The 56,425-nt window shown below is 70.6% G+C and carries 53 protein-coding genes and 2 tRNA genes (2 of these 55 only partly in view); 34 read left to right on the forward strand and 21 right to left on the reverse strand.

Annotated features, from left to right (window positions below):
* A protein-coding gene (gene selA / locus FHS23_RS09020) for an L-seryl-tRNA(Sec) selenium transferase (protein WP_183651575.1) crosses the window boundary here: on the forward strand, nt 1–1,293 show its 3' portion. It extends 9 nt beyond the left edge of the window; only the last 1,293 of its 1,302 coding nucleotides appear in the window; the start codon falls outside the window, past its left edge; the stop codon is at nt 1,291–1,293.
* On the forward strand, nt 1,281–3,059 hold the full coding sequence (selB, locus tag FHS23_RS09025) for a selenocysteine-specific translation elongation factor (RefSeq protein ID WP_183651579.1): 1,779 nt from the start codon (nt 1,281–1,283) through the stop codon (nt 3,057–3,059). The genes selA and selB overlap by 13 nt, the downstream gene beginning before the upstream one ends.
* A gap of 18 nt (nt 3,060–3,077) precedes the next feature.
* On the opposite strand, the gene FHS23_RS09030 is transcribed toward selB, so the two are convergent.
* Nucleotides 3,078–3,761: an alpha-ketoglutarate-dependent dioxygenase AlkB gene (locus FHS23_RS09030; RefSeq protein WP_183651582.1), complete on the reverse strand. Its 684-nt coding sequence runs from the start codon at nt 3,759–3,761 to the stop codon at nt 3,078–3,080.
* 113 nt (nt 3,762–3,874) lie between these two features.
* Here FHS23_RS09030 and FHS23_RS09035 point away from each other — a divergent pair, with 113 nt between their 5' ends.
* The 4 genes from FHS23_RS09035 (at nt 3,875) to FHS23_RS09050 (ending at nt 6,227) form a co-directional block, all read left to right on the forward strand.
* Complete coding sequence (locus FHS23_RS09035) at nt 3,875–4,150, forward strand: PASTA domain-containing protein (protein ID WP_183651585.1); 276 nt, start codon at nt 3,875–3,877, stop codon at nt 4,148–4,150.
* A 61-nt stretch (nt 4,151–4,211) separates the two neighbouring features.
* Nucleotides 4,212–4,682, forward strand: coding sequence for an NUDIX hydrolase (locus FHS23_RS09040; RefSeq protein WP_343053771.1), 471 nt, complete (start codon nt 4,212–4,214; stop codon nt 4,680–4,682).
* Between the two features lie 89 nt (nt 4,683–4,771).
* On the forward strand, nt 4,772–5,176 hold the full coding sequence (locus tag FHS23_RS09045) for a hypothetical protein (RefSeq protein ID WP_183651591.1): 405 nt from the start codon (nt 4,772–4,774) through the stop codon (nt 5,174–5,176).
* Between the two features lie 193 nt (nt 5,177–5,369).
* Nucleotides 5,370–6,227 carry an alpha/beta hydrolase gene (locus FHS23_RS09050; protein ID WP_183651594.1) on the forward strand — a complete coding sequence of 286 codons (858 nt, stop codon included), beginning with the start codon at nt 5,370–5,372 and terminating at the stop codon, nt 6,225–6,227.
* 71 nt (nt 6,228–6,298) lie between these two features.
* On the opposite strand, the gene FHS23_RS09055 is transcribed toward FHS23_RS09050, so the two are convergent.
* Nucleotides 6,299–6,646, reverse strand: coding sequence for an HIT domain-containing protein (locus FHS23_RS09055; RefSeq protein WP_183651597.1), 348 nt, complete (start codon nt 6,644–6,646; stop codon nt 6,299–6,301).
* A 54-nt stretch (nt 6,647–6,700) separates the two neighbouring features.
* Nucleotides 6,701–7,480 (reverse strand): MOSC domain-containing protein, encoded by a 780-nt coding sequence (locus tag FHS23_RS09060; protein ID WP_183651600.1) that lies wholly within the window; start codon nt 7,478–7,480, stop codon nt 6,701–6,703.
* A 119-nt stretch (nt 7,481–7,599) separates the two neighbouring features.
* Here FHS23_RS09060 and FHS23_RS09065 point away from each other — a divergent pair, with 119 nt between their 5' ends.
* Nucleotides 7,600–8,577, forward strand: a complete 978-nt coding sequence (locus FHS23_RS09065) for an ATP-binding cassette domain-containing protein (protein WP_183651614.1) — start codon at nt 7,600–7,602, stop codon at nt 8,575–8,577.
* On the forward strand, nt 8,574–9,428 hold the full coding sequence (locus tag FHS23_RS09070; protein WP_183651617.1) for an ABC transporter permease: 855 nt from the start codon (nt 8,574–8,576) through the stop codon (nt 9,426–9,428). The genes FHS23_RS09065 and FHS23_RS09070 overlap by 4 nt, the downstream gene beginning before the upstream one ends.
* 78 nt (nt 9,429–9,506) lie before the next feature.
* Here FHS23_RS09070 and FHS23_RS09075 read toward each other — a convergent pair whose 3' ends face one another.
* Nucleotides 9,507–10,826: a M20/M25/M40 family metallo-hydrolase gene (locus tag FHS23_RS09075; protein WP_183651620.1), complete on the reverse strand. Its 1,320-nt coding sequence runs from the start codon at nt 10,824–10,826 to the stop codon at nt 9,507–9,509.
* A 109-nt stretch (nt 10,827–10,935) separates the two neighbouring features.
* Here FHS23_RS09075 and FHS23_RS09080 point away from each other — a divergent pair.
* The 4 genes from FHS23_RS09080 to FHS23_RS09095 all read left to right on the forward strand — a co-directional run bounded on the left by FHS23_RS09080 (nt 10,936) and on the right by FHS23_RS09095 (nt 13,535).
* Nucleotides 10,936–11,019, forward strand: a tRNA-Leu gene (locus FHS23_RS09080).
* Between the two features lie 550 nt (nt 11,020–11,569).
* Nucleotides 11,570–11,653 (forward strand) — tRNA-Leu (locus FHS23_RS09085).
* 221 nt (nt 11,654–11,874) lie between these two features.
* Nucleotides 11,875–13,422, forward strand: a complete 1,548-nt coding sequence (locus FHS23_RS09090) for a sodium-dependent transporter (RefSeq protein ID WP_183651623.1) — start codon at nt 11,875–11,877, stop codon at nt 13,420–13,422.
* Nucleotides 13,422–13,535, forward strand: coding sequence for a methionine/alanine import family NSS transporter small subunit (locus FHS23_RS09095; protein ID WP_183651626.1), 114 nt, complete (start codon nt 13,422–13,424; stop codon nt 13,533–13,535). Before FHS23_RS09090 ends, FHS23_RS09095 begins: the two co-directional genes overlap by 1 nt.
* Nucleotides 13,536–13,705: 170 nt before the next feature.
* On the opposite strand, the gene eutH is transcribed toward FHS23_RS09095, so the two are convergent.
* Together eutH and FHS23_RS09105 are read right to left on the reverse strand one after the other, a co-directional pair.
* A complete protein-coding gene (gene eutH, locus FHS23_RS09100) occupies nt 13,706–14,944 on the reverse strand; it encodes an ethanolamine utilization protein EutH (RefSeq protein ID WP_183651628.1) in 1,239 nt (412 codons plus the stop codon).
* 31 nt (nt 14,945–14,975) lie between these two features.
* The gene (locus FHS23_RS09105) at nt 14,976–16,238 is read right to left on the reverse strand and encodes a D-arabinono-1,4-lactone oxidase (RefSeq protein ID WP_183651631.1); all 1,263 of its coding nucleotides are present in this window, start codon (nt 16,236–16,238) and stop codon (nt 14,976–14,978) included.
* Between the two features lie 513 nt (nt 16,239–16,751).
* Between FHS23_RS09105 and FHS23_RS09110 the strand changes: the two genes are divergently transcribed.
* Both FHS23_RS09110 and FHS23_RS09115 read left to right on the forward strand, forming a co-directional pair.
* On the forward strand, nt 16,752–17,495 hold the full coding sequence (locus tag FHS23_RS09110) for a GntR family transcriptional regulator (RefSeq protein WP_183651634.1): 744 nt from the start codon (nt 16,752–16,754) through the stop codon (nt 17,493–17,495).
* Between the two features lie 33 nt (nt 17,496–17,528).
* A complete protein-coding gene (locus tag FHS23_RS09115) occupies nt 17,529–18,245 on the forward strand; it encodes a cache domain-containing protein (protein ID WP_183651637.1) in 717 nt (238 codons plus the stop codon).
* Between the two features lie 182 nt (nt 18,246–18,427).
* On the opposite strand, the gene FHS23_RS09120 is transcribed toward FHS23_RS09115, so the two are convergent.
* From FHS23_RS09120 to FHS23_RS09135, 4 genes are all read right to left on the reverse strand, one after another.
* Nucleotides 18,428–19,048, reverse strand: a complete 621-nt coding sequence (locus FHS23_RS09120) for a DUF305 domain-containing protein (RefSeq protein WP_183651640.1) — start codon at nt 19,046–19,048, stop codon at nt 18,428–18,430.
* 69 nt (nt 19,049–19,117) lie between these two features.
* A complete protein-coding gene (locus FHS23_RS09125) occupies nt 19,118–19,537 on the reverse strand; it encodes a DUF6153 family protein (protein WP_183651643.1) in 420 nt (139 codons plus the stop codon).
* 10 nt (nt 19,538–19,547) lie between these two features.
* Nucleotides 19,548–20,330 carry an ABC transporter ATP-binding protein gene (locus tag FHS23_RS09130; protein WP_183651646.1) on the reverse strand — a complete coding sequence of 261 codons (783 nt, stop codon included), beginning with the start codon at nt 20,328–20,330 and terminating at the stop codon, nt 19,548–19,550.
* 15 nt (nt 20,331–20,345) lie between these two features.
* Nucleotides 20,346–21,416, reverse strand: coding sequence for an FtsX-like permease family protein (locus FHS23_RS09135; protein WP_183651649.1), 1,071 nt, complete (start codon nt 21,414–21,416; stop codon nt 20,346–20,348).
* A 183-nt stretch (nt 21,417–21,599) separates the two neighbouring features.
* Here FHS23_RS09135 and FHS23_RS09140 point away from each other — a divergent pair, with 183 nt between their 5' ends.
* The 4 genes from FHS23_RS09140 to FHS23_RS09155 all read left to right on the forward strand — a co-directional run bounded on the left by FHS23_RS09140 (nt 21,600) and on the right by FHS23_RS09155 (nt 26,041).
* Nucleotides 21,600–22,895: a sensor histidine kinase gene (locus FHS23_RS09140; protein ID WP_183651652.1), complete on the forward strand. Its 1,296-nt coding sequence runs from the start codon at nt 21,600–21,602 to the stop codon at nt 22,893–22,895.
* The gene (locus tag FHS23_RS09145) at nt 22,892–23,524 is read left to right on the forward strand and encodes a response regulator (protein ID WP_183651655.1); all 633 of its coding nucleotides are present in this window, start codon (nt 22,892–22,894) and stop codon (nt 23,522–23,524) included. Before FHS23_RS09140 ends, FHS23_RS09145 begins: the two co-directional genes overlap by 4 nt.
* 378 nt (nt 23,525–23,902) lie before the next feature.
* Nucleotides 23,903–25,252, forward strand: a complete 1,350-nt coding sequence (gene gdhA, locus FHS23_RS09150; RefSeq protein ID WP_343053774.1) for an NADP-specific glutamate dehydrogenase — start codon at nt 23,903–23,905, stop codon at nt 25,250–25,252.
* A 93-nt stretch (nt 25,253–25,345) separates the two neighbouring features.
* Complete coding sequence (locus tag FHS23_RS09155; RefSeq protein WP_221219309.1) at nt 25,346–26,041, forward strand: DUF1028 domain-containing protein; 696 nt, start codon at nt 25,346–25,348, stop codon at nt 26,039–26,041.
* A gap of 89 nt (nt 26,042–26,130) precedes the next feature.
* Here FHS23_RS09155 and FHS23_RS09160 read toward each other — a convergent pair whose 3' ends face one another.
* The 4 genes from FHS23_RS09160 to FHS23_RS09175 all read right to left on the reverse strand — a co-directional run bounded on the left by FHS23_RS09160 (nt 26,131) and on the right by FHS23_RS09175 (nt 31,057).
* On the reverse strand, nt 26,131–27,060 hold the full coding sequence (locus FHS23_RS09160) for a dioxygenase family protein (protein WP_183651658.1): 930 nt from the start codon (nt 27,058–27,060) through the stop codon (nt 26,131–26,133).
* Between the two features lie 59 nt (nt 27,061–27,119).
* Nucleotides 27,120–28,940: an FAD-dependent oxidoreductase gene (locus FHS23_RS09165; protein ID WP_183651661.1), complete on the reverse strand. Its 1,821-nt coding sequence runs from the start codon at nt 28,938–28,940 to the stop codon at nt 27,120–27,122.
* A gap of 131 nt (nt 28,941–29,071) precedes the next feature.
* The gene (locus FHS23_RS09170; RefSeq protein ID WP_183651664.1) at nt 29,072–29,998 is read right to left on the reverse strand and encodes a helix-turn-helix domain-containing protein; all 927 of its coding nucleotides are present in this window, start codon (nt 29,996–29,998) and stop codon (nt 29,072–29,074) included.
* Nucleotides 29,999–30,028: 30 nt separating this feature from the next.
* Nucleotides 30,029–31,057 (reverse strand): AraC-like ligand-binding domain-containing protein, encoded by a 1,029-nt coding sequence (locus tag FHS23_RS09175; RefSeq protein ID WP_183651667.1) that lies wholly within the window; start codon nt 31,055–31,057, stop codon nt 30,029–30,031.
* Between the two features lie 214 nt (nt 31,058–31,271).
* Here FHS23_RS09175 and FHS23_RS09180 point away from each other — a divergent pair, with 214 nt between their 5' ends.
* The 6 genes from FHS23_RS09180 (at nt 31,272) to FHS23_RS09205 (ending at nt 36,848) form a co-directional block, all read left to right on the forward strand.
* Nucleotides 31,272–32,225 (forward strand): VOC family protein, encoded by a 954-nt coding sequence (locus tag FHS23_RS09180; RefSeq protein ID WP_183651670.1) that lies wholly within the window; start codon nt 31,272–31,274, stop codon nt 32,223–32,225.
* A gap of 34 nt (nt 32,226–32,259) precedes the next feature.
* Entirely contained in the window at nt 32,260–33,282 is a 1,023-nt protein-coding gene (locus FHS23_RS09185; RefSeq protein ID WP_221219310.1) for an alpha/beta fold hydrolase, read from the forward strand.
* Nucleotides 33,279–34,457, forward strand: coding sequence for an acyl-CoA dehydrogenase family protein (locus tag FHS23_RS09190; RefSeq protein WP_183651673.1), 1,179 nt, complete (start codon nt 33,279–33,281; stop codon nt 34,455–34,457). Before FHS23_RS09185 ends, FHS23_RS09190 begins: the two co-directional genes overlap by 4 nt.
* Nucleotides 34,457–34,966 carry a flavin reductase family protein gene (locus FHS23_RS09195; RefSeq protein WP_183651675.1) on the forward strand — a complete coding sequence of 170 codons (510 nt, stop codon included), beginning with the start codon at nt 34,457–34,459 and terminating at the stop codon, nt 34,964–34,966. The genes FHS23_RS09190 and FHS23_RS09195 overlap by 1 nt, the downstream gene beginning before the upstream one ends.
* Nucleotides 34,963–35,598 carry an alpha/beta hydrolase gene (locus tag FHS23_RS09200; RefSeq protein WP_183651678.1) on the forward strand — a complete coding sequence of 212 codons (636 nt, stop codon included), beginning with the start codon at nt 34,963–34,965 and terminating at the stop codon, nt 35,596–35,598. The genes FHS23_RS09195 and FHS23_RS09200 overlap by 4 nt, the downstream gene beginning before the upstream one ends.
* Before the next feature lie 491 nt (nt 35,599–36,089).
* Nucleotides 36,090–36,848, forward strand: a complete 759-nt coding sequence (locus FHS23_RS09205) for a class I SAM-dependent methyltransferase (protein WP_221219371.1) — start codon at nt 36,090–36,092, stop codon at nt 36,846–36,848.
* 126 nt (nt 36,849–36,974) lie between these two features.
* On the opposite strand, the gene FHS23_RS09210 is transcribed toward FHS23_RS09205, so the two are convergent.
* Entirely contained in the window at nt 36,975–37,436 is a 462-nt protein-coding gene (locus FHS23_RS09210) for an RrF2 family transcriptional regulator (RefSeq protein WP_343053777.1), read from the reverse strand.
* Nucleotides 37,437–37,636: 200 nt separating this feature from the next.
* Here FHS23_RS09210 and FHS23_RS09215 point away from each other — a divergent pair, with 200 nt between their 5' ends.
* Nucleotides 37,637–38,755 (forward strand): NADH:flavin oxidoreductase, encoded by a 1,119-nt coding sequence (locus FHS23_RS09215; RefSeq protein WP_183651690.1) that lies wholly within the window; start codon nt 37,637–37,639, stop codon nt 38,753–38,755.
* Nucleotides 38,756–38,853: 98 nt separating this feature from the next.
* Here the strand turns inward: FHS23_RS09215 and FHS23_RS09220 are convergent, their stop codons facing one another.
* Both FHS23_RS09220 and FHS23_RS23155 read right to left on the reverse strand, forming a co-directional pair.
* The gene (locus FHS23_RS09220; RefSeq protein ID WP_343053778.1) at nt 38,854–39,909 is read right to left on the reverse strand and encodes an LLM class flavin-dependent oxidoreductase; all 1,056 of its coding nucleotides are present in this window, start codon (nt 39,907–39,909) and stop codon (nt 38,854–38,856) included.
* On the reverse strand, nt 39,870–40,034 hold the full coding sequence (locus FHS23_RS23155; RefSeq protein WP_246381906.1) for an LLM class flavin-dependent oxidoreductase: 165 nt from the start codon (nt 40,032–40,034) through the stop codon (nt 39,870–39,872). The genes FHS23_RS09220 and FHS23_RS23155 overlap by 40 nt, the downstream gene beginning before the upstream one ends.
* Nucleotides 40,035–40,228: 194 nt before the next feature.
* On the opposite strand from FHS23_RS23155, the gene FHS23_RS09225 reads away from it, so the two are divergent.
* Complete coding sequence (locus FHS23_RS09225) at nt 40,229–41,710, forward strand: fatty acid desaturase (RefSeq protein ID WP_183651693.1); 1,482 nt, start codon at nt 40,229–40,231, stop codon at nt 41,708–41,710.
* A 42-nt stretch (nt 41,711–41,752) separates the two neighbouring features.
* Nucleotides 41,753–42,391, forward strand: a complete 639-nt coding sequence (locus tag FHS23_RS09230; RefSeq protein WP_183651696.1) for a TetR/AcrR family transcriptional regulator — start codon at nt 41,753–41,755, stop codon at nt 42,389–42,391.
* An 18-nt stretch (nt 42,392–42,409) separates the two neighbouring features.
* Here FHS23_RS09230 and FHS23_RS09235 read toward each other — a convergent pair whose 3' ends face one another.
* Both FHS23_RS09235 and FHS23_RS09240 read right to left on the reverse strand, forming a co-directional pair.
* On the reverse strand, nt 42,410–43,096 hold the full coding sequence (locus FHS23_RS09235) for a response regulator (RefSeq protein ID WP_343053779.1): 687 nt from the start codon (nt 43,094–43,096) through the stop codon (nt 42,410–42,412).
* Nucleotides 43,097–43,106: 10 nt separating this feature from the next.
* The gene (locus FHS23_RS09240; protein ID WP_183651702.1) at nt 43,107–44,771 is read right to left on the reverse strand and encodes an ATP-binding protein; all 1,665 of its coding nucleotides are present in this window, start codon (nt 44,769–44,771) and stop codon (nt 43,107–43,109) included.
* Nucleotides 44,772–45,008: 237 nt separating this feature from the next.
* Between FHS23_RS09240 and FHS23_RS09245 the strand changes: the two genes are divergently transcribed.
* Nucleotides 45,009–46,427, forward strand: coding sequence for a CitMHS family transporter (locus FHS23_RS09245; protein WP_183651705.1), 1,419 nt, complete (start codon nt 45,009–45,011; stop codon nt 46,425–46,427).
* 4 nt (nt 46,428–46,431) lie between these two features.
* Here FHS23_RS09245 and FHS23_RS09250 read toward each other — a convergent pair whose 3' ends face one another.
* Together FHS23_RS09250 and FHS23_RS09255 are read right to left on the reverse strand one after the other, a co-directional pair.
* The gene (locus FHS23_RS09250) at nt 46,432–47,349 is read right to left on the reverse strand and encodes a serine hydrolase (RefSeq protein WP_343053780.1); all 918 of its coding nucleotides are present in this window, start codon (nt 47,347–47,349) and stop codon (nt 46,432–46,434) included.
* Entirely contained in the window at nt 47,346–48,353 is a 1,008-nt protein-coding gene (locus tag FHS23_RS09255; protein ID WP_183651708.1) for a LysR family transcriptional regulator, read from the reverse strand. The genes FHS23_RS09250 and FHS23_RS09255 overlap by 4 nt, the downstream gene beginning before the upstream one ends.
* A 129-nt stretch (nt 48,354–48,482) precedes the next feature.
* On the opposite strand from FHS23_RS09255, the gene bla reads away from it, so the two are divergent.
* The 6 genes from bla to FHS23_RS09285 all read left to right on the forward strand — a co-directional run.
* Entirely contained in the window at nt 48,483–49,388 is a 906-nt protein-coding gene (bla, locus tag FHS23_RS09260; protein WP_183651711.1) for a class A beta-lactamase, read from the forward strand.
* A 307-nt stretch (nt 49,389–49,695) separates the two neighbouring features.
* Nucleotides 49,696–50,841, forward strand: coding sequence for a polysaccharide pyruvyl transferase family protein (locus FHS23_RS09265; protein WP_183651714.1), 1,146 nt, complete (start codon nt 49,696–49,698; stop codon nt 50,839–50,841).
* 300 nt (nt 50,842–51,141) lie between these two features.
* Complete coding sequence (locus FHS23_RS09270; RefSeq protein WP_183651717.1) at nt 51,142–53,289, forward strand: RCC1 domain-containing protein; 2,148 nt, start codon at nt 51,142–51,144, stop codon at nt 53,287–53,289.
* 356 nt (nt 53,290–53,645) lie between these two features.
* Nucleotides 53,646–54,866 (forward strand): glycine cleavage T C-terminal barrel domain-containing protein, encoded by a 1,221-nt coding sequence (locus FHS23_RS09275; protein ID WP_183651722.1) that lies wholly within the window; start codon nt 53,646–53,648, stop codon nt 54,864–54,866.
* Nucleotides 54,863–55,765: a methylenetetrahydrofolate reductase gene (locus tag FHS23_RS09280; RefSeq protein WP_183651725.1), complete on the forward strand. Its 903-nt coding sequence runs from the start codon at nt 54,863–54,865 to the stop codon at nt 55,763–55,765. The genes FHS23_RS09275 and FHS23_RS09280 overlap by 4 nt, the downstream gene beginning before the upstream one ends.
* A gap of 12 nt (nt 55,766–55,777) precedes the next feature.
* Nucleotides 55,778–56,425, forward strand: partial view of a formate--tetrahydrofolate ligase gene (locus FHS23_RS09285; RefSeq protein WP_183653694.1) — the 5' end (the start) only. Its footprint extends 1,044 nt past the window's final position; the window shows 648 of its 1,692 coding nt (coding positions 1–648); the start codon lies at nt 55,778–55,780; its stop codon lies beyond the right edge, outside the window.

A 56,425-nucleotide genomic window follows, 5' to 3' on the forward strand; every position in this document is an offset into this window, starting at 1 on the left:
CCACGGCGGCGCATCCCCCGCACCGATGCCCTGCTCGCCGAACCACGGCTCGCCAAGGCAGCCGATGAGCTCGGCCGCGACCGGGTGAAGACGGCGATCGTCGCCGCACAGGACCGCGCCCGGGCCGGGGAGATCGTGCCTGACGACGTGGCCGAGCACGCACTGGCCGCGGTCGATTCCCGGCGACCGCACCCGACGAGCCTGTCCCCGGTCGTGAACGCCACCGGCGTCGTCGTGCACACCAATCTGGGCAGGGCTCCGTTGTCGGAGGAGGCCCTCGACGCGGTACGGACCGCGGGCGGGTACACCGACGTCGAGTTCGACCTCGCAGGCGGCAATCGTGCCCGCAGGGGGACGGGAGCGCTCGCGGCGCTCGCCGAGGCGGTGCCCGACGCGGGCGGAGTGCACGTCGTCAACAACAACGCCGCGGCGTTGTTGCTGTGTGCGCTGACGTTGGCGCCCGGCAAGGAGGTCGTGGTGAGCCGCGGCGAGCTGGTCGAGATCGGTGACGGCTTCCGGATCCCCGACCTGCTGACCTCGGCGGGCGCGCGGCTCCGGGAGGTCGGTACGACCAACCGCACCGGCGTCGCCGATTACGCCGCGGCGATCGGACCCGACACGGGATGCGTGCTCAAGGTGCATCCGTCGAACTTCCGTGTCACCGGCTTCACCGCGGAGGCCTCGATCGCCGAACTGACCGGGCTCGGCGTCCCTGTCGTCGTGGACATCGGTTCCGGCCTGCTGCGCCCGCATGCGCTGTTGCCGGAGGAACCGGATGCGACGACGGCCCTGCGGGCGGGTGCCGCCCTGGTCACCGCGAGCGGGGACAAGTTGCTGGGCGGTCCGCAGGCCGGTCTGCTGCTGGGGGAGACGGGGCTGGTCGAACGGCTGCGACGCCACCCGGCCGCCCGGGCGCTGCGGGTGGACAAACTGACGCTGGCCGCGCTGGAGGCGACGCTGCGCGGTGAGAAGCCGCCGGTGGCGGCGGCGCTGGACGCCGACGTCGGCGCGCTGTGGGCGCGAGCGGAGCGGCTCGCGGCGCAGCTGACGGCGTACGGCGTGGCAGCGGCGGCCGTCGACTCGGTCGCTGCGGTCGGCGGCGGCGGCGCCCCGGGGGTGGAACTGCCGAGCGCGGCCGTGAGCGTGCCGGAGCGGTACGCCGAACCCCTGCGCACGGGCAGTCCGGCCGTCGTCGGCAGGCTCGACCGCGGCAGGTGTCTGCTGGACCTGCGGACGGTGCCGGAGGAGGCCGACGCCGAACTGGTCGAGGCGGTGTTGCGATGCACGTCGTAGCCACCGCAGGGCACGTGGACCACGGCAAGTCGACGCTGGTCCGCGCGCTGACCGACATGGAACCCGACCGGCTCGCCGAGGAGCAGTGGCGCGGGCTGACGGTGGACCTCGGGTTCGCCTGGACCAGGCTCCCCACCGCCGACGGCGGGGGCGACGTCGTCGAGGCCGATGGTCTCGCCGACGTCGTGGCGTTCGTCGACGTGCCGGGCCATGAGCGGTTCGTGCCGAACATGCTCGCGGGCGCGGGGCCGGTCACGGCAGCCATGCTCGTCGTGGCGGCCGACGAGGGGTGGCAGGCGCAGTCGGCGGAGCACCTCGCCGCGCTCGACGCCTTCGGCGTGTCGCGCGGCCTGCTGGTGGTCACGAAGGCCGACCGGGCGGACCCGGCCGACGTGATCGCCGACGCCCGGTCCCGGGTCGCGGCCACGACGCTCGGGGACGTTCCCGCGGTCGCGGTGAGCGGACGTACCGGCGCCGGACTCGACGAGCTGCGCAGAGCCCTCGCCGACCTCGTGCGCGGGCTGCCCGAGCCGGATCCGGCCGCCGACGTCCGGCTGTGGGCCGACCGGGTGTTCACGATCCGGGGGGCGGGCACCGTCGTCACGGGGACGCTCGGCGCGGGGCGGGTCGCCGTCGGCGACGAACTCGAGCTGTCGGGTTCGGGCGGACGGGTCACCGTGCGCGGCGTGCAGGCACTGGGACGCGATCGCGGGGAAGTGCCGGCCGTCGCGCGGGTGGCGCTCAACCTGCGGGGTGTCGACCGTTCCGGGGTGCACCGGGGCGAGGCGCTGCTCACGCCGGGGGCGTGGCGACCCACGTCGGAGGTCGACGTGCGGCTGCGCGGCGACAAGGCCGGCGAACTGCACCGCGACCTCGTCCTGCACGTCGGCGCTGCGGCCGTCTCCTGCCGGGTGCGCCCGCTGGGGGACGACACCGTGCGACTGGCCCTGGCGCAGCCGTTGCCGCTGCGGTACGGCGACACGGGGCTCTTGCGCGATCCGGGGGAGCACCGCGTGCCCGCGGGAGTGGAGATCCTCGACCCGGATCCGCCGGCCCTGCGTCGGCGCGGAGCGGCGCGGGAACGGGCGCGGGACCTCGACGGGAGCGATCCGGCGGTGGCCTACGTCCGCCGTTGCCGTGTGGTGGCGCCGGTCGAGTTGCGTGCTCGCGGGTTCCACCCGGACGTGCCGGTGCTGGCCGGGCTGTACGTCGACGCGGACCTGCTGGCCGAGCTTCCCGCGAGGGCGGCCGAGCGCGTGGACGCCCACGCCGCGGCCGAGCCGCTCGCCGCGGGGATGCCCGTCGAGGCGCTGCGCCGCGAACTGGGTGTCCCGTCGGTGCTGGTTTCCCGCATCGTCGACCGTGCGGAATTGGAGCTGCGCGACGGGCTGGTACGCAGGCCGGGCGTTTCGGTGCTGCCGCACGCGGTCGAGCGGGCCGTGCAGCAGCTCGAACGCCGTCTCGCGGCGGGACCCTTCCAGGCCCCGGAGGCCGACGACCTGGCCGAGCTGGGGCTGGGACAGCGCGAACTCGCCGCGGCGGAACGGGCGGGCAGGCTCGTCCGGCTCACCGACACCGTGGTGCTGGCGGCCGGGGCGCCGGGCCTGGCCGCGCAGCGGCTCGCGCGACTCGAGACGCCGTTCACCGTCAGCCAGGCCCGGCGCGTGTGGGACACGACCCGCCGGGTCGCCGTGCCGCTGCTGGAGCGGCTCGACGCCGACGGGGTCACCCGGAAACGCGACGACGGCACCCGCGACCTGAGCTGATCGACGGCCGCGCACCCGTCATCGCACGCCGTGGGGACGGAACTGGATGCTGACGCGCGGCCCGACGGCCTTGGACGTCTTGGGCACGGCGTGCTCCCACGTTCGCTGGCAGGAGCCGCCCATGACGACGAGGTCGCCGTGGCCCAGGCCGTAGCGCCTGGTCGCACCGCCGCCGCGCGGCCGCAGCAGCAGTGGTCGGGCGGCGCCGACCGACAGGATCGCGACCATCGTGTCCTCCGACCGGCCGCGACCGATCGTGTCGCCGTGCCAGGCCACGCTGTCGGAACCGTCGCGGTAGTAGCACAGTCCCGCGGTACGGAACGGTTCGCCGAGTTCGGCGCCGTACTGCGCCGACAGTGCGTCGCGGGCCTGCGCGAGCACAGGGTCGGGCAACGGGTCGTCCTCGTCGTAGAAGCTCAGCAGTCGCGGCACGTCGACGGTCCGGTCGTACATCCGCCTGCGCTCGGCGTGCCACGGAACCCGGGTCGCGAGCGTGCGGAAGAGTGTGTCGGCGCCGGACAGCCACGCGGGGAGGACGTCGATCCACGCGCCCCGCCCGAGTTCCGTACGGCGGAGGGATTCCAGCGAACGGAGCGACGGCGTGGCCGCGGCCACGCACGGTTCACCGCCGGAGTCCGCGTGGGCGACGTCCGCCCCGTCGGCGAGCGTGTCGAAGAGTGATCCCTGAAGTGCCAGGTCCATGCCTCGGACTGTACCGCGACATCGAACGCGTGTTCTACCCGTGGTGGCGTGTCGGGTGGATCAGTTCCGGCTCGGCGGCCCCACCGGCCGGGTCGGACCTCTACAATCGAGCCATGCATCGACCTCGACCGGTTACCGAGGTCCCCGACGTGGTCGGCCTCGGCGCCGAGGACGCGTGTGACATCGTGCGGCGCGCGGGTCTGGTGCCCGTCGGGCCGGACGGTGCCCCCGCACCGGCGACGGGTGTCGTGTCCGCGCAGCGGCCGATCGGCGCGGCCGGGGCCGAGGAGGGCGCGAAGGTGGCCCTGTGGACCCATCCCGGTAAGGATGCGGCCGAGGCGCTCGTGGGTCCGAGTCCGCGGGAGTCCGCGGATCTCGATCCGGTCTGAGCGGGGATCGCGTGCGAATGGGGATCGCGTGCGAATGGGGCCGGTGTGAGTGGGGGCCCGTGTGAGTGAGCGCCGGCGCAGCGCGGGGATTCTGTTGTACCGCCGCGGCCCGGACGCGCCCGAGGTGCTGATCGGTCATATGGGCGGGCCGTTCTGGGCGCGGCGCGAGGAGGGGGCGTGGACCATCCCCAAGGGTGAGTACGCCGAGGACGAGCAGCCGGAGGCCGCCGCGTACCGCGAGTTCGAAGAGGAGCTGGGCGTGCCGGCACCCGAGGGCGGGTTGATCGCCCTCGGTGACGTGCGCCAGTCCGGTGGCAAGGTCGTCACCGCCTGGGCTCTCGAAGGTGATCTCGACCCGGGGCGGGTCACTCCCGGCACGTTCGAACTGGAGTGGCCGCGAGGATCCGGCCGCATGCAAGTGTTTCCGGAGCTCGACCGCGTCGAGTGGTGCGCGCTCGACGCCGCCCGCGCGCGACTGGTGACGGCGCAACGCGTCCTGCTGGACCGGCTCGTCGCCGCACTCGCACGCTGACCTCCCGTGTCCGCTCTGGTCCGGTTCGGACAGTGCAGCGGCCGGTGTCGAAGTGGTTTCGCCGTCGCCTGTTCGGGTAACTGGAAGGCATGACCATGGCGCCGGAAGCGGGTGAAGCGGCGGTCGGTGCGCTCGGGCCGGTCCGGTTGGCCGACGAGGCCGCGGCGCGCACGCTTCACGGACAGGGTTGGCGGATCCGGGTGCTGTCGTCGTACTCGGTGTCGGTGGGGCAGGGGAGCGCGGAGTTGCACAGCCTCGCCGATGTCGCGGAGTTCGTCTGCGCGCAGTGCCGGCAGTGGTGTGAGGCGACGCTCGTGGCGATCCGGCGCCGCTATCTCGTCTGCCCCGGCTGCTTCGGTGCGCAGCCCCACGCCGCGGTGCCCGTGCAGGCCGTGCGGGAACCCGCCGCGTCGTCCTCGGCAGGGCCCGCCGGGGTGCGCCGCGCCCCGTGGAGCGTCCACGCCTCCCGGCCCTGTCGTCGAGAACGCGCGTAGGGCTGCGGGACGGCGGCCGCGCCGTCGCGGTGACTCCTCGGGTCCGACTATGTCGTCCGTATAATGACCTATACGGCGCGGCGATGTGCACGACCTCCATCGCTGCCTCGCCCGCGCCTTCGACGTCACCGAGCCGCACGGACGAGGGGAAAATCGTTGGGCGCTCGGACCGGTCGGTTGCCATGATCGGCACATGTCATCTCCGACCGTGCTGTTCGTCCCCGGGTCGAACAGCAACTCCTTCTCGGCTGCACCGTTGCTGCGCGAGCTGACACTGCTGGGCGTGCGCGCGCTGGCGGTCGATCTGCCCGGACACGGGTTCGGTGCGTCCTGGCCGGAGGCGTATCAGGCCCCGCAGGATCGCGCGGCGCTCGGCGCGGTGCCGTCGAAGGCGGCCGGGGTGACGGTGGCCGACGCCGTCGAACACCTCGCGAGCGTGGCTCGGCGAGCGCGTGAGCACGGGCCGGTCGTCGTGGTGGGGCACAGTCGCGGTGGGCTGCCGCTCACCGGCCTGGCGAGTACCGAGCCGCATCTGGTCGATCGGGCCGTGTACGTGTCCGCGTGGTGCCCGGTCGGCGCCACCGTCGCCGAGTACATGGCCATGGCGGAGTACGCAGACAGTGCGCTGAACAGGCTGCCGAACGTCCTCGCCGCCGACCCCGCACAGCTGGGTGCGCTCCGGATGAACTGGCGGACGGCCGATCGCGACGTGCTCGCGGCGTTGAAGGCGGCGATGCTCGCCGACGCCACCGACGACGAGTTCCTCGCCTACCTGGCGCTGCTGGACCCGGACGAGATGATCGATCCGGGCGAACGCGCCGCCCTCGACCGCTGGGCGGGTGTTCCCCACAGCTACGTCCGGCTCGCGGCGGACACGTCGATGCCGCTCGCGATGCAGGACAGGCTGATCGCCGACGCCGACGCACTGACGCCCGGGAACCCGTTCGAGGTGCACACGCTGCCCGGCAGTCACGCGGGATTCCTTGTGCGCCCCGAGGCGACTGCCGAGGCCGCGCGGCTCCTCGCCCGGGTCGTGGAAGGCGCTGCGTGATGACGCCGCGCTACCCCGCAGGCCGGTTCCACAGTGGACTCGGCAGAACCAGGACGGGCGTGCGACGCCCGTCAGCCCGGGGGCCACTCCATGCCGCGACCGCCGAGGACGTGACAGTGCGCGTGGAACACGGTCTGCTGACCGTCCTTGCCGGTGTTGAACACGAGCCGGTACCCGCCGGTGTCGATCCCGTCGTCGGCCGCGACAGTGCCGGCGACGTCCAGCACCTCACCCGCCAACGCCGGATCGGCGGCCGCCATCGACGCGGCGTCCGAGTGGTGGGCCTTCGGGATGACCAGTACGTGCGTGGGTGCCTGCGGGTTGATGTCGCGGAACGCCAGCACGGAGCCGGTCTCGTGGACGACCGTCGCGGGCACGGACCGTTCGACGATGTTGCAGAACAGGCAGTCGGAACTCACGCGGCACACTGTAGATCGCCCGGCGAGCGGTGCGACAGCACGGGAGGCACGTGGTTAGCCGGCGACCGGGTGGTCGACCGCATCGGCGGGACGCACCGTCCCGCCGGTGACGACCTCGGCGTAGATGCCCATCTCGTTGTGCCCGAACTCCTGGTGGAGGCGCCGTGGAAGGTCGATGTCCCGCTCAGCCGTGTCCGGGTTGACCTCCGTCGCCGCGCAGCGTTTCGTGGCGAGCACACCCCGCAGCCGCAGGTCGCCGACGGTGATCTCCTCGCCGACGAGGTCGCGTTCGCTGAATGCGGGCAGCCCGTCGTAGTAGAGGTTCGCGCGGAACCGGCGGGGGTCGAGTTCCGTGCCGAGACGCTCGCCGAGCGCGCGCACCGAGGCGAGGTTCACCAGCGAGACGGCGTTCATCATCGCGTCCGACACCACCGAGACATCGGTGAACCGTCTGCCGTCGACGCGGGCCAGCACGGGCGGAGTGGACAGGCCGAGTGCCTCGGCGAAGAATGTGGTCACGGCCGCGGCGCCGTCGTCGGTGGTGAGGGTGGCCTCGAGTACGGTGCGGCCGTCCCGCTCCGCACACAGCACACCGGTCTCCGGGTCGAAACGGGTGCGGTACCCGGCGAGGGACGCGTTGCGGGCGAGCATGAAGAACTGCGTCTTCGGCAGCGGCTCGGCCAACCCGGGGGTGTACTTGCCGTCGGGCCGGGCGAGCGCGAACGCCCGGTCGTAGGGCACGCCGCAGCCGGGCTCGAGGGTGACGGACGACAGTTCCTGCGGGCTCAGTCCCTTGACAGGGTGGACGTACAGTCCGCGGATCTCGCCGGCCATGTCGCCTGCCCTTCTCGCGGCGGGTTCGGAATGTTCAGAGGCAATCTAACCGTTCCCCGGACAGCGGTCCGCGCCCGGGAACCGCACGCCGGGGAACGGGCGTCACGGAAGGGGAGGCAGTGACAGCATCCACGGCTCCGGCCATCGAGACGTCCGGCCTGGTCAAGGTGTTCGGCACAACGCGCGCGGTCGACGGCATCGACCTGACCGTGCCGGAGGCGGCCGTGTACGGGATTCTCGGGCCCAACGGTGCGGGTAAGACGACGTTCGTACGCATGCTCGCGACGCTGCTGCGACCGGACGCCGGGAGTGCCACGGTGTTCGGGCGCGACATCGTCGGCGACGCTTCGGTGGTACGCACCCAGGTGAGCCTCACGGGGCAGTACGCGTCCATCGACGAGGACCTGACGGGTACCGAGAACCTGGTGCTCCTCGGCAGATTGCTGGGACACGGCAAGGCCGCGGCGAAGCGGCGCTCGGGGGAGCTGCTCGACGCGTTCGGGCTGACCGACGCCGCCGACCGGCAGGTGAAGAACTACTCCGGCGGCATGCGGCGGCGCATCGACATCGCCGCGAGCATCATCTCCACGCCACGCCTGCTCTTCCTCGACGAGCCGACGACGGGCTTGGACCCGCGCAGCCGCAACCAGGTGTGGGACATCGTGCGGATCGTCGTCGCGCAGGGCACGACCGTGCTGCTCACGACGCAGTACCTCGACGAGGCGGATCATCTCGCGAGCCGCATCGCGGTGATCGACCACGGCACGGTCATCGCGGAGGGCACGCCGGGCGAGCTCAAGTCGTCCGTCGGAGCGGGCTCGGTGCACGTACGGCTGCGCAACGGTGAGCAGCGGGCCCAGGCCGAACGTGTGCTGGCCGCGGAGTTGGGCACCGAGGTTCATTTCGCCGCCGACCCCGTGGCGTTGACGGCGCGGATCGCGGGTGGCGAGTCCGGGCATGGTGCTGCCGAGCACGCGTCGCGCGCGTTGGCGCGGCTGGCGCAGGACGGCATCACCGTCGACGACTTCTCCCTCGGCCAGCCGAGCCTCGACGAGGTGTTCCTGGCCCTGACCGACCGGAAGGAGACGCGGGCATGACGAGCACGTCGAGCGCCGAGCGCGCCGAGACCGACGGCTACACGCCCGTTGCGGACAACCTGGGCGCGGTGCTGGCCACGGGGGAACCGCCGAGACCGCCGAGCGCGTGGTCGGCGTCGGTGACGTTCGCGTGGCGGGCGATGTTGAAGATCAAGCACGTGCCGGAGCAGCTGTTCGACGTCACGGCGTTCCCGGTGATCATGACCCTCATGTTCACCTACCTGTTCGGCGGTGCGCTGGCGGGTTCGCCGGAGGAGTACCTGCAGTACCTGCTGCCGGGCGTACTGGTGATGAGCGTCGCGATGATCACGATGTACACCGGAGTCGGGTTGAACGCCGACATCCAGAAAGGCGTGTTCGACCGGTTCCGCACGCTGCCGATCTGGCGGCCGTCCGCGCTGGTGGGCGCGGTGATCGGCGACGTGTGCCGTTATTCGCTGGCCTCGGTCGTGATCATCGTGCTGGGCCTGGCTCTCGGGTACCGGCCCGGTGGCGGGCTGGTCGGCGTGCTGGCCGGCGTGGGGCTGCTGCTGGTGTTCTCGTTCGCGTTCTCGTGGATCTGGACGTTGCTCGGCCTGCTCCTGCGGTCGGAACGGTCGGTGATGGGGGTCAGCGCCATGGTGCTGTTCCCGCTGTCGTTCCTCAGCAACGTGTTCGTCGACCCGCGGACGATGCCGTCCTGGCTCCAGGGGTTCGTCGACGTCAATCCGATCGCGCACCTGGTCGCGGCGGTGCGTGGCGCGCTGAGCGGGCAGTGGGACGGGTCGGCGACGCTGTGGATGTTCGTCTCGGCCGGGATCATCCTCGCGATCTTCGGCCCGCTGACCATGCGGATGTACAACCGGAAGTGACGCCGGCGGCGGGCCGTCGACCCGCCGTATGAGCGAGGCACGCGCACACCGACACGGCGGAGCAGGACACGCGCGCGGTCAGGCGCTGCGGAAGAACCGGTCGAGTACGCGCGTGCCGAACTTGAGCGCGTCCACGGGGACCCGCTCGTCGACGCCGTGGAACAGCGCCGAGAAATCCAGGTCGGCGGGCAGCTGCAGGGGAGCGAACCCGAAGTTGCGGATGTCGAGCCGCTGAAACGCCTTGGCGTCGGTGCCCGCCGACAGCATGTAGGGCAGGGTGCGCGAGCCGGGGTCCTCGGCCGTGACGGCGGCGCTCATGGCGTCGACGAGCGCGCCGTCGAACGTCGTCTCGACCGGCGGCAACTCCATCCACTCCCGCTCGACGTCGGGGCCGAGCAGCTCGTCGAGCTCCCGGTCGAAGGCATCCAGCCTGCCGGGGAGGATGCGGCAATCGACGGACGCCTCGGCGACCGACGGGATCACGTTGGCCTTGTAACCGGCCGTGAGCATCGTCGGGTTGGCCGTGTCGCGCAGCGTCGCGCCGATCATCCTGGAGATGTTTCCGAGCTTGGCGACGCTGCCCTCGAGGTCGTCCTCCGGGAACTCCCAACCGGTGATCTCCGTGACCCCGTCCAGGAACTCCCGCACCGAGTCGGACACGACGAGCGGGAAGCGGTGGTTGCCGAGCTTCGCGACGGCCTCGGAGAGCTTCGTGACGGCGTTGTCGCGGTGGATCATCGAGCCGTGACCCGCCGTGCCGCGCACGCGCAGGGTCATCCAGCGGATGCCGCGCTGGGCCGTCTCAACCAGGTAGGCCCGCACGTCGTCCTTCAGCGTGACGGAGAATCCCCCGACCTCGCTGATCGCCTCGGTGGCACCTTCGAAGAGCTCGGGCCGGTTCGACACCAACCACTGCGCGCCGTACTTGCCGCCCGCCTCCTCGTCGGCGAGGAAAGCGAAGATCATGTCGCGGGGCGGGACGATGCCCTCACGCTTGTAGTGGCGTGCGAGGGCGAGCGTCATGCCCACCATGTCCTTCATGTCGACCGCGCCGCGGCCCCAGACGTAGCCGTCCTGCACCGCACCCGAGAACGGGTGCACGGACCACTCGGCGGGGTCGGCCGGCACGACGTCCAGGTGGCCGTGCACGAGCAGCGCGCCACGGGTGGGGTCGGCGCCGGGCAGGCGTGCGACGACGTTGTGCCGGTTCGTCCCGCCCGACTCGACGTAGCTGATCTCGTAGCCGACCTCGGTGAGCTTCTCGGCGACGTACTCGGCCGCCGCGCGTTCGCCGACGACCGTGTCCGGGTCGCCCGTGTTGGTGGTGTCGATGCGGATGAGCTCGCTGGTGAGAGTCACGGCCTCGTCGGCGGCCGCCTCGATGAGGTTCTCGGTCACGGGCCCTTCCTATCACTGAGACCGTTGGTGCAGGTGAGACACATGGGGTCGGCAAGGCGGACCCCCTGTGCACGAGGGTCGCCGTGTCCGCTACTCTATTCGCCAGCAAGTCCGAGTGGCGGAATGGCAGACGCGCTAGCTTGAGGTGCTAGTGCCCGTAAAGGGCGTGGGGGTTCAAGTCCCCCCTCGGACACACAGCGTGAGGCGCGACCCAGTATGAGGCGCGCATGCGTACGAGGCGTAGTGCTTCGAGGTGTACGGTCCCGTCGATCCGATCTTCGTCCGGGTTCGTGGTGCGCCCGTGACCGATGGTGCGGCCCGGAGGGCGCAGCGCCGACGAGGGCCGAGTGGGGGTCCGCGCGGTCGTGCTCTCACGGCAATGCGCGGAGGAAACAGCGCAATTCATGGGTCGCGGCTCCGGGTCCGGGCATGCGACTTCTCGCGACGACGAATCCCGTTCCGTGAATGCGATTCGTAAATCGATACCGTCTCGTTCCTGTACCGATTTCGGAATTCGCGCCGCCTCGCTCGGCTCCGATGTGGAAAGTCCCGAACGAGCGCCGCGAGAGAACGCCACCGGGCCACGCACAGGAACGAACGGCTCACCGGCCTCGGACATCGCCGCGCGGGCATCGGTGCGGCCGTCGAGGCGGGCGAGACCCGCGGCGATCGGGCCGGTCGGAGCTCGCCGCGGTCCCCCTGAGCACGGCGCGCGGTGCGTCCGCTACTCTGTCCGTCGGCAAGTCCGAGTGGCGGAATGGCAGACGCGCTAGCTTGAGGTGCTAGTGCCCGTAACGGGCGTGGGGGTTCAAGTCCCCCCTCGGACACGATCGAGCACCATCGACCAACCCATCCGGGGTTTTCCGGATGGGTTGCTTTTTTGCCGTGCCGACGACGTTTCGGGGCCGAAGCGCACCTCCCGCGTTCGCGAGACGGTGCGGGCCTCGTCCGAATCGGGCGGTCACCGTTTTGTCCGCGGGAGTCACGCGGAATAGACTTCGTCCGGTATGAGCGCACCACGCTCCACGGTCGAGACCGAGGAGGACCGATGACCGATAACGCCGGCTCGGGGCCGGGCACACAGACCGAGGAAACCCGGCGTGGTGGGTTCACCAGCCGGCGGGTCTTCATCCTCGCCGCCATCGGGTCCGCGGTCGGGCTCGGGAACATCTGGCGCTTCCCGTACGTCGCGTACGAGAACGGCGGGGGCGCGTTCATCCTGCCGTACATCGTCGCGCTGTTGACCGCGGGAATTCCGTTCCTCCTGCTGGACTACGGACTGGGTCACCGGTTCCGGGGGTCGGCGCCGCTGTCCTTCGCCCGCGCCCGTAAACGCATCGAGGCCCTGGGCTGGTGGCAGGTCCTGATCTGCTTCTTCATCGCCGTCTACTACGCGGCCGTGCTCGCCTGGGCGGTGCGGTACACGTTCTTCTCGGTGAACAAGGCCTGGGGCGATGACCCTGAGGGCTTCTTCTTCGACGACTTCCTGAACCTGGGTGAGCCGGGCGTGGCCTTGGAGTTCACACCCGGTGTGCTGGTGCCGCTGCTCGTGGTGTGGGTGGCGCTGATCGTGATCATGGCCCTGGGTGTGCAGCGGGGTATCGGCACCGTGGCGATGGTCTTCATCCCCGTCCTGGTGCTGGCGTTCCTCGCCCTCGTGGTGCAGGCACTGTTGCTGCCGGGCTCCGGCGGCGGGCTGGCGGCGCTGTTCACGCCCGCGTGGGAGGCCCTGCTGGAGCCGGGCGTCTGGGCGGCTGCCTTCGGGCAGATCTTCTTCTCGCTGTCGATCGGGTTCGGTATCATGATCACTTACGCGTCGTACGTGCGGCGCAAGACCGACATGACCGGGTCGGCGATGGTGGTCGGCTTCTCGAACTCCGGCTTCGAACTGCTGGCCGGTATCGGGGTGTTCGCCGCGCTCGGGTTCATGGCGCAGGCTTCCGGGGTGGCCGTCGGTGAGGTCGCCTCCGACGGCATCGGCCTGGCCTTCGTCGCGTTCCCCGCCATCATCAGTGAGGCACCGGCCGGGGCGCTGCTCGGTGTGCTGTTCTTCGGCTCGCTCGTGATCGCCGGGCTGACGTCGCTCATCAGCGTGCTCGAGGTCGTGATCTCCGGTGTGCGGGACAAGTTCGAGCTGTCCCGCCTGACCGCGACCCTGTCCGTGGTGGTCCCCACCGCGCTGGTGAGCCTGGTGCTGTTCTCGACCACCAGCGGCATGTACGTGCTCGACATCGTGGACCACTTCATCAACCAGTTCGGCATCCTGCTGGTCGCCGTGGTGAGCATGCTGGTGCTGGCGTGGGGTGTGCGCCTGTTGCCGGAGTTGATCCGGCACCTCAACCACCACGGCTCGATCCCGGTGGGCCCGGCGTGGAAGCTGCTCGTCAGTGTGGTGGCCCCGCTGGCCCTGCTGTACGTGCTCGTCCGGCAGCTCGTCACCGACATCAGCACGCCGTACGAGGACTATCCGGCGTGGATGCTGGCCACGTTCGGCTGGGGCGTCGTCGTCGGTGTGATCGTCGTGGCGGCCCTCGCATCGTTGGCGCCGTGGAAGCCGCAGACACGGCTGGACCTGACCGAGGAGGAGGTGCGCTGATGGGCGTCTCGGCCGTCGTGATGATGGTGGTCGCGATCGTGGTGATCTGGGGTGGCCTCGCGTTGTCGATCGTCAATCTGGTCCGGCGGAGTCCGGAGGACGGAGAGGACTAGGCCGCCGCTGGCTCGGGACCGGCGGCACGGCGTGTGCCGCTGCGTAGAAGCTCGACGAGTCCCGTCCGGAGCGGGGCGGCTCCGGACGGGACTCGGGGGTCGGCCGTCGGACGGCCGTCAGCCGGCCGCGTGTGCTGCGGCGTCGTGGCGGCTCGTCGTGACGTCGCGGTTCACTTGGTGGCCGGTTCGGTATCCTCCTCGGCGTTCTCCTGCTGTTCCTCGGCGGCGAGCGCCGCCACGGCAGGCTTGGTGATCAGCACGGCCAACCCGATCGCGAGTACGCCGCCCACCAGCTTGCCGATCAGCAGGGGCAGAATGAGGTTCGGCTGGAAGTTCGCCGTGAAGGCGAGGTGGTCGCCCACCAGGAACGCCGCGCAGACGGCGAACGCGATGCACAGCACCTTGTCCTTGGGCGGCATGTCGCGAATCAGGCGGAACAGTGCCAGCACGTTCGCCACCGCGGCCAGCAGACCGGCCGTGCCCTCGGAACTCATGCCGACCCGGCGCCCCAGCGCGCCCAACGGTCGGGCGAGGCCCTTGCGCAGCACGTACACCATGGGGAAGGCGCCGGCCAGCATGATGCCGATGTTGCCCGCCACCTCGAGGGCGCGGTACTGGTCCTCGGAGTCGGCGATGATCGGGTCGAACCCGAAGCCGCCGAACACGGCGGAGAACACACCCGTGAAGTGCTCGATGATGCTGACCGCCAGCACGAGCTTCAGCGCCGCGTCGAGGATCCGTCCGAACCAGATGAACAGGCGGATCATGAACTTCGGCGCGAACCACAGCGCCGCCGCGAGCGCTACGACGAACACCGCGAGCGGCAACAGGTTCAGCAGTATCGAACCCGTGTCCAAACCGGACAGCGCGGTGTCGGAGGCGCTGTCGGCGGACACCTCGCCCCGTACCGTGGTCGACGACGCCGCCAGGATCGTCGTGGTGACGAGCACGCCGACCGGGATGGCGAGGACACCGGACATCACGCCGAGCGCCATGTATCGGTGGTCCCGCTTGTGCAACATGGCCAGACCGACGGGGATGGTGAAGATGATGGTGGCGCCCGCCATGTAGCCGACGACGGTGGCCATGATCCAGCCACCGGTACTGGCGGCCGTTTCCTGCGCCAACTGGTAGCCGCCCATGTCGACGGCGATCAGGCTCGTCGCGGCGATCGCCGGGTCCGCGCCGATCGCGTCGAACAGCGGCCCGGCGACGGACTCGACGAGTGCGGACAGATACGGGATGGCCGCCATGATCCCGGCGACCGGGATGAAGATGGCGCCGATCGAGTGCAGGCCTTCCTTGAACTCTTTGCCGAGGCCGTGCTCGTCGTCGCGGATCGACGCCATGGCGCCGATCACGACGAACACCATCATGATGTAGATGATCAGGTTCCCGAAGGACTCCACGCGTCCTCCTCCTTCCGGTGGGGAGACGGGGTCAGCGCAGGAGCGGACGCAGATGGTCGTTCAGGTACACGCCGTCCGGGTCGAACTCCCGGCGCACGGCGAGGAACGTGTCGAACTCGGGGAACAGCTGCTCCAGCCGGTCCCGCGTCATGAAGTGGATCTTGCCCCAGTGCGGCCGGGCCTGGTACTGCTGCAACCGCTCGTCGACGGCGCGCAGGAACGGCCAGTAGTCCGTGCCGGGTGCGCCTGACACGGAGATCACCATCGTGTCGCGACGGTAGTTCGGCGACAGGTAGGCCTCGTCGGCGGCGGTCCAGCGCACCTCGATGGGATAGAGCTGGTCGGGGAACTCGTCGAGCATCAGCCGGCGGATCTTGTTGAGCGCCTCCAGCCCGTACTCGGCAGGCACCATGTACTCCATCTCGTGGAAGGGTTCGTCGTACCCGCCGGGGTAGACCCGGTAGGCGCGGTCGGTGCGGTTGCCGACGTCGTCGGAGACGAGGCCGTCCGGTTCGGTGACCTCGACCTCGTCGTAGATCTTGACGTAACAGTGGTTGTGCATCGGCTGGTCGGGAGGCGCAGGCAGCTGATACAGGTCGACCGAGTGGTCGGCCGGGCACCAGAAGAACGAGAAGTGCCGATGGTTCGCGATCAGCTCGTCCCAGGATTCCTCGATCTCCTGCCACGGCCGGTAGCTGATCTCCTCGGCGATGTAATACCTGGGGGAGACCTCGAGTTCCACCTCGAGCATCACGCCGAGCGTGCCGAGCGCGACCTGTGCCGCGCGGAGCTCCCGCATCCGGTCCTCGCCGATCTCGACGACCTCGCCGCGGCCGTCGACCAGGCGTACCCGGCGCATCGCCGCGGACATGTTCGGCAGTTCGATACCGGAGCCGTGCGTGGCCGTCGCGAGCGCACCGGCGATGACCTGTTTGTCGATGTCGCCCTGGTTGGACAGTGAGAGCCCGGCCTCCCACAGCGGCTCGCCGAGCCTGCCGACCGTGGTGCCGGCCAGCGCCGTGGCCCGTAACCGCTGCGGATCGGTCGCCGTCACGCCGCTGAGCTGCGTCAGGTCGAGCATGAGTCCGCCGGTCGGAACGATCGGGGTGAACGAGTGGCCGGTTCCGGCGACGCGCACGTTCATGCCCTGCCGGACCGCGTAGCGGACGGCGTCGACCACTTCGGCTTCGTCCCGCGGCTGGGCGTACATCGACGCGGTGACGGTGTGGTTGCCCGCCCAGTTGGTCCATACCCGGTCGTAGCTGGTGGGTGCGGACAGCGATGGCTCGGTCACGTGAATGCTCCGATCTCGTGCAGCGGATATCGGTCGGCGCCGCGGCCCGCGTCCCCGCGCATGGGGTGCGGGCGGGACAGCGCGAGCCGGCACCGGCACCCGGAGGTCCGGGGCCGGTCAGGACGCGCCGACCAGGGCATGCCGCGTCCGGGAGCGGGCGTGGAGCGGGCGTCCGGGTGCCCTGCCGAGGCTCCGGCGACCGGGCCAGGGACATGTGGGTCGGCCCGGGTGTGCCGGCGGTGGCCCGACGTCGTCGTCATGGACCTGCTCCCGATAACTCGTCGGGTCCGCGCGCCGGGGACGAGGTGTTCGACGCTGAACACGGCCCGGCGGCGGCCCGGGTGGACGGCGGCGCAGGAAACATAAAACAACCAAATTTAAATGACAAGTCCGTGTGAAGTCGGGTGTGACGGCTACGCCGAATCGGTGCCGTACCGTGACAGGCGGGCCGTGCGCCTTCGTCCGCACGTTCGACCGAGCCTGGACCACGTCGTGAACAGAGGAAACGCAACGGTGTCGAGTTTTGCTGCGTATCTGCGGTTGGACGCCACCGAAGGTCCGGGCCTGCCGCAGAACGTGGCGCGGCAGCTGGAGACCGCGGTCGCCGTCGGACTGCTCAGTCACGGCGACAGGCTGCCCCCGGAGTCGGAGCTGGCGGCCGAACTGGGCATCTCGACCGGCACGCTTCGGCAGGCGCTGGAACGGCTGCGCCAGCGCGGTGTGATCGAGACCCGCCGCGGCCGCGGTGGCGGCAGCTTCGTGCGGAGCGCCACGCAGCCGCCGCCCGAGGCCGTGCTGAACCGGCTGCGCGAGCGCAGCGCCGACTCGCTCCGCGACCTCGGTGACGCCTGCGCGGCGGTGATCGGTGGCGCCGCACGGCTGGCAGCCCAGCGCGCCGCGGGTGACGACGTGGAGCACCTGCGGTCACTGGCCGAACACTTCCGCCGCGCCGAGACCGCCGACGAGCGGCGGCGCGCGGACAGTCGTTTCCATATCGAGATCGGTGTGATCGCTCACTCCGCCCGGCTCACGCAGTCGATCGTGCATCTCCACGACGAGTTGGCGTCGTTGTTCTGGATGGTCGGCGGCGAGGCCGATCATCACCCGGTGACGGAGAGCGCGCACGCTGCGCTCATCTCTGCGATCGACGGTGCCGACGCGGACACGGCGCGTGACGTGGTGATGCGGAACGTCGAAGGACGCGTGCAGTACCTGCTCGATCTGCACCTGGACCTGGCGGTGCGCGATGAACCATGATGCCGAAAACGCGCAGGCGAGAAGGTGAAGGTCGTGACCGACGGAGATCCGACGTCGCTGCGCCGCCCTGCGGAACGCATCAGGGAGCGCGTCGACAGTGTGCTGACGGACCTCGGTGCCACGGCCGAGGACGTCGTCCGGACGCTGGCGCCCGCGCCGCGGCCGCTGCACCGAGCCGACCTCCCGCGGGTCCAACCCGCCCTGGCGGAGATGATCGACCGGCACCGCGGGTTCGTCCAGGGCGTCGGTCTGGCGTTGGACGACGGTCATCTCGCCGACGCTCCGCGCTGGATGGAGTGGTGGCGCAGCGAGGACGGTGAGCCAGCCGTGTTCGTCCGCCACAACCTGGATCCGGCGCACAATCACTTCTACGACTACGTCGGCAAGGAGTGGTTCGCCCTGCCCCGGAGCACCGGGCGGCCGACCGTCACCGGCCCGTTCGTCGACTTCGCGGGAACCAACGAGCACACGATCACCCTGGCCGTGCCGGTCGTCCACGACGACGGCTTCGTCGACGTGCTCGGCGCCGACGTCGCGGTCGAAGGAGTGGAGCGGCTGCTGATGGAGTCTTTGCGGTCGCGGTCCCCGGACACCGTGCTGCTCAACGAGCACGAACGCGTCGTGGCCTCCACCAGTGCGCGCTGGTGGAGCGGGACGCTGCTGCGTACCGGCGAGCCGGGTGCGAGCTGGTCGGAGGCCGTCGACCTCGGCGGCGATCTGCGCTGGCGCCTGGTCAAGGCTCGTCGATGACGGTGTGATCCGGCAGCGGCACCCGTCGCCGAGCAGTGCGCGGGCCGGTTGACAGCATTCACGTACTGCTCGGGAAACACGGCGCGGACAGCACCTCGTCACCGACGCTGTCCGACGTCGGTGCCGGGCGGCGACCGCGCCGTAGTCCCCGCTGCGCCGGGGGTCGCATGGCCCGGCGGATGTTATCCGAGAAGGTCTCGCATCTCGGTGATCTCGGCTCGCTGGGCGGCGATGATCTCCCGCGCCAGCGTTGTTGCTTCCGGGTTGATCCCGTCCGTGAGCTGCGCCCCGGCCATCCGTACCGCCCCCTCGTGGTGGGCGATCATCATCTCGAGGAACATGCGGTCGAAGGCCGCGCCGTCAGCCTGCTCGAGCCGCCTCATCTGACCATCGGACATCATGCCGGAGTCGCCGCCGTGATCCCCGCTCTCGTGATCTTCGGCCTCGTGGTCCATTCCGGACTCCGAGGCGTTCCACGACGCGAGGAACCCGCGCATCTTGGCGATTTCCGGGGACTGGGCCTGCTCGATCGTGGTGGCGAGTCGGCGGACGTCGCCGCCGGCGCGCGTGGCGGCGAGTTTCGACATCTCGACCGCCTGTTGGTGGTGCGGGATCATGCCGCGGGCGAAGGCGATGTCGGCGTCGTTGTGCTCGGCCGAAGCCTGCGCCGTCGGGTCCGACGGGCTCGAGACGGCCGGTGTGGAGTTCGGCGCGTTCCCGGAGGCGGCCTCGTCGGAGCAGGCGGTCAGAACGAAGGCAGCGGTCAGTGCCGTGGCGGTAGCCGCCACGCTCGTGATCTTCATGTGCAGTGGGCTCCTGTGTGGATGACGTGTGATCGGTCCGGGTTCGACGCGTGTCGCGCCGGATGCCGATCAGGTCCGCATCACGCAGAGCTGTGCGAGCCGCCGGGAGACCGGCGGCGGTCGTTGCACCGGCCGCCGGCCGCCCGGCCGGGACGGTCGCGCCGCCGGTGTCGGCGGCGGTAGCCGGGTGAGCCACGACTGTGTCGCCAGCGCGGCCAGTCCGGCAACGGACAGCACCGCGAGGCACAGGTGGAGTAGATGTGGCAGGCCATCGTGCTCGGTGTGTGTCCCGCCGCGGGACTGGTGCTGGGTGCCTTCCTGTGCGGCGTGCGGCGCAGTGGCCGGTCCGCTCACGGCGATTCCGGTCTCCGGTCCCACCTGTCCCGGTGGGGCGGGTGGCGCGACCAGCGCGTGCATTCCGAGTACACCGAACAGGACAGGGATGGTCAGCAGCATCAACAGCCGCCACCGCCACTGCCCGCCCACCATGTCGCCCATTTTACCGGGGACGGTATGAACCAGGTCGCGTGCCGGGCGCGGGCACCTCCGTGCCCGCGCGGACGGGAGCCGACGGCGCGTTCTCCGTGGGTGCGACCACCTCTGCGGTGGGGTGGTGGTCGCGGAGCCGTCCGTCGACGACCTCGCACACCCGGTCGGCGCCGCCGAGCTGTGAGCGGTCATGGGTGACGAGGACGGTCGCCGTTCCCCTCCGGTGGGTGATCGTGGTGATGAGATCGATGACCGCGGCGCTGCGCTCCCGGTCGAGGGCGCTCGTCGGTTCGTCGACGAGCAACACGCTCGGATCGTTCATCAGTGCTCGTGCGATGTTGACCCGCTGCTGCTGCCCGCCCGAGAGCTGGCCGGGAAGCCTGCCGGCCTTCCCCGCGAGACCGACGGCGTCGAGCAGCTCGGCCGCCCGCTTTCTCGCTGCCTTCGGTGGCGTGCCGTCGAGATGCGCCATCACCTGCAGCTGCTCGGTGGCGGTGAGCGAGGCCAGGAGGTTGGGCTGCTGGAACACGACGCCCACCGTGGTGCGGCGCAGCGCGGTGCGTGCGTGCCGGTCGAGATCGGCAACGTCGGTGCCGTCGACGACGAGCCGGCCGCTGTCCGGCGTGACGAGCATCGCGGCTACGGCCAGCAGGCTGGACTTTCCCGAACCCGACGGCCCGATGACGGCGGTGAGATGACCGTTGGGCACGTCCAGCTCGACGCCGTCGAGCGCGGTCAGAAAGCTGTCGCCGTCGGGGTAGGTCAGTGTGATGTCGGAGAGTTGAAGGCCCATGGCAGGCTCCTCGTTTCAGTGGTGGGACAGGGCGGTGAGCGGGTCGACCGCGGTGACGCGGCGGACGGCCAGTGCCGCGCCGCCGGCGCCGAGCAGGACCATCACCAGGGCCGGCACCAGGACGGTCGTGCCGTCGAGGACGAACGGCACGGTGTCGGAGACCGCGGCGCCGAGGACCGCGGCGAGGACGCTGCCGATCGCGGTGCCGGTGACGAGCAGCGCGACGGCCTGGCCCAGTGCGTCGCGCAACAGGTACTTCGTGGTCGCGCCGAGCGCTTTCAGTACGGCGATATCGCGGCTGCGTTGGATCGTCCACACGGTGAAGAACGCGCCGATCACCAGCGCCGAGATCGCGAACAGGAACGCGCGCATCAGCTGCAGCGAGCCGTTCTCGGCGGTGTAGGAGCCGATGGCGGACAGCGATTCGCCCGTGCCGACGGTCGTGGTCCCCAGCCGTCGGTCGGCGGCGGGGAGCCCGGATTCCGCACTGGTTCTCAGCGCCACCACCGTGGCGTGAGGGCCGGCCGCCGGCGAGAGGCGTTGCCAGTCGGACAGGCTCAACCACGCGACGGGGGTGTGGTTGAACGAGGCGTCGCCGGCGACGGGGCCGATCGTCAACCGGTGTCCGGACACGGTGAGGGAATCGCCGGGTTGCACGGACAGCTCGTCGGCGGCTCCGGCGGAGAGTACGACCGTGCCCGCGGACACGGGGGCCGGAGCGAGATCGGAATCCGGCCGGACGCCGAACGCGGACACGGCCGTGGTGGCGCCCCCGGCACCGGTGCTGCCTTCGACGGTGGCGATACCGAGCGGACTCGCGCTGGTCACGCCGGGAACCTCGGCAAGCCGGCGCCACTGTTCCGGGTGCACGACGGACCGGGTGAACGACGGGCCCTCGCCGTCGGCGGGTGCGGCGAAGCTGATGTGGTCCGCGTTCAGGCCCGTCACCGCCGAGGTGCTCTGTGCTGCGAGTCCCGCAGTCAGCCCGGACAGCAGTCCGACCAGTAGCGTCATCAGAATGACGACGGACCCCATCAGGGTGAACCGCCCTTTCGCGAATCGCAGATCCCGCCACGCGACGAACACGGTGCTGCCGTCCTTTCCTGGAGACGTCCGGTACGGCATCCACTCTGATCGCCGGCACGGCGCGGATCATCGCGCCGCGGTCGGGTCCGGCAGCGTCGAAAGGGTCATCGCGCGCTCCGACTTTCGGTTGATGCGACGGGTCCGGGCAGCGCCCACACTGGATCGGGGAGGAGGTAGGCGCCGTTGAACCCGCACACCCTGGACCGCCCGCTTCGCGTGTTGCGGGTCTGCCTGCACCTGTTGCTGACCGCCTTGCTCGCGCTCGCGGCCGTTCGCGCGTTCCTCGACGGCCTGCCGCACGCGCCGTCGGTGCTTGCCGTGGCCACCGTGCTGGGCGTGATCTACGGCGCGGGGTCACTGTTGCCCCGGGTCGGACGGTCGCCACGCGTGACGGCCGCGTGGCTCGGCGCGCTCCTCGTGGTCTGGCCGCTGTTGCTCTGGCTGACCCCGGACGGTGTGTGGCTGGCCTTCCCACTGTTCTTCCTGCTGCTGCACCTGTTGCCGACGCGCTGGGGACTGGTCGCCGTGACGGCCACCACGGTCGTGGCGATCGCGGGGTTCCTGTGGCATCAGGGCGAGATCGCGGCGCCCGTCATCATCGGTCCTGCGCTCGGTGCCGCCGTCGCGGTCGCGACCGTGCTCGGCTACCAGGCCCTGTACCAGGAGAGTGAGCAGCGACGCCGGCTCATCGAAGAACTACGGGCGACGCGCAGTGACCTGGCCGCGGCGGAACACTCCGCAGGGGTGTTCGCCGAACGGGAACGGCTGGCCCGGGAGATTCACGACACTCTCGCCCAGGGCCTGTCCAGTATCCAGTTGCTGTTGCGCGCGGCGGAGCGCGCGTTGCCGGAGCGTCCCGACGAAGCCTCTCCGCATGTCACCCGGGCGCGGCAGGCCGCGCAGGACAACCTGACTGAGGCTCGACGACTGGTCGACGCCCTGGCGCCGGTCGAACTGGAAGGGCGTTCGTTGCCGACCGCCTTGCAGCGACTGTGCGCGAGCACCCAGCAGCGATCCGGCCTTGCGGTGCAGTTCCACGTCAGCGGGGAACCGTTCGAGGTGCCGACGCCGCACGAGGTCGCGTTGCTGCGTGTCGCACAGTCCGCGTTGGCCAACACGATCCAGCATGCCGCGGCCACGCGTGCCGAGCTGACACTGAGCTACATGGACACCGCGTTGACCCTGGACGCGGTCGACGACGGGGTCGGGTTCGATCCGGAGACGGCCGCATCGCGTACCGGAACAGGGGAAGGCGGCTTCGGTCTCGCCGCCATGCGGGCCCGAGCCCGTTCCCTCGGCGGGAACTGCACGGTGGAATCCGCGCCCGGTCACGGCACGGCGCTGGCGGTCAGTTTCCCCCACCGATCCGGTGACGGCGCTGTCGATGGCAGCGCCTCCAGTGGCAGCGCCTCCAGTGGCAGCGCCTCCGGTGGCAGCGCCTCCGGTGACGGCGCACCGGCGGGAATGGCCTCACGATGAGCGGACGGATCCGACTGATACTGGCCGACGATCATCCGGTGGTGCGCACCGGGCTGCGCGCGGTGCTCGACACCGAACCCGACTTCCGGGTCGTGGCCGAAGCTTCGTCCGCGGAGGAGGCGGTGCGGGTCGCCGCGGCGACCGCAGCCGACGTGGTGCTGATGGATCTGCAATTCGGAGCTGGTATGACGGGTTCCGAGGCGACGGCGGCGATCACCGAGCGACAGCAGGCCCCGCGAGTGCTGGTGCTCACCACCTACGACACCGACGCCGACATCCTGGCCGCGATCGAAGCGGGCGCAACCGGATATCTGCTCAAAGACGCGCCGCCCGACGAACTGGCTCAGGGAGTGCGCGCGGCCGCGGAGGGGCGGTCGGCGTTGGCGCCTGCCGTCGCCGACCGCCTCATGGCCAGGATGCGCACACCCGCCACGGCGCTGTCCGGTCGAGAGACCGAAGTGCTCGGTCTGGTCGCCGACGGGTTGTCCAACCACGAAATCAGCAAGCGGCTGTTCCTCAGCCAGGCAACGGTCAAATCGCACCTCGTCCACATCTACGACAAGCTCGGCGTGGAATCCCGCACCTCCGCCGTCGCCGCGGCGCAGAGCCGCGGTCTCATTCGCCGATGATCCGAACTGCACGGCCGGGGCCGAGCGGATCTGTGCGGCTGTGCGAGGCGCCTCCGCGACATCGTGCCGGTACGAACCCGTGCCGAAGCCGGCATCCGGCGCCGCGGGTTGCGCCGGATGCCGGCAGTCATGGAGGGCCGGTCCGCAGTCGCCGCCTGTGCCGGGACATGACCGATGTCACCGTAGTCGTGCGATCGGGCCGTGTGGAGCACCACCGCGCTCACGCACGTGGCTGACCAGGCCAGACGTCCTGCGGAGTCGGGGTTCCGCCTGTCCGGGGACACCCGTGGCGTTCGGGCGGGTGCGGAGTCTGCCCGTTAAGCTGGCCGACCGCTTCGATTGGTGTGAGGCGTGTCGTCGCCTGGTTGTGGAGTAGAGGTGAGTGAGCTCGTGCACGAAACGTTGGAGCCTGTCTACGAGCAGGTGGTCAGCCGTAACCCCGGCGAGGTGGAGTTCCACCAAGCGGTGCGGGAGGTGCTCGACAGCGTCGGGCGCGTGGTCGGCAAGCATCCCGAGTACGGCCGGGCGAAGATCATCGAACGAATCTGCGAGCCGGAACGGCAGATCACTTTCCGGGTGTCGTGGATGGACGATCGGGGAGACGTTCACATCAACCGCGGCTTCCGGATCGAGTTCAACAGCGCGCTCGGGCCGTACAAGGGAGGGCTCCGGTTCCATCCGTCGGTTTACCAGGGAATCGTGAAGTTCCTCGGGTTCGAGCAAGTGTTCAAGAACGCGCTGACCGGCCTGCCGATCGGAGGCGGCAAGGGCGGCTCGGACTTCGACCCGAAGGGGCGTTCGGACCGGGAGATCATGGCGTTCTGCCAGAGTTTCATGACCGAGCTCTACCGGCATCTCGGTGAGTACACCGACGTGCCCGCCGGAGACACCGGGGTCGGCAGCCGCGAACTCGGATACTTGTTCGGACAGTACAAGCGGATCACGAACCGCTACGAGTCCGGCGTGCTGACAGGGAAGGCCGAGGCGTTCGGTGGTTCCCACATCCGGACCGAGGCCACGGGCTACGGCGCTGCGTTCTTCGTCAAGGAGATGCTGGCCGCCCGCGGTCAGACGTTCGACGGCAAGCGCGTCGTCGTCTCCGGTTCGGGCAACGTGGCGATCTACACCATGGAGAAGGCACGGGAACTGGGCGGCATCGTGGTGGCCTGTTCGGACTCGGACGGGTACGTGGTCGACGACGCCGGTATCGATGTCGCCCTCGTCCAGCAGATCAAGGAGGTCGAGCGCGGGCGGCTCGCGGAGTACGTGCAGCGGCGACCCAGCGGACGGTACGTGCCGAAGCGACAGGTGTGGGAGGTGCCGTGCGAGGTGGCCATGCCCAGCGCGACACAGAACGAGATCACCGGCAAGGAAGCGGCGCTGCTCGTGCGTAACGGGTGTATCGCGGTCGGCGAGGGTGCCAACATGCCGACCACGCCCGAGGGCGCCCAGGTCTTCCGTGACGCCGGTGTCGCCTTCGGTCCGGGCAAGGCGGCCAACGCCGGTGGGGTGGCGACCTCGGCGCTGGAGATGCAGCAGAACGCCTCTCGCGATTCCTGGTCCCGCGAGTTCACCGAACGACGTCTCGAACAGATCATGGTCGGCATCCACGAGCGTTGCTACGCCACGGCCGAGGAGTACGGCGTGCCCGGTGACTACACCACCGGCGCCAATATCGCCGGGTTCAAGAAGGTCGCCGACGCCATGTTGGCGTTGGGGCTGGTATGAGGCCTGCGTCTCCGGCGGCGCCGCGGGGCCGCCGGAGGCGGCGGGTCCACCGGGACGGCCCCGCCTGTTCCGGCGGTGAACGGTGAGGTCGGCATGATGCGAGCAGGAACGTTCTCGATCGTCGCCTACGACGTGCGGGCCCGGCAGTGCGGCGTAGCGATCAGCACGGCGATGCCCGCCATCGGCGGACTGGCGGTGTTCGCCCGCGCTGGTGCGGGTGCGATCGCCACCCAGGCGCTGATCAATCCGTTGTTGGGCGTCGACGGTCTGGACCTGCTGCGGAGTCGGTCCGCCCACGACACGATGCGGCAGTTGCTCGACGCCGATCCCGGGGCCGACGAGCGGCAGTTGGCGATCGTGGACGCCGAGGGGCGCGCCGCGGCGCACACGGGACCGCAGACCCATCCCTGGAACGGTCACCGGCTGGGCGACGGGTATGCGGTCGCCGGCAATACGCTCGTCGGCGGCGCCACGGTCGATGCGATGGCCGATCGTTTCGAGTCCACCCCGACGGGTCCGCTTTCGCGGCGGCTACTGGAGGCGCTGGAGGCGGGCCAGCAAGCAGGTGGCGACCGGCGCGGCAAACAAAGCGCCGCACTGTACGTCCACGGCGGCCGTCCGTACCCGCAGCTGGACCTGCGGGTGGACGAGCACCACGATCCGGTCGCCGAACTTCGCCGCGTCCACGACATCGCCGAACGGGAACTGCTGCCGTTCATCGATGCGTTGCCCACCCGGGACGAGCCCGAGGGCCGCTTCGAACGACTCATGCCCGGCGACGACGCCTGAGGTCCGGTGCGACGTGCCTCCCGGGTCTGCTGTCCGGGCTCGAGAGGCACGTCGCACGGGGACGTATCCGCCCGCGGCGCCACGCGGCGCTAGGCGCCCGCGGCGGGGGCGAGGACGATGTCGAACCGGGCTTTGGTCCACGTGCGGTCGCCGAGGTCGCGGCCGTCGGGCGTGGGTGTGCCGGGGCTCTGGCGCTCGAAACGTTTCACCAGTGACTCCTTGACGCCGAACACCGAATCGCCGATCTCCAACTGCGGATCGCCCTCGACGAAGATGTGTGTGACGAGGGTGCGGAGGTTCGTCGCGGTCACCATGAAATGCAGGTGGGCCGCCCGGACCGGTGACCGCCCCGCGGCCTCGAGCAGCCGCCCGACCGGGCCGTCGTGAGGGATCGGATACGGCGTCGGCGTCAGGCACCAGAACCGGAAACTCCCGTCCGGCTCGGTGAACAGGTGCCCGCGGCCCGCGACCCGGCCGTCGTCGTACTGGACGTCGTAGAATCCGTCCTCGTCGGCTTCCCACACCTCGACGCGTGCACCGGGAACGGGCGTGCCGTCGGTGTCCCGCACGGTCCCCTCCACCCAGCACGGCTCACCGGGCGCGCCGCCCGCCATGTCGCCGCCGTTGCCGACCACTGGCGCGTCGTCGACGAAGAACGGGCCGAAGACCGTGGCCTCCGTGGCGTCCCGATAGGCCTCGTTATTGACGGCGATCGTCTGCATCGACGCACCGAGCACATCCGACAGCAGGATGAACTCCTGGCGCTTGTCGTCGGTGATGTGGCCCGTGGCGGTCAGGAAGTCGATCGCCTGCTTCCACTCCTGCTCGGTGAGGCGGACGTCGCGGACGAACGCGTGCAGATGGCGGGTCAGCGACTCGAGTACCTCGCGCAGCCGAGCGTCGCCCGCGCCCGCGAACGAGGCGACGACCTGCTCGGTCAGCCGCTCCTCGATCCTGCGCTGCTCTTCGGAGACCTCGCGTCCGCCGGGTGCCGCGGACGATTCCTCGGTCGTGGTCATACGTCGGCTCCTTCTCGGTTCGGGCCCGGCCGGAGTGTTCCGCTCCGGCACCGGACGGTTCAGTCGGTGGCCGGGTCGCCGGTGCGGTCGAGTATGCGGCTCAGCACGGCGACGAGCTCGCGCTCGGGGTCGTCGACGAGCCTGTGACTCCGCCAGCCGACGTGCTTGTCCGGTCGCACGAGCACCGCCCCGTCCTCGGCCACGCCGCACAGCTCGGCCCAGTCGAAGTACAGATCGGTCACCGCGCGGCCCGGTCCGATCACGACCGGCTCGACCGGTACTCCCAGCGCCTCGGCGGCCTTGTGCGCCGCGGCGGCCCACGGCTCGCCCGTGACCCCGGTCAGCAGCGTGAATCCGTCGTAGCCGGCCAGGTCGTGGGTGGACAGTTTCCGCATCCCGTCGCCCACCCACGCGTGGGGCAGGCGCACGCCCGGGTCGGTCGAGGGTTCGTAGTACAGCTCCGGATCACGCGTCGGCGCCCGTCGTGACGTGCCGTCGCCGACGACGGCGGATGACACGGCGGGGTCGTAGTACTGGCCGAGCTCCACGCCGTGTGCGTTGAACTCGTAGTTCTTCAGCGCCATCGCCGCGCGCACGGCCGCGCGTTTCGCCGCACCCTCGGGCGTGTCGTCCTTGCGCTCCTCCAACCGTGCCCGCATCTGCTCGGCGTCGGCGGCCGTGTCGAGTCCGAGTGCGGTGAAGAGGGCACCGAACTCGCGGGCGGAGGTGTTGGCACGCACCACGATCTGCCGCGCCACAGGTGCCCGTTCGGCGGTGTACGTGTCGAGCAGGCCGGGGCCGGCCCGGCCCTGCAACACCGCGGCGATCTTCCACGCGAGGTTGTACGAGTCCTGGACCGACGTGTTGGAGCCGAGCCCGTTGCTCGGCGGATGCTTGTGGACGGCGTCGCCCGCGCAGAACACTCGGCCGTGCTGCAGGTTCGTGGCGTACTGCTCGTTGTTGCCCCACAGCGAGACGCCGGTGATCTCGACGTCCAGCTCCGGGTCGCCGACGAGCTCGCGGACGATCCGCACGGCGTCCTCGTCGGTCACCTCGGGCGGTCCCTGCTCGATGTCGTAGCCCCATACGATGAGCCACTCGTTCCACGGGCGCACCATTCGCACGAGGCCCGCGCCGATCCCGCCGACGTCGGCGCCCGGGCGGATCACCCAGTACAGCACCGAGGGGCGGTGGCCGCAGAGCTGCGAGAGGTCGGCCTTGAACGTGATGTTCATCGACCCCGCGATGTCCATGCGCCCCTCGTACGGCAGGCCGATGTCGGCGGCGACCTGCGAGCGCGCACCGTCGGCGCCGATCAGGTACCGCGCGCGAATCGTGTACTCGGTGCCGCTGAACCGGTCGAGCACCCGGACGTTCACGCCCTCGTCGTCCTGCGTGTGGCCGAGGTACTCGGTACTGAACCGCGTCTGCGTGCCCCGCACGGTGGCGGCGCGCACCAGGGTCGGTTCGAGATACGTCTGTGGGATGTCGCACGGCAGCGACGGTGAGGCGAGTTCGTAGTCGGCGCGGCGCGCGGGATGGGTGCCCCACGTGAGGATGCGGCCGATCTCCTCACCGGCGATCGCGGTGCAGAAGACGGTGTCGCCCATCAGGTGGTGCGGGGTCGCGTCGGCGAGGACGCGGTCCTCGATGCCCAGGTCGCGGAAGATCTCCATGGTCCGCTGGTTGGTGATGTGGGCCCGCGGCGTGTTCGCCGTCCAGCGGTACTTGGTGATCATCGTGTTGCGGACGCCGAGCGTCGACAGGAACAGGGCCGCGGACGCGCCCGCGGGCCCCGAACCGACGATCAGCACGTCGGTCTCGATCACGGTGGTGGTCGGCTGTGCGGTTTCGGAGAGTCCGTCGTCGAAAGTCACCATGGTTCACCGGCCTCCGTCGTCGGCACCCGGCCTTGTCGCCGGAACGTGGCCGACACGGTGCCACCTGCCCTGGGAGGGAAGGGCGGTCGCGGGCCGGGATGGCGGAAACGAGCAAAAAGCCGGGAGCGGTGTCAACGCGCGCAGGCGTCGCGGCGATCGCGGAGCGGCGTCGTGCCGAAACGCGCCCGATAGCTGCGGGAGAAGTGCGCCTGCGAGCCGAACCCGTGGCGTGCGGCGACCTCGGCGAGCGTCTCGGCTCGTGCGGCGGGGTCGGTGACGACGGCGCGTGCGGCGTCGAGGCGGGCGGCGAGCACGGCCTGCGGCACGCTGTGGCCCGTCTCGGCGAACACCCGGGAGAGTTGCCGCTCGGACACGCCGACCGCCCGGGCGATCCGGCCGGCGGACAGCTCGGGGTCGGCCAGGTGGCGGGAGATGACCGCACGCGCCGCGGCGAGGTGACCGGCCGCGGCGGGCTGTGCACCCACGAGTGCCGGGAGCAATGCGAGTACGTCCGCCTCGAGTGCCGCCCGTTCGCCCGTGCCGTGGAGTGCGGTGGCGACGAGCGAGCCGAGGGCGTCGCCGTACGGGGAGCGGGCGCCGATGATCCGCGGTCGCGTGAGTCCTGAGCGGCCGGTCGTCTCGTGCAGCACGTCGCGGGGCGCCTTGACGACGAGCTCGGTCAGCCCGCGTGTGAATCCCCGGCGGAACGGCCGGTCGGCATCGCACACGAGCGCCTGTCCCGGCGACAGCAGCTCGCGGCCGTCGCGGTGCTCGAACCACCCTTGGCCCGCCAACGCGAGGTAGACGACGACCCCGTCCCCGGGACAGGCGGCGATCTGCGCGGGGGCGCGTTCGACGACGTGCGGGGACCCGGTGACCTTTGCCAGTTGCAACCGGGTGAGTGTGAGGTTCAGTTCGGTCCCGACGAACGGCGTGTCGCCCGGCGGGTGGGCGCGGAGTCCGAGGAGCGAGCGCACGTTGTGGTCCTCCCACGCGGCCAGCCTGCGGGCTTCGGGCACGTCGCCGGTGTGGAAGCGGGTCGGGCAGGGCACGGTCACGGGCGTCCTCCGTTCACGGGTGTCCTCCGTTCACGGGTGGCGAGGCGGGGTCGGGCGTGGGGGAGCGGCCACTCGTTCGGTGACGGCGGCGTCCGCCAGCGCGTTCCTGCGGAACTGCGCGGGCGTCAGGCCGGTCTCGCGCTTGAACACCTGTCCGAAGTGCGACGGCCCGCCGAAACCCCAGCGCGCGCCGATCGCCGATGCGGGCACCTGTGCGAGCGCGGGGTCGGCGAGGTCGAGCCGGCAGCGCTCGATGCGCCGCTGCCGGATGTACCGCGCGACCGTGGTGCCGGTTCGTTCGAAGAGCGCGTGCAGCGAACGCGGGGACAGGAAGTGGGCCGCCGCGATCCGCCCCGGGTCCAGGTCGGAGTCGGACAGGTGCGCGTCGATGTGGTCGAGGACGCGTTCGAGCTGCTCCTCCTCCCGCTTGTTCGGGGGAGCGTGGGTGCCGAGTTCGCCCAGCAGCATGGTGCCGACCAGGGTCATCAGCGAGTGCACGGTCGTGTGCCCGTGGACGCCGAGCGATTCGAGGTTGCGGTTGACGCCCAGGATCGTGCTCCACACGGCGTCGTTGAGTCCGGGGTCGCACGCCATCGGCCGTGCGGTGAGCTCGGCGAGGCGGTCGCCGTGGTGCGAGGCGATCGCCGTCTTCGGGAACCGGATACACGTCGACCGGTAGTCCTCACCGACGGTGAGGACTGCGGGCCTGCTGGAGTCGTAGAGGGCGAACAGGCCGGGTTCGAGCGCCGCTGTCCGGTCGTCCTGCTCGATGCGGATCCGCCCTTGCAGCTGCAGGGTGAGCACGTAGAACCCGGTGTCGTCCTCGCTGATAGTGCGGTGGTCGCGGTAGGCGGCGTGTGGGCCCGAGGTCATGTCGATGAAGCTGACCCCGTGCAGGTACCGCTCGCGGACCGTGCCGGTGAACCGTTCGGGCCGGGCGCAGTCGAACTCGAAGCGGAACACGCTGCGCCGGACGGCGTCCTTCCAGGACGGGAACGTGACCGGGCGGGGCGACGGTCCGGTCACGGTGAATCGCTCGGTCAGCGACGTAAGTGACATCGTTGTCATCTCCACAGCTGGCGACTGCACGTCGTTCGGGCGACGGTACCCAGCGGCCGTCCCGCACACCATGACCTGCGGCGGGTGGGCGGTCCGGCGCAGGTGAGAGGTGGTGCGCGGGTTCGACATCGTCGTGCGCTCTCGCGTCACACACCGCTGGGCGGGCGTTCCTACAGTTCGGCTCAGCGGATTTCTCAGTGTGGAGGAGCCATCGATGACATACGTGACAGGGTCGCACCACGTGACGCTCTCCGTGGCCGACGCCCAGGAAGACGTCGATTTTCACGTCAAGGTCCTCGGGATGCGCTTCATCAAGCGCACCGTGCTGTTTGACGGCTCGCTGCCCGTCTACCACCTGTACTACTCGAACGCCGCCGGCGATCCGTCGAGCGTGGTGACGACGTTCCCGTGGGCCCAGGCCGGGTTCTACGGCAAGCGCGGCACCAACCAGGCGCGTGAGGTGCTGCTGTCGGTGCCGGACCACTCGCTGGACTTCTGGTACGACCGGCTCACCGCCCACGACATCGAGGTGGCGAACGTCGAACGGTTCGGCAAGCGCAGGCTCGCCTTCCGGCACCCGTCGGGCATCGAGTACGTGTTCGTCGGCAACAGTGGCGACGAGCGGATCGGCCATCCCGGCTACGGCGTGCCGCAGGAGTACGCGATCCACGGCATCCACGGTGTGGGCGTGCACATGGCCACACCGGACCGCATGGTCGAGTTCGCAGGCGAGTCCTTCTTCGCCACCGGCGGGCTCGCCGAGGAGGGCGCGGTGCTCGGGATGCAGATCGGCGACGCGAAGCACGGCAACCACCTCGAGATCACGGTCAACCGCAGCGACGATCAGGGAACGTGGGGTTACGGTGCCGGCACGTACCACCACTTCGCCTGGAATCTCGACACGCTCGACAACCAGGACGCGGTGAAGTTCGGTATCGAAGGCCGTGGCTACACCGACATCTCCGAGCTCAAGGACCGCAAGTACTTCAAGAGCGTCTACGTCCGGACGCCGAGCGGGGCACTGTTCGAGCTCGCCGTCACCCACTCCGACGGCGGGTGGACCTGCGACGAGTCGCCGCACGAGCTGGGCAGCCGGTTCCAGCTGCCCGAACAGTTCGAACACCGCCGCGACGAGTTGTTGGGCAGGCTCGAGCCGATCGACATCTGACCGTGGCCCCCCGGACAAGCGTGAGGTGACGGACATGACGGCACCGCATGTGGCGGGCGGCCACGAGCTGACCGTCCGCCGCGGACAGTTCTGGATCCCCGGCGAGCGGGTCGCGGCCGAACACGGAACCGTGCAGCGCGCCCCGATGTTCGTGTCGTGGGAGGCGCCGCCGGAGGGCGCGCACGCCGTGCCGCTCGTACTCGTGCACGGCGGCGGCGGACAGGGCACCGACTGGACGGGCACTCCCGACGGCAGGCCGGGGTGGGCCACGCGTTTCGTCGAGGCGGGCTTCGCGGTCTACATCGTCGACCGCTGCGGGCACGGGAGGTCGCCGTACCACCCGGACGTGGTCGGGCCGATGGGCGCGCAGTTCCCGTACGAGGCCGCCACGGCCCTGTTCCTGCCCGACGCGGTGCGGGAGCACCAGACACAGTGGACGTTCGCGAGGGAGATCGGCTCCGACGACGTCGATCAGCTCCTGAGTCCGATGGGTCCGCTGCCCGCGGACCTCGCCGAGTCGCAACGGTTGGACGCGGAGCGGCTCGCCACACTGCTCGACATCATCGGCGAGGCGGTGCTCGTGACGCACTCGGCGGGCGGTCCGGTCGGCTGGCTCGCCGCGGCCGCGCGGCCGGGGAGCACGGCGGCGATCGTCGCCGTCGAACCGGTCGGGCCGCCTTTCGCGGAGATTCCCGGCATGGGCACGCTCATGTGGGGACTCACGAGCGCGGAGATCGCATGCGACCCGCCCGCGACGACTCCGGAGGAGGTGCAGGGACGGCGCATCCCGGGGCTGGCGGACACGCCGGTCGCGGTGGTGACCGGCGGTGCCTCGGCGTTCGCCGACTTCGCGCCGCAGGTCGCGGACTTCCTGGCCGGCGCGGGCGCCGACGCCCGGCGGGTGCACCTGCCCGACCACGGCATCACCGGCAACGGCCACGGACTGATCTTCGAGGCCAACTCGGACGAGACCGTCAAGCCGGTCATCGATTGGATTCTGAGCGCCGTCGAGCCGCATGCGACGGCCGCGGCACCGACCCGAGGACGGACATCATGAACGAGCTGTACGTCAGTGACCACTTCGACGCGCTCATGGAGCGCCTCGACACCATCACACCGGTCCTGGAGGAGAACGCCGACCAGGGTGAGGAACTGGGCCGGTTGTCCGACGAGGCCGCGAAGGCACTGTGGGAGAGCGGGATCTTCAAGGTCGGCATCCCGCGCGAACTCGGCGGCTACGAGTTCTCGCCGCGCCAGGTGATCGACACGATCGCGAAGGTGTCCTACGCCGACGCCTCGGCGGGGTGGGCGTTCATGGCGTTGCAGATGGTGACCGGGACGACGGCCGCCTACCTGGGGCCGGACGCCGTGGCGGACCTGTTCCCCGACACGGCCGAGGACAGGTACGCGCTGATCGCAGGGCAGGGCACGAAACTCGGGACCGCGGTCAAGACCGACGGCGGGTATCGCATCAGCGGGCACTGGCACTTCGCATCGGGGATCTCGATGGCGACCCACATCCACACCGCCGCGCTGTGCGAGGAGACCGGTGAGGCGTTGATCTTCACCCTCCCCAAGGATCAGGCGACGGTCGTCGACAACTGGGATGTCATGGGACTGCGGGGCACGAGCAGCCACGACTACGTGTGCGAGGACCTGTTCGTTCCGGAGAGCCACGTCTACGACATCGCGACGACCACCACACTGCACGGTGGGGCGATCTACCGCATGGGGCTCGCCAACATGTCCGGTATCTGCCACACGGGGTGGGCGCTCGGCGTCGGCAGGCGGATGCTCGACGAGATGAAGGCCCTGGCGGCCAAGAAAACCGGCGCTCCGAACGCGTCGGTGGATACCCGGCAGTTCTACGCCGAGTACGCCGAGGCCGAGGCGAAGCTGCGGTCGGCACGAGCCTGGGCGATGGACGTCTGGGAGGCCAACGAGGCCACATTGGACGCCGGCGAGCCGCTCGACACGGAGCAGGAGACGATCACGCGGCTGATGCTGAACAACACGACGTGGTCGGTGCACGCGGTGGGGCAGACCGTCTACAAGTGGGCTGCCACCGCGGCGCTGCGGCGCGGCGCCCTGCAGCGGTTCTTCCGCGATCTGCACGCGGGCACGCAGCACGTCACGTCCGGTCCGGTGGTGTTGCAGAACTGCGGCAAACTGCTCAGCGGCCTGGCGCCGAACGCACAGTGGGTGTTCCTGGAGCTGCAGGAGGCGCAGTGATGACCGAGTGCGACGACGCCCTGGCCGATCGCTTCGCGGCCGCGTTCCGCACGCATCCGGCCGGGGTGGCCATCATCACGGCCGACGACGGCGCGGGACCCGCCGGGCTGACGGCGACGTCGGTCATCTCCCTCAGCGCACGGCCCGCTCTGCTGGCGTTCTCGTTGTCGGCCCGCTCGTCGGCGGCACCGCGCATCGAGGCGGCGGGCAACGTCGTCGTCCACCTGCTCGATGCCGGGCAGGTCGACCTGGCGAAGCGGTTCGCCACGGGCGGCATCGACCGGTTCGCACCGCCGTGCCGGTGGCACCGGCTGCCCACCGGCGAACCCGTGCTGTCGTCCGTGGGGACGTGGCTGCGGGGGCGGATCGCCGACGGGCTGACGGCGGGCGGCTCGACACTCGTCGTGGTCGAGGTCGAGGAGGTCGGGCCGGGCGCCGCGGCCGACGCGCCGCTCGTGTACCGGGACCGCACCTGGTACGCGCTCGACGAGCGGGCGGTGACCGCATGAGCTCGCCGCTGCAGGAATGGGGCGTGCCGGCCGAACGGGCCGAGTTGGCCGTCCTGACGGTGCACGGTCGCGGCCAGGACCCGGCCTTCATGCGGGCGACCTCGGAGCGGTTCGGACCGGCCCCGGTGCGGTTCTTCGCCCCGGAGGCCGAGGGCAACACCTGGTATCCGCTGTCGTTCCTCGAACCGGCGGATCGGAACGAACCGGCGCTCGGTCGGTCGTTGCAGGTGCTCGAGGACGCGTTCGGGCGGGTCGCGCGGGCCGGGTTCGACGCGCGGCGGATCGTGCTCTGGGGCTTCTCGCAGGGCGCGTGCCTGATGTCGCAGCTGATCCTCACCGCGCCACGCCCGGTGGCGGGCCTCGTGGTGTTCACCGGTGGATACATCGGTACCGAGCCACCGAGGCCGGAGGCGGGCTCGCTGCACGACGTCCCCACCGTGGTCCGGAGCGTCGAGCACGATCCGTGGGTGCCGCGCGAGCGGGTCGAGGCGACGACTGCACTGCTGCGCGGGGCGGGTGCGGACGTCGATCACCGGATCGCCCCGGGCGACGAGCACGTCATCACCGACGAGGCGTGCCGGATGGCCACCGAGCTGCTCACCGCCACGGCCGCGCGTGTGTCGTCGGGATGACCGCCTCGGGACGACGATCGTGACCGTCCCCGGCTGCCGCGGATCCATGGCAGCCGGGGACGTCTCGCGTGTCGTGCCGACGCCGGTCGCGTGGGTCGTTAGCCGCACGATCGGGTGAGGTACTCGAGGACGGGGCGCGGTGTCGGGGGTGCTCCGGTGTCCGCGGGGCGCGGCCGTCGACCGGCTCGCAGCGGTGGAGCCGGTGCGTTTCCCGTGGTGAGCCCGCCGCGGGTTCGCCACGACCACAGGCCGCGGCGCGCCCGGCCGCCCCGTGCACGGGTGGAGATCGCCGGGGGTTACCGTGACCCCGGCCACGTCGTAATCAACTCGTGACAACAACGTCATCGGCGGCCGGAACGGCCGATTCCGTGGCACAGCGCCAAAGGCGGCCATTCGTGCCCAAGACGGTCACCAGTCCCAATACGGCCACATCTCACCGCGCAGGAGGTATCGACACCGTGCTCGAGAAGAAGCGTCACAAGGCGGAGCAGCTGGCCAGGGGCGCCTACCGTGCGGTGCGGGACAGGGGTCGCTCACGCGACGTCGAACGGCTCGAAGGCGAGGTGGCGGCCCTCCGCAAGGACGTGAAGCGGGTGCTGGACCGGGTCGTGGAGTTCGAGATCCGGTCGCGGCGCGACACGGTGTACGCGGGCGATCAGGAAGCGGCGCTGGAAAGCCACCATTTCGCCCGGGAGAACATGATCGGGGCGGAGCATTTCCGCACGCCCGCCGAGACGCTGCGGCACGCGCTGTCGCTCGCGCCGACCGGTGGGCTCGCGCTCGAGTTCGGGGTGGCCACCGGCAACACGCTCCGCCTGATCACGTCGGTCCGTGACGACGAGCAGGTCTTCGGCTTCGACTCGTTCCAGGGCCTGCCCGAACCGTGGCTCGTCGGGATTCAGGCGGGGACCTTCGCGCGCGAGGATCTGCCGGACGTGCCCGGCGCGGAACTGGTCGTCGGCTGGTTCGAGGACACCTTGCCGGAGTTCCTCGATCAGCACCCGGGGCCGGTGGACTTCCTGCACATCGACAGTGACCTCTACAGCTCCGCGAAGACGGTGCTCGATCTCGTCGGTCCTCGGCTGCGCCCCGGCAGCATCGTCGCCTTCGACGAGTACTTCAACTACCCGGGCTGGCAGGAGCACGAGCACAAGGCCTGGCAGGAATACGTGGAGCGCACGGGCACCTCGTTCACGTATGAGGCCTACACCTACGCCAACCGGCAGGTGGTCGTCCGTATCACCGGCTGATCAGCAGGTTCGCGGCCCGGAGTCGGGACTCGTCGTGGCCGGGGGTCTCGACGGCCCGCGCGCGGCGCACCGGTGTGGCCCGCCGCGCCGGGACGGCGTCGTGGGTGGTGCGGACGTCGGCGGCGCTCAGCGCGGTGCCGTCTCGCCGAGGGCTCGCACCTCGGCGAGACTGTCGGCCAGGGTGCGCCCGCCCAGTACTCCGAGGACGGCCTGTTCGGTGTCGGCGTTGAGCCTGCTGAAGAACTCCTCGGTGTTCGCCGTCGCCTCGCAGGACGCGGTGTCGGGGCGGCACGCCCACAACGGCTTGTCTCCGACGGAACACCGGTAGATCTCGGCGAGCGTGATCTCGTGTGCGGGACGGGCGAGTCTGGCGCCGCCGGTGCGTCCCTTCGTCGATTCGACCAGTCCGCCGTGGACGAGCGGCACGAGGAGTTTGCGGACCAGGCTCGGGTTGGTCGCCAGGATGTCCGCGAGCTGCGCCGAGCTCGACGTCGGTGGGTCGGCGGGGTCCTGCTCCGCGGTGGCGGCGAGGTAGAGCATCGCCTTCAGCGCGCTCGAGAATCGGATGTCCAGCACGTGCTCGTTCACCGCCCTTCCGCGTCGCAGCTCCAGGATACCGGCGGCGCGGCATTCCCGGACATCCAATGGTATTCGACACAGTTACAGTTTCGGTGTGGATATGTACGTTTGTCAGGAGCAGTTTTCATCCCGGGTTCGGTACGCGGTGCCCGTGCCGACGGTGCCGCCGGTCCCGACAGTGCAGTATGTCGAAACGTTGTAGGAGCAGCATGTCCACACGCGCCGCACAGGCCCTCGCCCGCCCGTTCACCCTGGGCTCGGCGGAGCTGCCGAACCGGATCGTCATGGCACCGATGACCCGGGCGTTCTCGCCCCACGGCGTTCCCGGTGACGACGTCGCGGCCTACTACGGCAGGCGTGCCGCCGCGGGCACGGGCCTGATCATCACCGAGGGCACGTACGTCGACCACCCGTCCGCGGGTGACATCGGGAAGGCGCCGCGGTTCCACGGTGAGGACTCCCTCGAAGGCTGGCGGCGCGTCGTCGGGGCGGTGCACGCCGAGGGCGGCACGATCATGCCGCAGTTGTGGCACGTGGGCATCCAGCGGGTGGCCGGGAAGCCGCCGTACCCGGAGGCGCCGTCGGTGGGGCCGTCCGGTGTGGCGCTCGACGGCACCGAGGGCGCGGGCGAGGCGCTCACCTCGGCCGACATCGACCGGATCGTCGAGGCGTTCGCCGAAGCCGCGGCGCAGGCAGAGCGGATCGGGTTCGACGGCGTCGAGCTCCACGGCGCCCACGGGTACCTGATCGACCAGTTCCTCTGGGAGCGGACCAACCGCCGCACAGATGCCTACGGCGGTGACGCGGCGTCGCGGACGCGGTTCGCCGCAGACATCGTGCGCGCCGTGCGCGAGCGCGTGTCACCCGACTTCCCGGTGTTGTTCCGCTTCTCGCAGTGGAAGGCCGACAACTATGACGCGAAGCTCGCGACGACGCCGGACGAACTGCAGGAGGTGCTCGGCCCGATCGCGTCGGCCGGCGTGACGGCCTTCCACGCGTCGGGCCGGCGCTACTGGGAGCCGGAGTTCCCCGACCACGACTCGACGTTGAACATCGGCGGCTGGGCCCGCAAGGTCACGGGCAAGCCGGTCGTCACGGTCGGTTCCGTCGGACTCGACGCGGTGTTCGGCCCGGAGACGTTCCAGGGTTCGGGTGCGGGTGTGCAGAGCATCGAGGGACTGCTCGAACGTTTCGAACGCGACGAGTTCGACCTGGTGGCGGTCGGCCGGGCGTTGCTCGCGGACCCGGAGTGGGCACGCAAGGTGCTCACCGGCCGCGAATCCGAGCTCGTCCCCTTCACGAAGGACTCCGTCCGGACCCTGCACTGACTCTGTGCGAACCCTGCACTGACTCCGTCCGGACACTGCACTGATGCCTGCGCACCCGGGCCCGTGACCGCGACTCGTGGTCGCGGGCCGGACGGCCGTCACGACTGCTCGGTCTTCTCCTTCTCGTAGCGCTCCGTCATGGTCGCCACCGCCTGCAGCTGCGCGGCGGCGTAGTCCTCCCGTGTGCTGCGGGCGCGCTGCTTCGCGGCGAGCGTCTGGTCCGCGTGTGAGACGGCCCCGCCCTGGAAGTGCGGCATCACGTGTTGCGCGATGAGCTCGTAGGAGCGCTTCGTCGCGGCGGGGTTGGCCCATTCGTGGGCGAGCAGCAGCATGCAGCCGAACCCGCCGGACTGATCCCACAACCGCTGCACCTGGGCGCGGGCGTCGTCCACGGTGCCAATGGCGCCGACCCCCGCCTCGTTGATGAAGTCGATCATCTCCCGGAGACGGCTGCCTTCGACGGCCATCTGCGGGAACGCGGCCGTCTTCTGGAAGTAGTCGAACCACGCCTCGATGCCGTACTCGACGTCGCGATAGGCCTGCTCACGTGTCTCGGCCACGTGCATCAGGCCGACGAGTCGCCAGTCCCGGCGCGACACCGTCTGACCGTAGTGCGCCGCCCGCTCCTCGACGACGCCCCAGTGGTGGGCGAGCGCGTCGAAGCCGTCCTGCGTCATCGTCGCCCCGATCGACAGCAGCCCGGCGCCGTGGCGGCCGGCCAGCCGCGGTCCCGTCGGAGAGGCCACCGCGGCGATGGCGATGTCGAAACACGGCTCGGTGTACGGCCGCAGGTGCAGCCGCGCGTCGACGAGGTTGTGCGTCCGGGTCTGTTCGGTGACGGCCTCACCCCGCAACAGCCGCATGATGATGTCGAGATCGACCTCCATCAGTTCACGTGTGTCCGTCGGCGTGAGGCCCAGCATCATCGAGTCCGACGGCAGCGAGCCGGGGCCGCAGCCGAGCATCGTCCGCCCGCGCGTCAGGTGGTCGAGCAGCACCATGCGCTCGGCCACCCACAGCGGATTGTGATAGGCGATCGACGTCACGCCGGTGCCCAGTCTGATCCGCCGCGTCCGCTCCGCGGCCGCGGCCATGAAGATCTCCGGTGACGCGATCAACTCGGTGCCCGCCGAGTGGTGCTCACACCGATCCACGCCTCGTCGTACCCGCACGCGTCCAGGTGTTCGACGAGCTCGAGGTCGCGCTGCAGTGCCAGCGTCGGGTTCTCGCCCGCGGGGTGGAACGGGGCGAGAAAGGTGCCGAAACGCAGTCGGTCCATGGGGCTCTCCTTGAGCTCGTGGTGCTCGTGGGGATCCTTCCGAACCTAAGCCGGACCACCTTCCCGTGACTGTCCAGATATTCGACACCCCGGCTCACAGCCCGCCCCGTTCGGGTGATGTACACAAGGCAACCCCTTGTCCAGACGACTTGACAAACTCTACGATTCTGTAAATCAGATCGAGGAGGCATGCGATGAGCGACGCGACGGCAACGGTGCCCGCCGGCTCGACGGAGGAATGGACCGACCGCAAGCGGTACCTGTGGTTGATCGGCCTGGTCGTGCCGTCACTGGTGTTCGTCGCGATCGGCCTGCACGCGGCGACCGGCTGGGGCGTGTGGCTGTGGATCGGACCGATCGTGATCCTGGTAGTCGTCCCGCTGCTCGACCTGGTGGCCGGGCTGGATCGGAGCAACCCGCCGGACGACGCCATCGAACGGCTCGAGAACGACCGGTACTACCGCTGGGTCACGTACGCGTTCCTACCCGTCCAGTACGCGGGATTCGCCGTCGCGCTGTGGCTGATCGCGCGCGGCGATCTGTCCGTGGTGGACAAGGTGGGTCTGGCGATCACCGTCGGGTGCGTGGGCGGTATCGGCATCAACACCGCCCACGAACTGGGCCACAAGAAGGAGAGCCACGAACGGTGGCTGTCGAAGATCGCGCTCGCGCAGAGCTTCTACGGCCACTTCTACATCGAGCACAACCGGGGCCACCACGTGCGCGTGGCCACGCCCGAGGACCCGGCGAGCAGCCGGGTGGGGGAGAGCTTCTACCGATTCTGGCCGCGGACCGTCGTAGGCTCACTGCGGTCGGCGTGGCGGCTCGAGCGCAAGCGGTACGCGCGCCGCGACCGGCACCCGTACCGTATCGGCAACGACGTGCTCAACGCGTGGCTCATGTCCGCCGTGCTGTGGGCGGTGATGGTCGCATGGCTCGGGATCGGCGTGCTGCCGTACCTGCTGATCCAGGCGGTGGTCGGGTTCTCGCTGCTCGAGGTCGTGAACTACATGGAGCACTACGGCATGCTGCGGCAGAAGCGGGGAACCCCGGAGCGCCGTCGCTACGAGCGCGTCGACCCGAGCCACAGCTGGAACTCCAACAACATCGCGACGAACGTCCTGCTGTATCACCTGCAGCGACACAGCGACCACCACGCGAATCCGGTCCGTCGTTACCAGACGTTGCGGGACTACTCGGAATCGCCGGTGCTGCCCACCGGATACGCCGGCATGATCGTGCTCGCGCTGATTCCGCCGCTGTGGCGGCGCGTGATGGACCCGCGCGTGCTCGCCCATTTCGACGGTGACATCACCCGCGCCAACATCCAGCCGAACAAGCGAGCGAAGATCCTCGCACGGTACGGCCGCGCAGGCGAACAGCACACCGCTGAGCCGGACACCGCCACGCACGACACCGCCACCCACGACACCGCCGGGGAGGACACCGGCGGGGAGTCGGCGACCGAGGCCGTGGCCGCCGGCGTTGACGGTAGTGCCACCGAGGGCGGGATGTGCCCGGGCTGCGGCTACGTCTACGACGAGAGGACCGGCGATCCGCGGGAGGGGTTCCCCGCGGGTACTCCCTGGTCGGCGATCCCGGACTCGTGGTGCTGCCCCGATTGCGGCGTGCGCGAGAAGATCGACTTCGTCGCTCCCGGAAGGGTCGGTGCGTGAGCCGACTCGTGGCGCGCCGGGCGCCCCGCGGGGCCGCCTAGAATGGCGATCATGGGTGACACTCTCGCGGCTGCGACGGCGGTCGGTGGTCAGTACCGGCAGCCGATCCTCGTCGCGGCCATCGAGATCACCGCGCGCGAGGGCTGGTCGGCGGTCACGATGGCCCGGCTGGCCGAGCGCATCGGGATCAGTAGGCAGACGGTCTACAACGAGGTCGGGTCGAAGACCGCGTTGGCCGAAGCCATGGTCGCCCACGAGCTCGACCGCTTCCTCGCGCTCGTCGGCGGGGCGTTCGACCGCCACCCTGACGACCTTCCGGGAGCGGTCTACGATGCCGTGCGCGGCGTGCTCGATCTTGCCGCCGACAACGTGCTGCTGCGCGCCGTCGTGTCGGCGACCCACGGCGGGGACGCCGAGCTGCTGCCGCTGTTGACCACCCGCGCCGACACGCTGATCACGGAAGCCACGGCGATCCTCGCCGAGCGGGTGCGCTCCCACCGGCCCGGAGTGAGCGCCGAGCAGATCGACGTGGCGGTCGACGTGCTCGTGCGTGCGGTGCTCAGCCACGTCATGCAGCCCTCCGACACGCCCGCGCGCACCGCGGACCGCCTGGCGTGGCTGGCGGGCAGAGTGCTCGACGACGGTTCGTCGGGCGTCCCGCTGCGCTACGGCGGTCGCTGACGGCCTGTCCGGGACCGGTCAGATCACCCAGTGGTACCGGTGTTCGGGCCGCCCCGCCGAGCCGTAACGCATCCGCAGTTCGGCGCGGCCGTCGGAACACAGGTACTCGAGGTACCGGCGCGCTGTGACGCGCGCGATCCCCGCGCGTTCGGCCACCTCGACGGCCGACAGGTCGGCTCCCGCCGTGCGCAGGGTGTCCGCGACCAACCGGGCCGTCTCGGCGGTCAGGCCTTTCGGCAGCTCCCGCCGGCTGGCGGGTCGGTGGACGCCGAAGACGCTGTCCACGTCGCGCTGGGTGACCTCGTCGACGCCGGTCAGTTTGTCCCACGCGGCCGCGAAGCGTTCCAGTTGGTCCCGCAGCGCGGCGAGGTCGAACGGCTTGATCAGATAGTAGACGGCGCCGCCGTGCATGGCCCTGCGCACGCTGTCGACGTCCCGCAGCGCGCTGACGACCAGCACGTCGACGGGTGCCGAACCGCCCGCGGCGGTGCCGCCGCGCAGTCGCTGCAGCACGTCGATGCCCGACATGTCGGGCAGGTACAGATCCAGCAGGACCAGGTCCGGCCGGCGTGCCGCGACCGCCTCCAGCGCCGCCGCGCCGGTGTGCACGACGCCCGCCACGGCGAAACCACGCATGGCGGCGACGCAGTCCGCGTGGTTGCGGGCCACCCGCGCGTCGTCGTCGACGACGAGTACGGACAGCACTCGGGGCACCTCACCTCTCCGGGATCTCTGCGGCCGGGTTCCGGGGCGGCCGCTCACGCGCATCCTCCCGTACGGGCAAGAACGCGCTGAACACGGTCTCCTCGGTCGAGTCGACGTCCACCCAGCCACCCCAGCGGGCACACGCCTGCCGCACGAGCGCCAGGCCGAGGCCCCGCGGTCCGGAACCGTCCGGCGTGCGGTCCTTCGTGCTCACGCCCGCGGTGAACACGCTGTCGCCGAGTTCGGCGTCGATTCCCGGGCCCGAATCGGTCACGCGCACCTCGAGCAGGCGGTGTTCGTCGTCGTGGAGGCGGACGAGCAGTTCCACCCAGCCGTCGCCGCCGACCGCGTCGAGGGCGTTGTCGACGAGGTTGCCGACGACGAGCAGCACGTCGTCGCGGAGCCGCGGCGGCAGGCTCGCGGGGACGTCGCTGAGTGCCGCGAGCTCGAATTCCACACCCTGTTCGGAGGCCTGCGCCGACTTCGCCAGCACGAGCGCCGCCAGTGCCGTGTCGGCCAGGTGTTCCGAGACCCGGGTCGATGCCTCGGCCGTCGTGGCCGACAGCTCGGCCAGATACCGCCGGGCCTCCGCGGCGGCGCCCAGGTCGAGCATGCCGCTCACCGTGTGGATCCGGTTGGCGAACTCGTGGGTCTGGGCTCGCAGGCCGCCGACCATGGTCCGGACGCCGTCGAGCTCACCGCCCAGTCGCACCAGCTCGGTGTGGTCGCGCAGGGTGACGAGCCTGCCGGTGCCCTGCGCGCCGATCCGCACGGCACGGTGCTCGCACACCAGCAGCCCGTCGCCGACGGGCAGGAAAACCTCGCCGCCGGTGTCCTCCGACCCCTCGAGCATCGCGCGCAGGCGCGGGTGGAGGCCGAGGTCGGCCGGCGTTCGACCGACGCAGTCGCGAGGCAGGTCGAGCATCGCGCGGGCCGAGTCGTTGGCCAGCAGCACGGCTCCGTCGGCATCGGCCGCGAGGACGCCTTCGGAGATCGCGTACAGCAGCGCCTCCCTGCTTTCCAACAACTCGGTGATCTCCCGCGGTTCGAGGCCGTGTGTCTTCGCGCGGATCCTTCGGGAGACGAGCCAGGCCCCGCCCGCACCGACGACGAGCGCGAGCAACAGCCCGGCGCCGACGGTGGGCAGCGTGCCGGCCGCCGCGAGCGAGACCCGCGAGGACAGCACACCGACCGACACGTAGCCGACGACCTCGCCCGAGCGCGACTCCACCGGAACCCGGGTCCGCAGTGTCAGCCCGGCGGGGCCCCACTCGGTGCCCGTCCAGACGTTGCCCGCGAGCACCGGAGCGGGGTCGGTGTGCGGCCTGCCGCCGATCTCGTCCGGATCGGGATGGGAGTGGCGGATGCCGTCGGAGTCGACGATGACGACGTAGCGGACCTCGGCCGCGCGGCGGATCCGCTCGGCGAGCGAGGCGATCTCACCGCGATGCCGGGGATCGGCGAGGTAGTCCCGCACCGTCGGCAGCTCGGCGACGGAGTGGGCCAGCGTCAGCGCGCGTTGCGTGTACTCGTCGCGCACCTCGCGGTACTGGTTGACCGTCCACAGTGCACCTGCGGCGAGGAGAGCGACGACCAGCAGGAGCGTGATCGCGAGGAACAGGTAACCGGTCAGGGACAGGCGGGGACGGCCGCGCCGGGTGCCGGGCGCCCTCACGGCCGCTGCTCCTCGGAGGTCGCCGGCGTCCGCGGAGCCTGTGGCCTCCGGGGACCCGGCGAAGCCGGTGAAGCGGGTGAGACCAATACGACCATTACCGATCCAATGCACACAACGCTCGTGGGCGCGGCCACGCCCGGTTCATGATGTCGCAAATCGCCGTACATCCGGGTGAAACACGCTCCCCGGGATCGCGGCGGGCGAACTCGATGACCAACGGAGGCAGGAGAAGCGCCCATGCTCAGTATCGTCGGTTTCGGGGTGATCGCGGCGATAGCGACGCTGTTGATCCTCGGCCGGATCGCACCGGTGGTGGGAATGACCGTCATTCCGACGGTCGGTGCCTTCCTCGCCGGATTCAACGCCGAGGAGATCGGCGAGTTCTTCGAGTCGGGGCTCGCCTCGGTGCTGAACGTCGCCGTCATGCTGGTGTTCGCCATCCTGTTCTTCGGCATCATGAACGACGTCCGGCTGTTCAACCCGCTCATCAACCTGATGGTGCGGATGAGCCGCGGCAACGTCGTCGGCGTCGCGATGGTCACCGTGATCATCGGCGTCGTGTGCCACCTCGACGGATCAGGTGCCACGTCGTACCTGATCGCGATCCCGGCACTGCTCCCGCTGTACCGGCGGCTCGGAATGAGCCCGTACCTGCTGATGCTGCTGCTCAGCACAAGCATGGCCATTCTGAACATGCTGCCGTGGGGCGGCCCGGTGGGCCGGGCCGCCGCGAGCACCGGGCACGACCCGATCGAGCTGTGGCAGGGACTGATCCCGTTGCAGATCGTGGGCGTGGTGATGCTGCTGGGTATGGCGGCGCTGCTCGGACTGCGTGAGAACCGGCGGATCGCCTGCGCCGCGACGGCGCGTAACCCCGAACCCGAGGTCGCCCTGACGGCGGCCCGGCCGGCAGGCTCCGGTGGCGGCACCGACACCGACGGCCACGGCGGTGCCGGCGACACACCCGCTGACGGGCCCGGCGGCACGGGTGACGCCGCGGGAACAGGCGACGCGGACGCCGGGGACGCGGTGGCCGGGAAGCCGTATCGGCCCTGGTTCAACGGACTGCTCGTCGTGACGTTGTTGGGTGTTCTCGTGGCCGACGTGCTGCCGGCGGGGCTGGTGTTCATGCTGGGTCTCAGCGCGGCCCTCGTCGTGAATTACCCGAAGGTGTCCGACCAGATGGAGCGCATCCGCGCCCACGGCGGCGGCGCGCTCGGTACCGGGGCGATCATCATCGCGGCCGGCTGTTTCCTCGGCGTGCTGGAGGAGTCCGGCATGCTGCGGTCACTGGCGACCGACATGATCGAGCTGCTGCCCGACGCGGTCGTGCCGTTGCTGCACCTCATCGTCGGTGTGCTCGGGATGCCGTTCGAACTGGTGCTGAGCACCGACGCGCACTACTTCGCGCTGCTGCCGCTCGTGCACGACGCGGCCACTCAGCTGGGCGTGGGCTCGGCCACGGTGGTGTACGCGGTGCTGATCGGCAACGTCATCGGGACGTACATCAGCCCGTTCAACGCCTCGGTGTGGCTCGGGATCGGGCTCGCCGGCGTGGACATGGGCAAGCACATCCGCTACTCGTTCCTCCCGATGTGGGGCTTCAGCATCGCGTTGCTCGCCGTCGCGGTGCCGCTCGGGATCATCGCGTTGTAAGGCCTCAGGTCAGCGCCTCGACGGCGTCGCGGACGGCCGCGCCGATCGCGAGATCGACGTCCTGCTGGATTCTGGTGGTGCGTTCCGAGGTGGTGAGCGCGGCGATCGCCACCTTGGACGTGCCGTGTTCCACGACGCCGATCTCGTGGCGCAGCGTCAGGAACGAACCGGTCTTGCCGGCGATCCGGATGTCGTCGGCCTGGAGGTCGGCGCCGATGCGAGGGCTGAGCAGTTGGCGGGACATGGCGTCGCGCACGGCGGCGGTGGCTTCGGGCTCGGAAATATGGCCGCTCCAGATGCGGCACAGGAGGTCGACGAGGCCGGCGGCGGTCCCGACGGTCGCGCGGTGCACGTCGAGCGAGTCGATCACGTGACCGCCGGCCGGGCGTACGCCTTCCACGGCGAGGCGCCGGCCGAGTGTGAAATCGGGTCCCGCGACCCGTGTCGCCGCTTCGTACATCAACTGCATCGGGTGTCGCACGTGGATCGCCTCGACACCCCACTGCCGCAGCCGGGACGTGACCTCCGCCGGTGGGACGAGTTCGAACAACGCGTCCGCGGCGGCGTTGTCGCTGACGGTGATCATCTGGAGCAGCAGATCGTCGATCGCGCACGTCGCGGCATGGCGGAAGGCCGACAGTCCTGTGGGACCGGAACTGCGTCGCTCCGGGTCGAGGGTGACCATCGTGTCGCCCGCCAGCTCGCCCCGTGCGATGCGGTCGGCGACCACGAGGGCCAGCGGCACCTTGGCCACCGACGCGAGGGGCCATGGCCGGTCCGGGTCGACGCAGAGCTGTCTGCCGGTGTCGATGTTGCGGGCCACGAACCCGCCGTGCACACGGACCTCACGCAGGCGGCGCCAGATGCGGTCGGCCAACGCCAGGAGCCCGGCCGAATCGCCCGACATCGGCGGTGTCGTCACGGCAGCTCCCGCGCCGGCGACGACCCACCTGCGGTTGGGTCCCCGGGGCGCGGTTCATGGGTGTCCGGTTCGGACGCCACGACGTCGCCGAGCAGGCGCAGCGCCTGCGTCCGGAGTGGATCCGCTGCGAGCGCGGGCGGCAGCGGATCACGTTCGGCGAGGCGGTAACCGCGGAGCACAGGCGGATCGGCGAGCGGAGTCCACGACAGGCCGTACCGGCTCGCTTCGCCTGCGGTGCAGAGCAGGACCGCCCGCCCTGCCAGCGCTTCCGACATCGCGATGTGGGCAGGCCGGGGGCGGATCAGTGCCGGGGACAGTCCTGCGGCGTCGGCCGTGGCGTGGAGGTGTTCGCCGCGTGGTGGTTCGAGGTCGTGGGGCAGCACGAGGAGAGGCCGTGCGGGCGCACCGCGTCGTGGCCGGAGCTCACTGAGACGGAGGGGCCCGCCACGCAGCGCGCCCTCACACCGCGTCCCCTCACCCCGCGTCCCCTCACACCGCAGGCTCCCGCACGGCGGATCCCCGGGTCCGCAGGCCGTCGACGCGGCGCCGAGCCGCGCGGTCCACCGTGCCGACGCGGGGTCGCAGCTGCGCACCGTCCACGAGCTGTCGGCATGCGGTGCGCCGGCGTCGGCGTCGGCGGAGACGAGCTCGACATCCACTTCCGCCCGGTCGAACAGCGACACCAGGCGGGCGAGTGCCGCCGGATCGGACTCCGGTGGAGTCGACAACGTGACCGTCGTGGTGTCGGCGTCGCGGACGGTACGCACGAGGTGATCGGCCTGGTCCACGAGGTGGCGGGCACGCGGCAGCAGCGCCGCACCGTCCGGCGTCAACGTGATCCGGCGCCGTGATCGGTCGACGAGTTCGACGTCCAGTTCGCGCTCGAGCGTCCGGAGCCTGCGGCTCAACAACGGTTGGTCCAGACCGAGCCGGAACGCCGCCTCCGACACGCTGAGTTCCTCGGCGACGGCGACGAAGCCGCGCAGGTGCAGCACCAGATCCACGACGCCCAGTATCGCGCACCGGCCGAGCGCTGTCGTATGTCGCGGCGACATGAGGGCATGCGTGTTCGTCCTTGGACCGGCGGGGTGCGCCGGTGCCATCGTTCTCGAACCGACAGGGAGGAGACGACGGTGGAACGTGGCGGAACGAGCAGGCGTGCCGTGCTCGCAGGGGCGGCGGCGGGAGCGGTGACCTTCGGAATGCCCGCCGGGGCGGCGGCCGAGGGCCGATCACCCCGGCACGGGTCCGGAGAGTCGACCGTGGACACCGAGTTCCGTGAGCTGGAACGCACGCATGGACGGCGCCTCGGCGTGGTCGCTCTGAACATGCGGACGGGTGCGACGCTGGAACACCGGCCCGACGAGCGGTTCCCGATCTGCTCGGTGTTCAAGGTTCTGCTGGCTGCGTGGATCCTGCGGGACGCCCCGCCACCGGTGTTGGACCGCAGGCTCACCTGGAGCACCGACGACCTGGTGATCAACTCGCCGGTCACCGAAGCGACCGTCCGAAACGGCCTGACGGTGGCGCAACTCGCCGAGGCGGCCGTGACGGTCAGCGACAACACCGCCACGAACGTCCTGATGCGCGAGTTCGGCGGTCCCGCAGGGGTGACCGCGTTCGCGCGGTCGGTCGGCGACCGCGTCACGCGGATCGACCGGTGGGAGCCGGAGATGAGCACCGGGACACCGGGTGACGACCGGGACACGACGACACCGCGGGCGATCGCGCGTACGTTCGGCACGCTCGTGCTGGACCGCGCACTCGCGACGCCCGATCGGGAGCGGCTGACCACGTGGATGCTGGCGAACCGGACCGCCGGACCGGTGTTCGGGTCCGGAGTGCCCGCGGGGTGGCGGCTGGCGGACAAGACCGGATCGGGGTGGTACGGCGTGCGCAACGACGTGGGTGTCACGTGGACGCCCGACGGTGCGCCGCTGGTCGTCGCGGCCTTCACACGGGGCGCACGGTACGGGGACGAGACGCTCGCCGAGCCGCTGGCCGACATCGCCGCCTCGGCCTGTCGCCGGTTGCGCTGACGCTGCGGGGACGGGCGGGTGTGCGGAGCTGCCCGGAGACCCGCCCACGGCACGTGCGCCGTCAGCCGTCCTCGAGCAGATCCTCGGTCCGGATGGGAGGCGGCGCACCCGGATGCCGATGGCGTTGTACACCGCGTTGGCGACGGCCGCCGCCACGCCGACGATCCGCAGCACGCCGAGCAACCCGGTGCCGGGATCGGCACCCGCCGTCCGACGTGGTGTGGCGCGGCATCCGAGTCGACTGAGCCGATCGGCGGCCGTGCGTTCGACGATCACGGGCCCCGTCGTGGTGCTAGCGTGCTTCGGTATGTCCCACCCCGACTCGTCGTCAGCACGCCGGATCTATCTGGTCGCCCCGACCGGGCTGCCCAACTTCGGTGACGAGCTGGTCGCCGCCACATGGCTGCGATACCTGGCGCGCACGGAGCCGGACGCCGAGGTGTGGCTCGACTGTCACACGCCCGGCACCGCCCAGGTGATGCTCGCAGGCCTGCACCCCAACCTCCGGTGCACGAACACACTGTGGCGCCTGACGGGGGAGGCTCCTGATCCCGAGCCCTGGGCGGTCGTGGCCTGGATCCGCCGGGTAATCCACGACCCGGGGTTGGCGCCGCGGTGCGGGCCCGGGGTCGAACTACTCGCCACCGCCGATGTGATCCACCTGCTCGGCGGCGGGTACGTCAACGCCCTGTGGCCACGGCACGCCGGACTGCTCGCCGGTGCCGTTGCGGCGAGCGTGCGGTCGGGCGCGCGGCTCGCGATGACCGGCCAGGGCCTCGTGCCCGCCGCGCCGCACGTCGCGGAACTGCTGTACGCGCTCGCCGCCCGGTTCGACGTCGTGGACGTGCGCGACCGCGACTCCGCCGACCTGCTCGCCGACGGCGCGGCCGCGATGTTCACCTGCGACGACGTGTTCCTCCACGTGCCGGAACCCGAGCACCAGGACTACACGCGCGCGGTCATGGTGTGCGTGCAGTCGGACATCGGTGAGCTCGGCCCACCCGCGCTCGCAGCCCGGGTGCGGGGGATCCTGCGCCGGTGGGACGTCGACCCGGGCGAGGTGACGTTCGTCGAAGCCATCCCCCGAATCGACCGCGCGGTGTACGACCTGCTCGCCGCGGACCTGCCGGGCGCGGCCTTCATGCCCTTCTCGGATCTGTGGCGTGACGGTGTTCCCGCACTGGCCGGGCAGGTGTGGCTCTCCACGCGATTCCACCTGCACCTGACTGCAGCCGCGGCGGGTGCGCGTGGGGTCGCGCTGAGCGTGTCGCCGGACTACTACGACACGAAACACCGCAGCCTGATCGACCTCGGCAGCGGGTGGGCGATGCTCGATGCGGCCGGTGCCGACACCCCGGAACTCCCCGAGAAGGGCGGTTTCCCGGACGGCACGGTCGCGGAACTGCGGGCCCGCAAGACCGAGGTCGCCGACCGGATCTACGGCCGAAGCTGACCGCGCGCCGTGGCCGCGTGCCGATCGCGGCGCCGCGGCTCTCGTTGCGCTCCCGGCACCCCGCCCGGGTGGCGGCCGATTGCGGTTCGCCGAACAGGGGTACGTCACGAGGTAGCCGAACAGGGGTACGTCGCGAGGTAATGGCGCCGGGCGGGATACCGATGTCGCCGCGGCCGGCTCGGCCGTCCGACCCCGAACGGCTCCCACGGGCCGTTCCGGCGCGAACGCGAGCAGACGAGGCGACGCGGCTGCGCGGCGGTTCACTGCCGCGCAGCCGTGAACGGTTGTGAGGACGGGGCCATGACGGCACGGGGGAACCGGCGGCACGCGGAGACGTCCGGCGGGCGGGGGCCGGGCAGGTCGGTCGGACTGCGCCGGACCGGTGTCACCACCGTTCTCGTCACCGTCGTGACGCTGGTGCTCGTCACCGCAGGCAGCCAGGCGTACTTCTCCGACACGGCGGAGGGTTCCGCCGTGTCGTCCGGCAGCAGTCCTTCCCTGACGATCCGGGACCTGACCGTGGGCGGGCGGTCCGAAGGCAGCGGCGTCCTCGCCGACCACGGACAGCCGTACGAGGTGAGCTTCAGGGTCGTCAACGACGGTGAAGCGCCGTGGCGCGGAAACGTCACGCTGTTCGACCACTTCGACACCGACTCCGGCACGGATCTCGGCGAGCGGGGCGTCGTCCTCGCGTGGCCGGGCGCCACTCCTCGGTCGGACATCGCATCGGCGGTCGGGGCGGGCGACTATTCGACCGCAACGGTGATCGGGCCGAACACCGCGGACACCGGCGGCATGCCGGGCGCGAACCCCGCGACCACCGGACAGGCGGTGGAATTGCCGGAGTTCACGCTCGGCGCCGGTCGGCAGCGGTCGTTCACGTTCCGGGTGGTGGTGCTGTCGAACGAGCTCGATGCGGACGCAGCCGGCATGACGCGGATCGCCGGCGGCTCGGACGCCGTGGCGGCGCCGCTGCGGTTCGGGGTGCTGGCCCGGCCCACCGGCCCGGCAGGCACGCGCGGGTCCACACGGTCCGACGGACGCAAGCAGGTCGTCGACGCGCACGCACGGATGCGGGTCAACACCCCGCCGGTGCTGCGGGACGCGAGCGCGAACACCGGGCCGTTCCTCGGTCAGGTGGGCGGCGATCCGGCGACCGACTCGTACCTGCGTGCGCTCGTCAGGGCCACCGACGTCGAGGACGATCCCGACGGCGACGGGGAGAGGCTGACAGGAAGCATCTCCTGGAAGTCGGACTTCGACCCGGACACGGTGGGCGAGTGGTCGGCGAGGTACGACGTGACGGATTCGGCCGGCGCATCCGCCGAACCGGTCACCGTCTCGGGCGAGACGTGGACGTTCGTCAAGATCGTCGGCGGCCGGGACCACACGCTCGCTCTGGACTCGACGGGACGCGTGTGGACCTGGGGACGCGGCGCGGACGGGCGGCTCGGGTCGGGGAAGGCGGGTGACGCGGGAGTCCCCACCCTGCTGCCCACGTTCGACGGTGGTGACGACACGACCCGCGTGGTGGACATCGCCGCCGGATCGCGGAGTTCGTACGCCGTCACCACCGACGGCAGGGTGTGGACGTGGGGCCGCGAGGACCACGGGTTGGGCCACGGCAGCACGCACAGCGATCACCCCGTGGCATTCGATCTGCCGGAACCTGCTGAACAGATCTCGGCGAGTCACCACACGACGGGCGCGGTCACCACCGGCGGCAACGTCTATGCCTGGGGTGAGAACGCCCATGGGCAGGTCGGCGACGGCACGACCACGGACCGGGACACGCCCGTCGCGGTGGATGTGTCGGGGGTCGAGCAGCTGTCGATGGGCCATCGCGCGGGTGCGGCGATCACCGGCGACGGCGGGCTCCACACGTGGGGTTCGGACGGTGACGGACTTCTCGGCGACGGCACGGACTCCCACGGCGACAGCGGGAACCCGCCGACGAGGATCGACGCCCGCGGCACCGGGTACAGCATGGTCTCGATGGGCAGGCTGCACGCTTTGGCCATCACCGGTGAGGGTGTGGTGCACGGCTGGGGTCACGACGGCGCGCACCGCATCGGCGGCACCGGTGACAGCAACGAACCGACCGCGCTGGGCCTGGAGGAGTACGGACCGGCCAAGCACGTGGCGGCCGGATACGACCGGTCGTGGGTGACGTTGAGCGACGGCCGGTTGGTGACGGCGGGCGCGAACGACCACGGGGAGCTGTTCACCGGCACCGGACCGGCGCACGGTTTCGACGCGGCGACCGACGCGCACGCGAACTCGGTCGTGATGGCGGCGGGCGGCCGCGACAGCGCCCATGTGCTGCGTTTGGACGGCCACGTGTACTCGGTCGGCCGGAACGACGACCATCAGCTCGGCGACGGCACCACGACGACGTCGACGACGAAATCCGTGAAATGGGGGTTCGATCCGCCTCCGGTGCCGTGAACCGCGGGCTCCCGCGACGCCGAAGGATGCGCCCACGCCGAGGGGGCGCACCCGGCGGCGGTCCGCGCTGTGGGCCGGTGGACGGGTGACGGCGGGTATTGGCTCACCGCGCGGGCCGGCGTGTTGGACACGGTCGTTTCCGCAGGTAGAGATGCACTTATCGGTGCCGCGAGCCCTTGACGCGCCGTGGGGTGCGGCGCATGCTGAGCGTACGCAGTTTAGTAATTCAGAACTCGTTGCGTATGGCACAACCGGCATCGGTGGCCGGTGTTACTGCGTGAACGGCAACGAGGCGGCGGGCGTTCGCCCATTCTCACGACACACATCGAACGGGCCGGAAAACCGAGGTGGCCCTCATGACGGATGTACTCAACACCGCCCGGCCGGACGTCGCGGGGGACTCACCCGCGACCGTGGACCAGCCCGCGGTGATGCTCTACACACGGCTGCGGAAGTCGCCGTACTTCTGGAAATCGCGTGCCTGCGGTGCCGCGGTCTACAGCGTGTACAACCACACCTATCACCCGCGCCACTACGGCGACCCGGTCGGCGAGTACTGGGCGCTGCTCGACGGCGTCACGATCTGGGACGTCGGCGTCGAACGCCAGCTCGAGATCTCGGGCCCGGACGCGTTCGACTTCACCAACATGCTTGTGCCACGGGACCTGACGAAGTGCGAGGTCGGGCAGTGCAAATACGTGTTCGTCACGGCGCCCGACGGCGGGATCGTCAACGATCCAGTCCTGTTGCGACTCGAGGAGGACCGTTTCTGGCTGTCGCTGGCCGATTCGGATGTCGGACTGTGGGCCATGGGCCTGGCACATGCGGGCGGCTGGAACGTCCACATCGCCGAGGCCGACGTCGCACCGCTCCAGGTGCAGGGGCCGCGGTCGAGGGAAGTGCTGCGCGACCTGTTCGGCGACGCCGTGCTCGACGTGCCGTACTACCGGATGCGCGAATTCACTGTGGATGGCATGCGGGTCGTCGTCAGCCGCACCGGATACTCCGGCGAACTGGGCTACGAGCTGTACCTGCACAACGCCTCCCGTGACGCGGAACGGCTGTGGGACGCGGTGTGGGAGGCGGGCAGGCCGTACGGCATGCGCCCGATCGGACCGTGCCACATGCGCCGCATCGAGGCGGGCATGCTCGCCTACGGCTGCGACATCACGCTCGACACCAATCCACTGGAAGTCGGCTACGACTACCGGTGGATGGTCGACCTCGACCAGGAGGCCGACTTCATCGGCAAGTCGGCGCTCGCGCGGGCTCGCTCCGAGGGGATCTCCCGTCTCATGGTGGGAATGGAGATCTCCGGCGAACCCCTCGGTACCTACAACGACGGGTCGATGATCGAGCCGTTCGCCGTCCACGACGGATCGGGCGCGCCGGTGGGCCGTGTGACGAGTGCCTGCCGCTCGCCGCGGCTGGAACGCAACATCGGGCTCGCGATGGTGCCGATCGAACTCAGCGAGACCGGCACGACGCTGCAGGTGCACACGCCGTCCGGTGTGCGGGAGGGAACCGTCGTCGAGAAGCCGTTCGTCGATCCACGGAAGGAGACCCCGAAGCGATGAAGCGCAGGCGGGAGTCCGGGAAGGCGGCCGTGCCGGCAGCGGCACGGGCCGGAATCCTGGCGCGCCCGCGCTTCGAGGTGCTGCCGCTGAGCGGGGTGCTCGAAGAGACGGGCGCGCTGCCCGAGCAGACGGTCGTCACGGTGACGGCTTCCCCACGCTGCGGCACCGGGGCGACCGTCGAACTGTGCGAGAAGCTGGCGGCGCAGCACCTGCGCCCGGTTCCGCATCTCGCGGCCCGGCAGTTGACCGGCCGTGGCGAGCTGATCGACGTGCTCGACCGGCTCGCCGGTGCCGGAGTGGCCGACGTCTTCGTCGTCGGGGGTGACACGGACGAGTCCGCGGGGCCGTACCCCGACGGCGAGTCGCTGCTGCGGGAGATGGCCGACCTCGGCCGGCTGCCGGCCGAGGTCGGCGTGCCGTCGTATCCCGAGGGACACCCGTCGATCGACGACGCCACGCTGTGGGCGTCGCTGCGGTCCAAACAGGACCTGGCGACCTACACGGTGACGCAACTGTGCTTCGACCTCACCGCGATCCGCACCTTCCTGCGGCGCGCCGGTGAGGAGGGCGTCACGCTGCCGATCGTGATCGGCGTACCGGGCGCCGTCGACGTCGCGACCTTGGCGAAAGTCGGTGCCCGGATCGGGGTCGGCGACTCGCTGCGGTTCGTCACGTCCCACCGGTCGCTCGTCGGGAGGCTGCTACGCCCCCGGCGCGGCCGCGACGCAGTGCTGCGCGGCGTGGCCGATCTCGCCGCACGGTCCGGCGAAACCACGCCGTCGGGAGTGCACTGCTACACGTTCAACAAGGTGCGGGCGACCGCCCGCATGGTCGCCGAGCTGCCTGCCGCTACCCGCGGCACGGGCGGGCCGGCACGGGAACCACGAGGGGAGCGGTGAGCCATGCCGTCGATGCCGTCGGACCTGGAGATCTCCCGCGCGACGCCGCGCAAGCCACTGGCGGACGTGGCAGTCGACATGGGGATCGAATCGCGGTTGTTCGAACCGTACGGACACGCCGCGGGCAAGATCGCACTGGAGGCGATCGACGAGTTCGCGGACCGGCCGCGGGCGAAGTACGTCGTGGTCACGTCGATCACCCCGACCCCGCTGGGGGAGGGGAAGACGACCACGACGGTCGGCCTGGGCCAAGGGTTCGGGCACATCGGCAAACGCGGCGTGATCGCGGTCCGGCAGGCGTCGATGGGGCCCACGTTCGGCATCAAGGGCGGCGCGGCGGGCGGCGGCTACGCACAGGTGGTGCCGATGGAGGCCGTGAACCTGCACCTGACCGGCGACCTGCACGCCGTCACGTCGGCGCACAACCTGCTCGCGGCGATGGTCGACAACCACCTCCACAAGGGCAACGAACTCGACATCGACCCGCTCGCCGTGGCGTGGCGGCGCGTGTTGGACGTCAACGACCGTGACCTGCGGCAGATCGTCACCGGCCTGGGCGGGCGACAGGACGGGTTGCCGCGGCAGACCGGCTTCGACATCACGGCCGCCAGCGAGGTGATGGCTGTGCTGGCGCTGTCGTCGTCGCTGGCGGACCTACGC

It is taken from the genome of Prauserella isguenensis, assembly GCF_014191605.1.
GTDB lineage: Bacteria > Actinomycetota > Actinomycetes > Mycobacteriales > Pseudonocardiaceae > Prauserella > Prauserella isguenensis.

What these genes read in the sequence shown, in the direction of transcription:
- selB (WP_183651579.1), top strand. Translation starts at nt 1,281, where the DNA reads ATGCACGTCGTAGCCACCGCAGGGCACGTGGACCACGGCAAGTCGACG.
- FHS23_RS09030 (WP_183651582.1), bottom strand. Translation starts at nt 3,761, where the DNA reads ATGGACCTGGCACTTCAGGGATCACTCTTCGACACGCTCGCCGACGGG.
- FHS23_RS09035 (WP_183651585.1), top strand. Translation starts at nt 3,875, where the DNA reads ATGCATCGACCTCGACCGGTTACCGAGGTCCCCGACGTGGTCGGCCTC.
- FHS23_RS09045 (WP_183651591.1), top strand. Translation starts at nt 4,772, where the DNA reads ATGACCATGGCGCCGGAAGCGGGTGAAGCGGCGGTCGGTGCGCTCGGG.
- FHS23_RS09050 (WP_183651594.1), top strand. Translation starts at nt 5,370, where the DNA reads ATGTCATCTCCGACCGTGCTGTTCGTCCCCGGGTCGAACAGCAACTCC.
- FHS23_RS09060 (WP_183651600.1), bottom strand. Translation starts at nt 7,480, where the DNA reads ATGGCCGGCGAGATCCGCGGACTGTACGTCCACCCTGTCAAGGGACTG.
- FHS23_RS09070 (WP_183651617.1), top strand. Translation starts at nt 8,574, where the DNA reads ATGACGAGCACGTCGAGCGCCGAGCGCGCCGAGACCGACGGCTACACG.
- FHS23_RS09090 (WP_183651623.1), top strand. Translation starts at nt 11,875, where the DNA reads ATGACCGATAACGCCGGCTCGGGGCCGGGCACACAGACCGAGGAAACC.
- FHS23_RS09095 (WP_183651626.1), top strand. Translation starts at nt 13,422, where the DNA reads ATGGGCGTCTCGGCCGTCGTGATGATGGTGGTCGCGATCGTGGTGATC.
- FHS23_RS09120 (WP_183651640.1), bottom strand. Translation starts at nt 19,048, where the DNA reads ATGAAGATCACGAGCGTGGCGGCTACCGCCACGGCACTGACCGCTGCC.
- FHS23_RS09125 (WP_183651643.1), bottom strand. Translation starts at nt 19,537, where the DNA reads ATGGTGGGCGGGCAGTGGCGGTGGCGGCTGTTGATGCTGCTGACCATC.
- FHS23_RS09130 (WP_183651646.1), bottom strand. Translation starts at nt 20,330, where the DNA reads ATGGGCCTTCAACTCTCCGACATCACACTGACCTACCCCGACGGCGAC.
- FHS23_RS09145 (WP_183651655.1), top strand. Translation starts at nt 22,892, where the DNA reads ATGAGCGGACGGATCCGACTGATACTGGCCGACGATCATCCGGTGGTG.
- FHS23_RS09155 (WP_221219309.1), top strand. Translation starts at nt 25,346, where the DNA reads ATGATGCGAGCAGGAACGTTCTCGATCGTCGCCTACGACGTGCGGGCC.
- FHS23_RS09160 (WP_183651658.1), bottom strand. Translation starts at nt 27,060, where the DNA reads ATGACCACGACCGAGGAATCGTCCGCGGCACCCGGCGGACGCGAGGTC.
- FHS23_RS09165 (WP_183651661.1), bottom strand. Translation starts at nt 28,940, where the DNA reads ATGGTGACTTTCGACGACGGACTCTCCGAAACCGCACAGCCGACCACC.
- FHS23_RS09175 (WP_183651667.1), bottom strand. Translation starts at nt 31,057, where the DNA reads ATGTCACTTACGTCGCTGACCGAGCGATTCACCGTGACCGGACCGTCG.
- FHS23_RS09180 (WP_183651670.1), top strand. Translation starts at nt 31,272, where the DNA reads ATGACATACGTGACAGGGTCGCACCACGTGACGCTCTCCGTGGCCGAC.
- FHS23_RS09185 (WP_221219310.1), top strand. Translation starts at nt 32,260, where the DNA reads ATGACGGCACCGCATGTGGCGGGCGGCCACGAGCTGACCGTCCGCCGC.
- FHS23_RS09190 (WP_183651673.1), top strand. Translation starts at nt 33,279, where the DNA reads ATGAACGAGCTGTACGTCAGTGACCACTTCGACGCGCTCATGGAGCGC.
- FHS23_RS09195 (WP_183651675.1), top strand. Translation starts at nt 34,457, where the DNA reads ATGACCGAGTGCGACGACGCCCTGGCCGATCGCTTCGCGGCCGCGTTC.
- FHS23_RS09200 (WP_183651678.1), top strand. Translation starts at nt 34,963, where the DNA reads ATGAGCTCGCCGCTGCAGGAATGGGGCGTGCCGGCCGAACGGGCCGAG.
- FHS23_RS09215 (WP_183651690.1), top strand. Translation starts at nt 37,637, where the DNA reads ATGTCCACACGCGCCGCACAGGCCCTCGCCCGCCCGTTCACCCTGGGC.
- FHS23_RS23155 (WP_246381906.1), bottom strand. Translation starts at nt 40,034, where the DNA reads ATGGACCGACTGCGTTTCGGCACCTTTCTCGCCCCGTTCCACCCCGCG.
- FHS23_RS09225 (WP_183651693.1), top strand. Translation starts at nt 40,229, where the DNA reads ATGAGCGACGCGACGGCAACGGTGCCCGCCGGCTCGACGGAGGAATGG.
- FHS23_RS09230 (WP_183651696.1), top strand. Translation starts at nt 41,753, where the DNA reads ATGGCGATCATGGGTGACACTCTCGCGGCTGCGACGGCGGTCGGTGGT.
- FHS23_RS09245 (WP_183651705.1), top strand. Translation starts at nt 45,009, where the DNA reads ATGCTCAGTATCGTCGGTTTCGGGGTGATCGCGGCGATAGCGACGCTG.
- FHS23_RS09265 (WP_183651714.1), top strand. Translation starts at nt 49,696, where the DNA reads ATGTCCCACCCCGACTCGTCGTCAGCACGCCGGATCTATCTGGTCGCC.
- FHS23_RS09270 (WP_183651717.1), top strand. Translation starts at nt 51,142, where the DNA reads ATGACGGCACGGGGGAACCGGCGGCACGCGGAGACGTCCGGCGGGCGG.
- FHS23_RS09275 (WP_183651722.1), top strand. Translation starts at nt 53,646, where the DNA reads ATGACGGATGTACTCAACACCGCCCGGCCGGACGTCGCGGGGGACTCA.
- FHS23_RS09280 (WP_183651725.1), top strand. Translation starts at nt 54,863, where the DNA reads ATGAAGCGCAGGCGGGAGTCCGGGAAGGCGGCCGTGCCGGCAGCGGCA.